We start from the raw sequence: 57671 nt of genomic DNA on the forward strand, positions 1-57671 counted from the left end.
ACAGATGGCCTTTGGGCCAGGGTCAATATTTCAAATTGATGCCACCATCGCTGACATCTATTTGGTAAGCACTCTTAACCGGAGTTGGATCATCGGTCGTCCGGTCGTGTATTTTGTTATGGACGTTTTTAGCCGCATGTGCGTGGGGCTATACGTTGGGTTGGAAGGCCCTAGTTGGGCAGGTGCCATGATGGCCATTGCCAACGCTACATGTGACAAGGTCGCCTATTGTGCAGAATATGGAATCCCAATTGCCGAGGAAGAATGGCCTTGCCATTATCTGCCGGCGAAGATTTTGGCAGATCGAGGGGAGCTTATAGGGCGTAATGCGGACAACCTACCGGATAACCTGGACATTACAGTTGAGAACTGCCCGCCATATCGTGGTGACCTTAAGGGAATAGTAGAGCAGCAGTTCCACCGAACTAAAGAGAAAAGCGTCGTTTGGCTACCAGGGGTAGTTCTTAAAGCGAAAGAACGTGGCACCAAGGATTACCGACTGGATGCCCAATTAGACCTTTATCAGTTCACTCAGGTTATGATCTACACCATTTTGGAGTACAACCGATTCCATTGGATGGACACATATGAAAAGGAACTGGACTTGATTCGAGATGATGTCCGACCGATTCCCCTTGAGTTGTGGGAGTGGGGAATTCAGAACAGAGTCGGTAAACTCAAAGAGCGGTCTCCTGAAGTCATCAAAGTCGGCTTAATGCCACAAGGAGAAGCCACGGTTACTGAGCGGGGCATCAGGTTCGAGGGGGTTTTTTATGATACGGAAAGAGCACTAAGGGAGCAATGGTACGTAAATGCAAGGTCCAATAAAACCTGGACAATACCGGTATCCTATGACCCGCGCCAGACGGATGTCATTTACTGGCGCTGTGGTGGAACCACAGTATTTGAACCATGCAACATAATTAAGCGTGATTCTAGATTCACGGGGTGTCGGGTGGAAGAGGTCCAACAATTTTTCGCCCTCGAAAAGTTAAAGGCTACCGAAAATCTTTCAAACGAACGCCAGGCCGGGGCTGAACTCCGGGCTAAGCGTGAGCAAATCGTCAAGGACGCGCAGGAAATGACGAGAAAGGATGTTCCCGCAGGACTAAGCAAGAAGGAGCGCCTCGACAAAGTCAAAAAGAATAGGGCGGACGAAAAACAACGGAACAGAAAGGCAGAAGCCTATGATCTCAGACCTCTGCGGGAGAAGAAGGGGCCCGCGACTGTCCATGTTCTCGATTCGGAGCAAATGACGGAAGCCGCCAATGACAACTTGCCGATGACTGCTGCGGAGAAAAGGAAGAGGAACCTTGAGTTCCTTGAACGGGACTAAGGAGAGGTGACGATGAATGACAACGGCAGGGCGCACGGCTTCGGCTTCGGTCGGAAAGTTGAGGCACAATACACTCCGAGTTCGGACCCGATGTACCGGCACAATTGCTATATAGAGGCACTGCCTCCTCCCCTCGAAACTGAAGAAGTCATCAAAAAAATGCAAAGGTTTCCAGGGTACGACGATAGCGAACGCCGTCTTCCACCGTTGGAACGCATCTATGCAGTCCAGAAGCTGAGTAATTGTATTGTTCCGCTACCGGACTATATAGAAATTGAAAAAAAGTTTTCGAGAATGCTTCTCAATGGGTACTTTGCGCGGAACCCACTGTCTGCCGAGTGGGTGAAGCAAATGCAGTCTGCCTTTCCCGGTATTGGCGAAGACGCTCTTGTGAGATCAAACGCTGCGGGGTTTGCCATTTACGGGACTAGCGGTGTAGGGAAAACCACCGTAATAGAGAGCATTTTGTCCTTATACCCCCAAGTCATAATCCACACGCAGTACAACGGGAATCCATTTGATCAACAACAAATAGTCTGGTTAAAGCTCGATTGTCCATTCGACGGCTCTCCGCGCGGGCTTTGTATAAACTTTTTTCAGGGAATCGATAGGGTCTTGGGAACAAGGTATACTGATAAGCTCCTGAGCAAGCGGGTCACTGCTGACTTATTACTCCCCAAAATGGCTGAGGTAGCTGGAGAGTGTGGTTTGGGAGTGTTGGTCTTGGACGAGGTCCAGCGGCTGAAGGGGGCTGGGGAAAAACTCTTGAGCTTCTTTGTCCAATTGACAAACGTGATTGGCGTTCCTGTCCTGATGTCTGGAACCTACAAAGCGATGAGCATGTTTAAAGATGAGGCCGCTGCGGCGAGGCGGGTAGCTGGGCAAGGCGATGTCGTAATGGACAATTTCGCCGACGATGAAGTTTGGCGGCATTTATTGAAAAAGCTGTGGCGGTACCAGTACACGGATATACCCACCCCTCTTTCAGACAAACTGATCAACGCTTTCCACGAACAATCTCAGGGCATTACAGATATTGCGGTTAAGTTGTATATGTTCGCACAGTGGCAGGTGATAGGCACCGGCGATGAGAAGATCACGCCAAAGCTGGTGGAGGTCGTTGCCAAAGAAAACCTGCATGCTATGGGACCGATTCTTCGCGCCCTGCGCACTCATGATTTCGAGGCCTTAAGTAAAATAGAAGATATACGGTCCCCGTGGGACATGGATCTCGTCCTTAAAAATGCCTGCCGACAAGCTCATCTCAGCGGGGCCATGGCAACTATCCGCAATGAAACGCTCGCGGAAAATTCTGATGCCGAGGTTGGGTCGCTACCTCATGAGAAGCTAGCCTTACAGCTGGTTCAGGCGGGATTTGATGGCGATATTGCGAGAATTGCCGCACGAAAGGCTTGTGATCGCTTTGCAGCACAGACTGACATGAAACGTGCGAGCGTGGAGGCTTTCCGACTGGCCCAAGAGGCGGATGACCTAAAGAAGGAAGCCCGGATTGCTCAAGAAATGAAAAAACCGGCCGGTAGGAAGAAAGCCCCCGTGGTTTCCCTTAGTGGAGACCTCCGTGAGATCGTAAAACATGCGGAGAAAGCAACCACTCCATACGAAGCGCTAAAAAATGCAGGCGTCATAAAATCTCCCTACGAGTTCTTCTCCAAAGGAGCAAACAATGATTCCGTTCTTTCCCAGGCCGCTTCCTGACGAATTGCTTTATGGAATCTGCGCGAGGTACCACCAAAAAAGTCGAAACGTGAGCATCAAGTCGACGGTTCAGGACTTATTCGGATCTACATCCGCTAGGGCTGTCCTCGACCTTCCCAATGGCATCGCAATTTTGAGTGGGCAGCTTCACGTGAAGACGCTGAATACCCCTGAACGGTTAATAGAAAGGCACACCCTGTTACCGTTATACAAACCTTTTCTGCCTCCAGAGCGCTATTTGAAGATTTTGGAATGGATGAAGGGCGCAGAAAACGGCCGAGGAATTCATCAAGCTATCGGAGCCATGGCTAGTGGCATACCGCTTCTTCGGCTGCTGCGGTGGTGCCCTCAATGTCTCCTTGAGGACAGTGAGAAGTGGGGAGTGCCTTACTGGCACCGAAGTCATCAGGTGATGGCAGTTTCCACCTGCCACCTGCATGGAGTTCCCCTTTGTGAGCAGAGGCCTTATGCGTTGGTAGAGCTGAACCAGCATTTCTTCCAGAGCCCTCCATCGCCATCAGTTTCCTCGATTAGGGAGGGTGCGGGACGCGCGGGAGGAACGCCGCACCAGTTCCGGCTGGCACAGGATGTTGCCTGGCTGCTCAGCAATCCGCATCTGCCGATACTCGGACTGGATAGCCTCCATGATCGGTACCTGTATTTTCTAAGGGAGAGAGGCTTAGCGTCATATTGGGGACGGGTGGCCCAGCAGGAGCTACGAGAGGCATTCGTTGCTTTCTATGGAGCCGACTTTCTCAGGGAGGCATTTTCCGATTTGGACCTTGGCAGTGAACAGACCTGGCTTAGTTCCCTAGTCCGAAAGCCTCGGAGGGCAGCGCATCCAGTGCGGCATCTGCTTCTCCTAAACTTCCTGGGCTTGCATCCTGAGGCATTCTTTGCCGGTGCCACGATCATAAAAGAAAAGCGACCTTTTGGCCACGGACCATGGCCTTGCCTCAACCCTGCCGCGGGTCACTATCTCCAACCCGTTGTTTGCGAGTGTAAAATAACAAAACATACCGAGAATGCCCTTCCAATCGGAACCTTCAAGTGCACATGCGGATTCGCTTACGCACGGACAGGGCCCGATTTGAAGAAGGAGGATAGGTTTTCTCTGGGACGAATTATCGCCTTCGGACCGGTTTGGGAGGCCGAGCTGCAACGACTTGTTACTGAAGGGGAGACTAGCTTGAGAGGGATCGCACGGCGGCTTGGTGTCGATCCAGCTACTGTCAAAAAGCACCTCTATATGAAGCGCGTCACGGCGAAAGAACTCACCAACCTCCCCGACGATCTCGTAAAGGCACGCCGACAGCGATGGCTCGATCTCTGTCGCCATCACCCCGAAGCAGGAAAAAAATTTATCCGGGCACTTGCTCCTGCTGATTATACCTGGCTGTATCGCCACGATAGAGAATGGCTTTTAGGTCTCCCCTGTATACCCCCACAAAAATTTCGAAGAGGAAGAGTAGATTGGGAAAATAGGGACGAGTGTATCTCGTCAGGGATTACGTCAGCTGTTAATCGGCTTAAGGAGCAGGAAGGAAGGCCGGTTCGCATCACCCTCTCGGCTGTCGGAAAAAAGCTTGGGATTCTGGCAATTGTCCAGAAGAAGCTGGAGAATCTGCCAAGGACGAGAGCTGCTCTTGGCAGCACCATCGAGACCGATATCGACTACGGGATCAGGCGAGTGCAATATGCGGTGCAGGCGATTAAACAAAGGGGGGACTCACTGGAGACCTGGAGGGTCGCCAGGAAGGCAGGACTCGGCTCGAATTACGATCAGGCAGTCGCACATGAAATAACCCGTTTGATAGAGGCCTAGCAGGTCGTTGAAAAACAAATTTCTAGCCCCCAGAGTCGCAAAAAAGGGGTCCTGTTACCACTCGTCAGCAATAGAACGCCTGTTAGAGCCCATTTTCGAGAGCCGAGCTTCTCGGCAGTACCACCTCTCAGGTGAATTTCAACGGCCTGCTAGAGGCTTCCCAGGTAGAGACATAGCTTTCCGAAGTCGCGGAGCAACAATGTTACCGTTTTTCCCACATCCATATCCAAACGAGTTGCTCTATAGCACGATTGCCAGGTACCACTTCCGGAGCAAAAATCCAAGCTATAGAGATACGGCCCAGGAATTACTGGGCTCTCCAACTGCGAGCGTTATCGCGCTGCTACCCAGCAACACGGTATTTCTGCACTCACAACTGCACCCGAATACCCTGCTGACCCCTGACAAACTGATATTCGAACACACTCTCTTTCCCCTGTACAAGCCTTTCATAGAGAAAGATCGAGCAGATTCGGCAATCCGGTATATGAAAAGGTCCTCCGTCGGCGATGGCAGGCCACTTACGGGCCTTCTGAGATATTCCCTTAGTGCCGGCCGCTCATTTAAGTACTGCCCCCAGTGCTTTGCCTCCGACACTAAAACTCACGGCGAGGCTTACTGGCATAGGGACCATCAGCACTTCGGTGTCCTTACCTGTTATAAGCATAATTCCCTACTCGTTGACACGGGATTCCCCTTGGCTCCCACTCAGCAAGAACGCATTTTGTATAGGCTTGATAAAGAGTACCCACGCCAAACTGCCCCACCCAACTTTACTCGCAAGGACATGAGGCATTTGGAGTTTATTGCGAAGTCGGTTCACTGGCTTATGCACAATCCTGCCCCCGATAATGCAATGGAAATCTTACACAGAAGGTATGAGCAGCTTCTTGTGGAAAGGAAGTTCGCGACTCAATCCGGATTGGTAGCCCACCGTCCCATCAGCAAGGCCTTTGACTCCTATTATGGCGAAAGGATTTTAGTCGCGATGTCAAGTTCCCTTCCGATGGCAACAGACAAAAACTGGCTGGTGAGGTTGTTTAGGAGACGGGAAAAAGTGACGGATCCCATCAGGCACATTCTGGCGATCCGATTCTTGCGTGAAGACATCCCGGGTATCTTTTCCGAGACCAAAGAACAAAATCTGCCTATACCTAGGCCGCCCCAGGGCGAAGATCACCTAAGACAGAGCCCTAAAGATGAAAACGCCCTTTCGTGCAAGTTCTGTCCCTTTACCATACCTAAGATATTCCGGAACAAGGCGGGAAAGGTAATAGGTCCGGATAGCGCACACCTTCGAATGTCAGAACATGTGGAAAAGAACCATCCTGAGGAGTACGAAAAACGGAGAAGATTTTGGGAAGGCTCCCCAGAGCCCTTATAGCAGATCGATGGGACACGGGGGCACCGCGTAATCCTTCACCAGAAGTACCTTCCCTTTGTCCCCCCGGGCATGAACATCCCACCAGAGTAGACCTGTGTGCCTACCGAATAATGGAGCGGCATCAGAAAAGACTTTGAAATGACCTCGGCAAGGTGAATTTTGGCGAGTCTGCTTGAGTCGCCATTCCTCTGGTGACTTCCATGAGTCCCGGGGAGCTTCAGTGTCAAGGTTTTGTAGGTGAAGAGCTCCTGCTTTCCCGCGTTCAACCGCTTCTTGTTCAGCTTCGGGGGTGGGGAGTTATATTCGGTTGCAACAGTTGATCCTCTCAGTCGAAATCAACCCAAGACGGGATACCGATTCTCACAAATTCGTTCCATTGCTCAATATGCTAAGCAGCCTGCACAGTTGTCCTGCGTATCCTCGATATATCGCGTAATGGCGGTGCACCAAAGAAGCGATTATATTCGCGGCTGAACTGCGAAGGACTCTCATAACCCACATTGAATGCAGCCGTCGCAGCATCCTGATTCTCTCCGAGCATCAGGCGCCTGGCTTCGTGCAGGCGCAACTGTTTCTGGAACTGCAACGGACTCAGGGCGGTCATGGACCGGAAGTGGTGATGAAAGGTGGAGGCGCTCATACGTGCCTGTGCGGCGAGATCCTCGATACGCAAGGGCCGTGTAAAGTTTTCCTTTAGCCAATCGATAGCGCGCGCTATCTGCTGACTCTGACTTCCGGTCGAGGCGATCTGGCGCAGGCGCGTGCCTTGATCTCCCACAAGTAAACGGTAAATAATCTCCCGTTGTATGTTCGGCGCCAGGATAGGAATATCCTCCTTTTCGTCGAGCAAATCGAGCAAGCGCTGAAAAGCGGCAAGTAGCGGCAGTGTGACCTCACCTATTGCCATACCGCGGGTTGATTGCTGTGAACGTGGTGCCGGAAGATTGCTGTCCGCCATCAGTTGAGAAACCTCGCGGTGATCAAACTTCAACCGGAGTCCAAGGTAGGGTCTGTCACGACTCGCTTCGATCACTTGCACCACTGTCGGAAGATGGACGGCAGTGATCAAGTAATGCAGCGGGTCGTACACATAGCTGTCCTCGCCCAGTTGCACGTGCTTGGCTCCCTGGGTGACCATGCAGATGCTCGGATCGTACAGCCCACTAATCGGTCCGGTCGGTTCCTCTCGCCGAAACAGTGACAAGCCCGGGATGGCGGTCGTGTGTTGCTCTCCTTTTTCGGTCCATCGGGCAATGCTCGCGTTCAACGTCTCAATAGCAGATTCCAACCTTTTATCCTCAACTACCTGTCCAACTCGTTCAATTTGCATATGCACCTCCTTTGCGCATACTAGCCACCCCCTCCTCGTATGGCAACTATTATCCGGTAAATCGCACTATCAGGCAATAAAATGGGAGGATTGGTCTATCCGCCATAATTGACTCTGGGGTAGTCTGCATCAATCATCAGGTCCTGGCGGAGAGGCTCGGTAACTTAGCCGCCTACGGGATTTGTTGCCATTCAAAAATAGGAGGACGCTATGTCTGATGACCCGAGCAGGTCCAATGCAGATCACAGTCCCGTCGTGCCTGGGCGCCGCAAATTTCTTATCACGGGATTAGGGGCGGCTGCTGCAACGCTGATGTCGTTTGCGGTTGCCGGCAAGCTGACCCAACCGGCAGGTGCGGCAGTCGGTAAAAAACAGGTGCAAGGAGCTGTTGTGACACCGATGCGTATCGGAGTCATCGGTGCAGGCTGGTTGGGGGGGACGGTTGGCCGGATCTTGGTACAGGCCGGACACGAGGTGCTCTTTTCTTCTCGACATCCAGCGGAACTTATACCCATGGCCCGTGAACTCGGGCCGCGCGCAACTGTTGGTACCCCGCTTCAGGCCGCTCAGTTCGGAACAGTCCTGATTTTCGCCGTGCCTTACGACGCGTTGCCTCAGCTAGGCCTGGAACTCAAGGAGGCGATGCGCGGCAAGGTCGTCCTTGACGCCTGCAACCCTGCCCCGGGAAGTGGGAGCGCTTTGGCGCGTGAGGCGGAGGCCAATGGTGTAGCCGAAACATCTGCCAAATATTTATCGGGTACTCGCCTGGTGCGCGCCTTCAGCGCCGTTGACGCCTCGGCGGTTGAAGCATCAGCGTCAGGTCCGGGTGGCAAACTTGGCGTTCCGATAGCAGGCAACGATGAAAAGGCAGTCCAGGTTGCGGCTCAGCTAGTGCGCGATACCGGCTGCGAGCCGGTCGTGGTAGGCAACGGGACCGAAGCTCGCAGCTTCCAGCGAGGTGGCCCAGGCTTCCGGGCAAACACTACCGCACCTAAACTCCGTCGCCTGCTCGGCCTGCCCGACAGGAGTTGACTATGACGACGGCAGTCCGTCCGATAACCAGGGCAGAGAAGGGGAGCCGATTCGCGCAAAAAATCCGCTGGATTATCGATGCTCGTTCTGCTGAAACGAGCGCGCTGGCATGGTCGTGGCTCTACGTCTTTGCGCTTTTTCTTGCCTATTACGTCCTGCGTCCTATTCGGGATCAGTTGGGAGTGGCGGGTGGTGTCCGTAATCTCCCCTGGCTCTTCACCGGCACGCTGCTGGCTATGCTCACAGTAAATCCCCTGTTCGCCTGTGCAGTACGGCGCTGGCCGCGTGAGCGCTTCATCGCAATCACCTACCGTTTCTTCATGCTGAATCTGCTTGTCTTCATGGGCCTTTTGGCGTTGGCCGCGCCAGAGCACCAGGTCTGGGTTGGGCGCGCGTTTTTCATTTGGGCATCGGTCTTCAATCTCTTTGTCGTCTCAGTCTTCTGGTCGGTCGTCGTGGATGTGTTCGATGCGGAGCAGGGTAAGCGGCTCTTCGGCTTTCTGGCCGCCGGCGCCACGCTCGGCGGCATCGCGGGATCGGGCCTGACCTCGTGCCTCGTCGCGAAACTGGGACAGAGCTGGCTGCTTATCACCTCCATCATCCTTTTGGAGGTAGCGGTCTTCGCTGCACGGCGCCTGTCAAGTGTCAGCGATACGTTCGAGCGACCGCTGCGGGAGGCTGATCCACACCAGCCGGTCGGGGGCAACATCTTCGCGGGGATGGTCCACACCGTCCGCTCCCCGTATCTGCTGGGGATTGCCTGCTTCATCCTGCTGTACACCATCACCTCTACCTTCCTCTATTTCCAGCAGGCGACCATCGCGGAGGCGGCTTTCCCGAATCAGGCAGCACGCACGGTCTTTTTCGCTGGTATCGACTTCTGGGTAAACGTGCTCACCCTGGTTTTTCAGGTCTTCCTGACGGGGCGACTTATGGGCCGCCTCGGCGTGCTCGCTACCCTGTGCGCCCTGCCTTTGTTCAGTGTAGCGGGGTTCGCTGCGTTGGCCGTCTCGCCCGCCGTCGGGGTGTTCGTATGTGTGCAGGTGGTGCGTCGGGTGAGCAACTTTGCGTTGGCCCGGCCGGCGCGCGAGGTTCTCTTCACCCGCCTGTCTCGCGAAGACCGGTATAAGGCAAAGAGCTTTATCGACACCGTGGTCTACCGCGGCGGGGATCAGGTGGCGAGCGTAGCGTATGCCGGGCTTGCTGAATTAGGGTTGAGCATGACGGCTATTGCTATCGTAGCCGTGCCGATCTCGACTGTTTGGTTAGGCTTGAGTGTCTGGCTTGGCCGAGGACAAGATGGTCAGGCGGACGAAGACCACGAGAAAGTCAATCGCGCTTTGATCAAGGAAACCACGGTGCAGGAATAACTCACATGAGCACTCCTAATCAACATCTAATCCGGCAATAAACTCACGCGAGGATTTCGGTGCTATACCTCTTTCGAAGTGGTCGCATGGGTGTTTAACCCTATAAATATGCATAGATATGCCAGAGTCGTGGTGCCGTCGCGTCGAACCCATGATTTTGCAGGCTTCCGCATGATTAGGCAAGAATAAAGCAGAATCGATCTACCTGTCATCGGCCATCGTGGCGTATCCTGAGACCATATCGTAGGGTAATTCAAAAGAGTTGAAGGGAGAAAGCAATGCAAAAACGCAAACTAGGAAAGGGCGGCCTAGAAGTATCCACGATTGGCATGGGCTGCATGAATTTAAGCTTCGGTACAGGAAAGGCAGCTGATGTCGCCGACGGTATTGAGGTTATCCGCGCCGGTTACGCTAAAGGCATTACTTTTTTCGACACGGCTGAGGCGTATGGCCCATTTACCAACGAAGAGCTGGTCGGCAAGGCACTTGAGCCGTTTCGCAAAGAAGTCATTATTGCCACAAAGTTCGGGATGATCTCGGAAGAAGGCGGGCTCAACAGCCGTCCCGATCATATCAAAAAAGTAGTGGAGTCGTCGCTGAAACGGTTGCGGACCGATTATATCGACCTGCTTTACCAACACCGGGTCGATCCCAACGTGCCGATAGAGGATGTTGCCGGAACGGTAAAAGAGTTGATCCAGGCAGGGAAAGTAAAATACTTCGGGCTTTCCGAAGCGGGAGCAGACACCATCCGCCGCGCCAATGCGGTTCTCCCAGTTGCCGCGGTGCAAAATCAGTACTCCATCTGGACGAGAGAGCCGGAAGAGACTGTGCTCCCCGTTTGTGAGGAGCTGGGAATAGGCTTTGTCCCCTGGGGGCCGCTTGGCACCGGCTTTCTGACAGGGACCATCACCCCGGATACAACCTTTGACTGCGCAACTGACCTTCGGGCCTCTTTTCCCCGCTTCAGCCGGGAGGCAATGAAAGCAAATATGCCCCTCGTTGAAATGCTGGCTGATGTTGCCCGCAGGAAAGGTGTTTCAACAGTGCAGATAGCTCTTAGCTGGTTGCTCGCGCAAAAGCCGTTCATCGTTCCCATTCCAGGAATGGATAAGCTGGAATACATCGAAGATAATATTAGTTCTGTTGATGTGTCGCTAACTTCTGACGATTTGCGGGAAATCGAAGAACGACTGGCCAACATCTCCATCCAAGGTGAAAGGTTGTCTAAAGAGCTGTTATCATTATCGGAATAATAAAAAGCGTTCTAAGGAGGACGTGATGGAAAAGCGGAAATTAGGAAATAGCGGACTGGAAGTCTCGGCCCTTGGGCTGGGGTGCATGAGCATGAGTTTCGGCTACGGCCCGGCAGGAGATAAGCAGGAGATGATCGCGCTTATTCGGGCGGCCGTTGAACAGGGGATCACGTTTTTCGACACCGCCGAGATCTATGGCCCGTTCACCAACGAGGAACTCGTGGGAGAAGCCCTCGCACCGTTTCGCGACCAGGTGGTCATCGCCACCAAGTTCGGATTCGATTGTGACAGCGGCAAGCCGGGCGAGTTGAACAGTCAGCCGGCGCACATCAAACAGGTCGTCGAGGCATCTCTTAAGCGGCTGAAGACAGACAGGATCGACTTGCTCTATCAGCATCGCGTCGATCCGAACGTCCCCATCGAAGACGTGGCCGGGACGGTGAAGGAGTTGATCCAACAGGGCAAGGTCAAGCACTTCGGGCTGTCCGAAGCCGGGGCGCAAACCATCCGTCGCGCGCACGCCGTCCAACCGGTGGCTGCGCTCCAGAGCGAATATTCACTCTGGTGGAGAGAGCCGGAAGCTGAAGTGCTGCCGACCTTGGAAGAACTCGGAATCGGGTTCGTGCCCTTCAGTCCATTGGGCAAGGGCTTTCTCACGGGAAAGATCAACGAGGAAACGAAGTTCGACAGCACCGATTTCCGCAATCAGGTACCGCGGTTCAGCGAGGAAAATCGCAAGGCGAACCAGGTCTTGGTCGATCTGATCGGACGCTTTGCGGAGCAGAAAAAAATTACCCCCGCACAAGTTGCGCTGGCTTGGCTACTGGCCCAAAAGCCATGGATCGTTCCGATTCCCGGCACTACTAAGCTGCATCGCTTGCGCGAGAACAACGGCTCCGTTTCGGTTCACCTTGCGCCGGAAGACCTGCGCGAACTTGAAAGCGCAGCATCAAAGATCACGGTTAAAGGTGCGCGTTATCCGGAAAGCCTTCAAAAACGGGTTGGGCGCTGAGTCCAGAGAACGCAAGCGTGCAGGCAAACCTGCTTTATCACGGAATAAAACCGCCAGAAACTGAAGATATAAAGGGAACACCATGAAAAAAAACGATCTTAGCACCAGCGTGATTTTTCCCGTTGGAGAAAAGTTGGTTAACCCGAATTTCAACGGAACCGTGTGGCTCAACATGCTGACCCCGTTTGGCTCGGCCCTTCCCATCGGGAATGTGACCTTCGAGCCGGGATGCCGCAACAGCTGGCACACGCATGCAGGTGGCCAGATCCTCCTGGTGACCGGCGGCAGAGGCTACTATCAGGAATGGGGTAAGCCGGCACAAGAACTTCACGCCGGAGATGTCGTCACCATTGGCGCCGACGTCAAGCATTGGCATGGCGCCGCTAAGGACAGCTGGTTTGTGCACCTCGCCATAGAGGTTCACCCAGAAAAAGGTCCGGCAACCTGGCTGGAACCGGTAGCCGATGATGATTACAACGCATTGAAATAGCAGGACAGTAAATAATGAACAAGAGAATAACAACAAGCAGCCTGAGGGGCTCGGATGACGGAGCTTTAATGCCGGCGGCTCCGGGGTGGCATGTTCTTGCCGTTCTCAGCCTGCTGATGGGGTTCGCCTCGATTTCCACCGATCTTTATCTCCCCGCCATGCCGGTGATGAGTCGTTCTCTGCACGCGAGCGAGGGCTTGGTCGAGTTGACGATCTCCGGCTACCTTATCGGCTTCAGTTTTGGGCAACTGCTGTGGGGGCCGATCAGTGACCGGTATGGCCGCCGCCCCTCAGTGGCAATCGGACTGGTGCTTTTCGTGATCGGCTCGGCTGGTTGTGCTCTTTCGGAAAGCGCACTGGTTATGATTGGTTGGCGTGTTGTGCAAGCTCTTGGTGCCTGCGCCAGTGTTGCCTTGTCACGCGCCATGGTGAGGGATCTTTACGAAGGGGTCCGTGCCGCTCAGATGTTGTCCATACTCATAACGGTGATGGCGGTCGCTCCGCTCGTCGGGCCGCTGGTGGGCGGGCAAATCGTAGCCCATGCCGGATGGCGGGCCATTTTCTGGACGCTGGTCGGCATCGGTATCGTGACCTTCGTTGCACTGTTCACAATTTCTGAAACCTTGCCTGCTGAGCGGCGCAACCACGAACCGCTGGGCGGAGCAATGGCCCGTTACGGCGAACTTTTACGTGACCGTCGAATTCTGGGCTATTTAGGGACGGGCGGCTTCTTCTATGCCGGCATGTTCGCTTACGTGGCGGGCACGCCATTCACCTATATCACCTATTACCATGTGCCAGAACAGCTTTACGGCCTGCTGTTCGGTCTCGGTATCGTCGGCATCATGGGTTCCAATATTCTGAACTCCTACTTGGTTCCGCGGTTCGGCTATGACCGGATGCTTCTGGCCGGCACGATCATCGCGGCGTTCTCGGCCGTCATGGTGGCGCTGTTCGCCCACTTCGGATGGGGCGGACTTTGGGGGTTGGTCGTTTCGTTGTTCGTGTTTGTTTCTGCGACCGGCTTCATCGTCGCCAACTCGATCACCGGTGCCTTAAACAACTTTCCGGGACGCGCCGGTGCCGTGTCCGCGCTCGTCGGTGCGGTTCAGTACGGTAGCGGCATAATCGGCTCCGGAATAGTTGGCATCTTCGCCAACGGGACGCCCTGGCCGATGGGCCTGGTGATTGCGTTATGCGGGATAGGAAGCTTGCTTTCCATGCGGCTGCTCTACCCGGTCACCGGGCGTGATGATGGAAGGTGCCTACCGGTGCCGCTTGAGGTCACGGAGCTGAACTGATGAGGCAAACCCTGTTCATTACCCTGGCGTTTGGAACTCTTATTCTTATGGCGACCACGATACTCACGAATAACAGCAGCGCTGCCGCCCATACCCGGTCGGCGCTGTCCCTGGAGTGCGAACAGAATCATCCCGTCAAGGTGACCAAAGGTGGCAAGCTTGAACATGCGCGCATCCTCTGGGACTTCTTTTTCAATAAACCGGCGTACACCCGCCCGACCGGGAAAATCCCGGTCCAGAGAGTGACTGGGGAGGAGTTGCAGAACGCGCCGAACGGCACGGTCTATCGCCTGGGACACTCGACCGTCCTGCTGAAACTCGACGATGCCTTCTGGCTCACCGACCCTATTTTTTCAGACCGGGCATCGCCTCTCCGATTTTTTGGCCCGGAACGGTTTCACGCGCCCCCGATCAGCATTGCCGAGCTTCCCCCGATCAAGGCGGTGATCATTTCACACGACCATTACGACCACCTGGACCACGATTCCATCATGCAGCTGGCAGGCAAGGTCGAGTGCTTCCTGACGCCCCTCGGCGTGGGGGATATTCTGACTAGCTGGGGGTTGCCCGCGGCTAAGGTGAGGCAACTCGACTGGTGGCAAGGTACGGATGTCGGTGGCGTCCGTTTGGTTGCGACACCCGCGCAACACTTTTCGGGCCGCGGATTCTTCGACAGGAATCGCACCCAGTGGGCGTCATGGGTCATCCTGGCCTCCGACCGGCGGCTCTTCTTCAGTGGAGACTCCGGCTACTTTGATGGCTTCCAAAAGATCGGCGCAGCCTACGGCCCCTTCGATCTGACCATGCTCGAGGCAGGGGCCTACGATGCCAACTGGCCGGCGGTGCACATGCAGCCGGAAGAGACCATCCAGGCGCACATTGATCTCAAGGGGCAAAGGCTGCTGCCAATCCACAACGGGACCTTCGATCTGTCGATGCACTCCTGGCACGACCCGTTCGACCGGGCCGTCGCATTGGGCGAGGCTCACCATATTCCGGTCTTGACTCCAAAGATGGGGGAACCGGTCAGCATGCTCAGCACCCAGCATAGTCAACAATGGTGGGGATCTGTGGACAGTATTACAGGACCCGAAGAGATACGTGGCGAGGGGCAGCCTGCTGCCGGGAGCATTTGATCTGCACAATGGCAAGAGGATGGTGAACCTTCATGATTCATGGCGGCTCGTAAGTACTGCTCGCACATGCGGCAGCATCAAGCAGCATGGCATCTATTTCATAAACAGTTCAGCACGGCGGCTTGGCCCACATGGAGTTGTGCGGTATCCCACATAATACTGAGGGCGAAAGAGTTAAGGCTGGTATCGAGGGAAAGAGAGACGCACAATGATCAATTCACCTGTGGACAATCGAGAATCTGACAAAAGCCACTATGGCTACGTGATCGTCCTCTGCATGGCTTTGATCATGGGGGTGAATGTCGGGCTGGTCATGAGTTCCGCCGGCATCTTCTACCAGCCAGTGAGCCGTGATCTGGGCGTCTCCGTTGGCAAGTTGGGGCTTTATATGTCCTTCAACTTTCTGAGCTCTTCCCTGATGCTGTCCATCGCGGGAAGGCTGATGGACAAGTACAGCGCAAGGATGCTGTTGACGCTCAGTTCAGCAGTTCTCGGGTTCACCGTCGGAGCCATGGGACTCTGCAATGCGGTGTGGCAGTTTTACATTGCCGGGAGCGTTATCGGTATCACCCTTTCCTTTCTGCTGTACCTAAGCTTTCCGACAATGATTAACCGCTGGTTCAAGAGTAGGGTCGGCTTTTTCATCGGCATTTGCAGCGCAGCTTCCGGTATTGGCGGTATTCTGTTCAATCCTATGGGGGGGTATCTCATCACGCATTATGGGTGGCGGTCTACCTATATGCTGTTCGGTGGGGTCATCCTTCTCTTGGTTACTCCGCTTATTGGGCTGCTGTTGCGCAATTATCCCGAGGATATTGGATTGCAGCCGCACGGGGCGAACATGCAACACGTTGCCGTCTCTGGCAGCGGAGTCGAATATTCCAACGCAATAAGAATGCCGGTCTTTTACGGACTGATCGTTTTCGCGTTTCTGATGATATCGATATCTACCCTGAACCTGTTCATTCCGAAATATGTTACGAGTCTTAACTATACATTGGAACAGGCATCATTCGCAGCCTCGGCGGTAATGGCTGGCGTCACCATCGGCAAGGTGGTCCTTGGAATGATTAATGACAAAAACAGCCTTCTGGGAGTCGCCGCAACGGTTGCTGGTGGTATCGCCGGACTTGCTTTGCTGCTAATCGGGCACGTCGGTATCTGGGCGGTCACAGCCGGTGGATTCCTATTCGGCTGGGCCTATGCCGGTGTGACGGTAGAGACTCCCATGCTGGTTCGCGCCGTCTTCGGGGATAAAGATTATGCCAAGATTTATTCCAATATTTCCATTGCGTTCGCCGTGGGAGGAGCCATCACGGCTGGGGGCTGGGGATTACTGGCAGATTTTACGTCGTTCAGGTTCATTCTGTCCCTTGGCGTCGTCTTCCTGACCATATCTGGGGGCATTGGTGTTCTGGCCCTGAAAGTCGCGAGAACGGAGACAGCCACCTGAGCCGATGGCGGGAAAAACATGTCCAGATTAACCCGTATAGAAAAGGACACAAGGAGGATTACAAATGAAAGACGTCATGATTTTGGTAGGTGCCGGGCAGATAGGCATGGCCATCGCCCGCAGAATGGGCTTCGGAATGAAGATCGTAGTCGGCGATTACAAGATGGAGAATGCTGAAGCTGTGGCCCAAATTATGACAAATGCAGGGTTCGAAGTGGTTCCCTTTGAGATGGACCTGTCGTCACGGGCCTCCATCCTGAACATGATTGCCGAGGCACAAAAACACGGCGAGATCTCCATGCTTATCAACTCGGCGGGGCTCTCCCCCAGCCAGGCTCCCGTTGAGGCAATCCTGAAGGTGGACCTTTATGGAACCGCCATCCTACTGGAGGAGGTAGGCAAGGTCATCAAGCGAGGCGGTGTCGGGGTTACGATCTCAAGCCAATCGGGGCACCGCATGCCTGCCCTCAGCGCCCAGATCGATGAACAGCTTGCAACGACACCCACCGAGGAGTTGCTCGCTCTCGATGTCCTGCAACCCGAAAACATTCAAAGCACCCTGCACGCCTATCAAATGTCGAAACGCTGCAACGTGAAACGTGTGATGGCAGAGGCCGTCAAATGGGGAGAGAGAGGCGCACGCATCAACTCGATCTCTCCAGGCATCGTGGTCACCCCGCTCGCCATTGATGAGTTCAACGGTCCTCGGGGCGATTTTTACAAAAATATGTTCGCTAATTGCCCGGCTGGTCGCCCCGGAACGGCCGATGAGATTGCCAATGTCGCCGAACTGCTCATGAGCCATCAGGGTGCCTTCATCACCGGTGCCGATTTTCTGGTCGACGGCGGTGCCACGGCATCCTTTTTTTATGGACCGCTGAAACCTAAAGAGTGACAGCCTTTGTCTGAAAACCACTCAAACGCGTCGGGAATTTACCGCTACGTGAGTTAAACAGCAGCCTATACAACTTCTGGAGAATTTTAAGAAGTCAAACAAGGAGAAAACATGAATTTCGAAGCCTATAATCCAACCCGCCTTGTCTTCGGGGCCGGTAGCCTTGCAAAACTTGGGGAGATAGCAAGCAAGTACGGCAAAAAAGCTCTGATCGTGACCGGTGGCAACAGCGTCAAGCGCAGCGGCGTGTTTGACCGTGCCATGGAAAGCCTGAAGGCTGCGGGTGTGTCGGCAGTCGAGTGTTCCGGTATCGAACCGAACCCTAGGATTACTTCGGTGAAACGGGGTGCGGACATCGCGCGCAAGGAGAACTGCGACGTGGTCATCGCCCTAGGCGGAGGCAGTGCCATGGACGCATCCAAGGTCATCGCGGCGGCAGCCCTTTATGACGGCGACCCCTGGAATCTGATCGCCCACGGACAGGAAAACTGGGCAATTCCGACACAGGCTCTGCCGGTCATCACGGTTCCGACCCTTGCGGCCACCGGCTCGGAAATGAACTGCGGAGCAGTCATCAGTAACGATGAAACGAAGGTGAAATCGTTTGTGTCGACCGAATGCCTCTTCCCTAAGGTCGCCCTGGTTGATCCGGAGTTGACGTTGACCGTGCCGAAGGATCAGACCGCCTACGGTGTCTGCGACATCATCACCCATGTGACCGAAGGATACTTCAACGGCGTTGACGGAACCCCCATCCAGGACCGGTTTGCCGAAGGCGTCATCATCAACGCCATTGAATGGGGTAAAAAAGCCGTGGCCGACGGCACCGACCTGGAAGCCCGCGCCCAGGTGCAGTGGGCCTCCATCGTCGCGCTGAACGGTTGGGTTCAGGCGGGTGTCCACATGGTTCCCCCGGTGCACATGATCGAGCACGCCCTTTCTGCCCACCACGACATCACGCACGGCGCCGGCCTGGCTATCGTCAACCCGGCCTGGATGCGTTTTGCCGCCAAATCCCGTCCCGAGCGTTTCGCCCAGTTTGCCCAAAGGGTGTTTGGCCTGACGCCCGACGGTAAGGACGACCTGACCTTAGCCATGGAGGGCATTAACGCTTACGTATTATTCCTGAAGGAAATCGGCTGTCCCACGACCCTGGCTGAGGTGGGTATCGGCGACGAGCTTTTCGAGCAGTACGCCAAGGATGCTGCGCTCGTGGTGCATGACGAAGAAGGGAACCTCTTGGGCCGTCCTCCGATGAACGAAAAGGACATTGTCGAAGTCCTGCGTACTGCACTATAAGGCAATCGCACGTGGGAGCTTCATACGGTAATACACAACCCATGTTCCCAAACTTCTAATCAGTGCCATGTTGAACTAAAGCTGGCGCGTTATCTTCGATTGTTCGACCTATCTATGCTGATCAACAGCGAAGACGGCCATTTGGCCGCCTTCGCTGAGTATGGTCCACCAGACAATGATATGGTCTGAGCTTCCAAAGGTAGTTCTCCCCGTAACTTCTCCCTCCCACCCCATGAACAAGTGTAAAGGTTGTCTTCACCCTCGCACTATTGAGCAAGAATTGCAGAGAATCGGTCTATCGCTCCGGATTTTTTTAAGTATAAAATCTGACTATCCAAGGTAGAGCTGGACAGGTGAAAGGAGAAAACGTGTATGAGCAAGACTTCAATCAACAAGCAAAATGCGAACGACAGCTTTAGCCTTGATCGCCGTGAATTCATTATGGCAGGACTGGCGGTGGCAGCTACCGCAATGCTCCCGCATATCGCCTTCAGTGCTCCATCGAAACCCAAGGCACTTGCCCGCCGCAAACTCGGATCGCTGGAAGTCTCGGCACTAGGATTGGGCTGCATGAGTATGAATAGCGGCAATTACAATCCGCCCAGGGACAAACGCGAAATGACTCGGCTCATTCATGCAGCCGTGGATCGAGGCATAACCTATTTTGATACGGCTGAGGTTTACGGCCCGTTCGTCAACGAAACACTGGTAGGAGAAGCGCTCGTTCCCTTCAAGGGTAAGGTGGTGATCGGCACTAAATTCGGCTGGGACATCGATTACCTGACGGGGCGACGCACAGGGGGCTTGAATAGCCGTCCGGAGCACATCAGGGCTGTCGTGGAGGCTTCTCTAAAACGCCTGCGGGTCGAAACGATCGATCTACTTTACCAGCACCGGGTCGATCCCAAAGTTCCTATCGAGGATGTCGCCGGCACCGTGAAAGGCCTCATAGCGGAAGGAAAGGTGAAGCATTTCGGCCTCTCCGAGCCGGGAATCCAGACACTGCGCCGTGCACATGCCGTCCAGCCGGTCACAGCTGTGCAAAACGAATACTCGCTACTGTGGCGAGGTCCGGAGAAAGAAGAGCTCGCCATATTCGAGGAGCTCGGAATCGGCTTGGTTGCCTGGAGCCCCCTTGGCGTTGGCTTTCTTACCGGCGCCATTGATGAAAAAACCAGATTTGATAAACCCGGTTACACGGACTATCGCCTGACCAATCCGCGCTTTACCCCTGAAGCGCTCAAGGCAAACATGCCCCTGATCGATCTGCTACGCGAATGGGCGCGGCGTAAGGAAGCCACCCCAGCACAGATCGCCCTTGCCTGGCTGCTGGCCCAAAAACCGTGGATCGTGCCCATACCGGGAACAACGAGCCTCCGGCATTTGGATGAGGACCTCGGAGCACTTGCAGTAAATTTCACACCGACAGAACTAGGCGAGCTCAATAATGCTGCTTCGAGAATTGTAGTGCACGGGGAACGGCTGCGTAAAGGGTTGCTGGAAATGTCGGGGCAAGAAGCCCCACTAAAGAACTAGAAGTTCTGCCGCGCTGATAGAACCTGTCTGAGTTGCCTTGCGGGCTAACTATACACGACATCACGGTCCCTGAGACTGACGAGGGGGTGATGATGAAGGATGAATTATTGATTGTTATGTTTGATTAACCTAAGCGCAAGGAATAAAGCAATTATGAGAAGCAGGGTCGAGGCAAAAACCGGTAACTGGAAAGTGTTAACCATTTACTTTTCTCACTCCGGCAACACGCGGGAATGCGCCAGCCAGATTCACGAGCGGCTGGGGGGCGATTTAGTCGAGATCGTTCCGGTAGACCCGTACCCTCAGGATTACGATAAGGTTGTGGACCAAGCGAAGCGGGAACTAATGACGGGATATAAACCCCTATTGATGACAAATATTGAGAACATAGAGTCCTATGACATCCTATTTGTAGGATCACCCAACTGGTGGAACTCGGTGGCTCCACCAATTATGACTTTTTTGAGCCAGTGTGATTTAACAGGAAAAGCGATCTTTCCATTTATTACCCACGAAGGAACCGGCTTGGGACAAAGCGCCGCGGATATTGCCAGACTTTGTCCAAACGCCACGATACTCGAAGGCTTGGCGGTTCGAGGAAAAGAAGCAAAAAGAGCACAATCCCAAATTTCAGATTGGTTGCGAAAACTCGGGATGTGAGAACCGTGGTGCGATACAGAGGCCGCATTGGGGACCCCTGTCGACATCACCACTCCGGTGAAACCAAGCTGGAGGAACGGCATGGCTCTGAGCATACTTGGGTTATGCCGCACAATTTAACGTCAAGGAGATACTTCATGACTAAAGTCTTGATCCTAGGCGCCAACGGTGAGATTGCCCGTGTGGCCACTACCCTGTTCCTGGAGCACCCGAATGTCCACCTGACTCTGTATCTGCGGCGAGCTCGGAGATTGCAGGGGCTTCCTGCGGACCGGGTGGACGTGATCGAGGGAGATGTGCTGGATAGAAAAGGGCTCGAGGCTGCCATGGTTGGTCAGGACGTTGTTTATGCCAACCTCGCCGGACCGTTGGAGCAGATGGCCCGGAACATAGTCGAGACCATGAAGGCCACTGGACTGAGTCGCTTGATTTTCATAAGTTCCATGGGCATCTACGACGAAGTCCCCGGCCAGCGGCATGGCAGCATCCTGGACCCGTACCGCAAGTCAGCAGCTGTCGTCGAGGCCTCGGACCTTGACTACACCATCCTGAGGCCCGCCTGGTTGAACGACAGGGAGGAGATCAGCTACGACACCACCGACAAGGGCACACCGTTTCAAGCCGCCGACCAATCGGTATCACGCAAGAGTGTTGCGGACCTGGTCGTAAAACTGGCCACGACGCCAGGGTTGGCGATGCGTCGAAGTCTAGGCGTTCACAAGGCGAGGTGAGGTTATCGACCAAGAGGAGGTCATTCCGTGAATGAACTTGGGAGTACCGTGCTGTCTGCATGGCAGAGCTTTTACGTCATCGTCGGATCCTCCGCAGCGGCGCTTATCGGCATGCAGTTTATTGTGGTGACACTGCTGGCCAACCAGCGTCGACCTCCTACAGAAGAGACGGTGAGCGCTTTTGGGACGCCGACTGTGGTGCATTTAGCCAGTGCCTTGCTGGTCTCCTCAATTATGAGCCTTCCCTGGCCGTCGCTCTTCCCTATGACGATCACGCTTGCACTGTGCGGCCTTAGCGGGGTTGGTTACGGCGTGGTCGTGATCCGCCGTGCTCGTCGCCAGACCTATTACCAACCGGAGCGAGCAGATTGGCTTTGGTATGCACTCTTCCCGTGTAGCACCTATGCCGCACTCATGGTGGCCGCACTGTTGCTGCGAGCCACCTGCTTGATCTCCCTGTTCGCAATCGCAGCTGCGGCGCTTGGCCTCTTGCTGATCGCGATTCACAACGCCTGGGATACGGTGACACACATCGTCGTCGTCAGGTTACACGAAGATGCGGGCGACCCTGAGTAACCCACCAATTACGGCTGCTAGAAGTCATAACCATCGTGCCAATGAGCATCACTTACAAAAAGAGGAAAATCATGAAAGCTATAGCTATTAACGGAAGTCCCAGGCTGGGTGGCAATACGGAAATCCTGCTCAAGAAAGTGCTCGAACAACTGGAAGCCGCTGGTTGGAGCACCGAGTATGTGCAGATAGGTGGAAAGTCGGTACGGGGTTGCCTTGCCTGTATGAAATGCGTCGAAAAGCAGAATGGACGGTGCATTATTGAGAACGATGTCGTCAACGATTGCCTGGAAAAGATGTACTCAGCCGATGCCATCATCCTGGGCTCCCCGACCTATTTCGCTGATGTAACCTCCGAACTAAAGGCTCTGATCGATCGAGCCGGTTTTGTCGCGCTGGCCAATGGCGGAGCGTTCAGTGGCAAGATCGGAGCCGCGGTCGTTGCCGTCCGGCGCGGTGGTGCAACCAATGTCTTCGACACCATCAATCATATGTTCCTCACGTCCTCTATGATTGTCCCGGGTTCCATATACTGGAACCTGGGCGTGGGGTGCGACAAAAGCGAGGTACTCGACGACGAGGAGGCTATGCGGAATATGAGCCATCTCGGGCAGACCATTGCATGGCTTGGAGCGGCAATCACCTCTGTAGATGCTACCACCCCCTTTCCTAAGCTCGCTGTGGAGTTGCATTAGCGCTAAAACTGCCTGATCGAGTGGTCTGGGCAGGATGCGGCCCACCGCGTAGACTAAAGTACACCCGATGGTGCCTTGGTCACTGTGAGCAAAACGACCTTTCTGCTGAGTGGTTGGAAGCGACTCGGGAGCCGCTTTAGTTGCGCGGCAAGTTATGTTCTGCCGCAGGGGATGCCCTCAAACGAAAATATCCCTTGACATGTTAGACCGATCAGTCTAATTGTTGGAGCAATGAAACGAGTACATAAAAAAGAAGATATCGTTAAGGTCGGGCTCGACATCGTACTAAGCAAAGGATTCAATGCTACCGGTGTTGAAGCCATCCTGAAAAAGGCAAACATCCCCAAGGGCTCGTTTTATAACTTCTTCTCCAGCAAAGAGGATTTTGCCCTGGAGATAATCGACCAATTCTTCGCGGATCGGGTGGAAATTCTCCAACCCATATTCAACTCTGAATCCCTGCCACCGTTGGCGCGCATAAAAAAAAGCTTTGAAACCATAATGTCGGTTTTTGAAGACAATGACTGCTCCAAGGGATGCTTGCTTGGCAACCTGGGTCTGGAAATGTCGGATCACTTTGAAAAGGTCCGGCAACGCCTTGAGCAATCACTGCAAAGCTGGACAACGGAGTTGTCAGGGCTGCTTCTTCGGGCACAAAAGGAACAGACCATCCCCGCGGATATGGATGTGGAAATGCTGGCGGAAAATCTGATCTCATCTTTCCAGGGGGCGCTGCTCCGATCTAAGGTCAAAAAGTCCACGGAACCGTTAAAAAATTTCATACATCTGTATTTCGATGTCTTTCTTTCCCGGAGAGAGGGGCAGTAAAAGTACATTTTTTGGACTTGAATTAAGTAGACCGGTCTAGGCCCGGGGCGGTGGAAAGAGTTAATGTGGGGTACTGCCTTGAATATGGGTTTTCGCGGCCGTACTCACGAAGCTGGACCTTGCGCCGGATTTCACCGTTAGAAAAATCCCTGCACCGGTTGTGGCCTTTGTGTAAGCGACTGCCCTGCCGGTGCATTGAACAATGAGGGTAAAACCGATGCGATGAAATGCTCCTGAACAGCCAGTGTGTCTGTCCGTCGCCTTCATTGGCGACCACTATTTGTGCGTTCCTTGCATCGCAGCGTGCCCAATCGTCAGAACCGTGATGAGTCCATATTTTTTTATCAGCTATTACGTAGACCGGTCTAGGTGTGTGCCGTCTGTGCATCAGAGGCGAATCGGATAACGACAAGATAACTGTGAGGAACGTATATGAAAACAGCCGTATCGAAGAAGTTAAGCAGCTTGCCAAGCAGGTATCGCATAGCACTCCTCATGGGATTATTGGTTGTTATTGCCTTCGGCGTTGTTTTTGGAAAAGAACAGAAACCACTGCCTGCTGATGCGGCCCATCCTCGTATGGTCCGCGCCTTTACGGTGGGGTCTGCCGGGAGTTACTCGATGGAATATACCGGAGTGATTCACGCTCGCACGGAAAGCGATCTCGGTTTTCGCGTGCCCGGCAAGATTATAGAGAAACTCGTCAAGGCAGGAGAACACGTCAAACGCGGACAGGCTCTGATGCAACTTGATCCAACAGACCTGCGTCTGGCCACAACAGCGGCCAGAGAGGCGGTCGAAGCGGCCCGGGCACAGAACAAACGCGCCCTCGCCGATGAACTGCGCCAACGTGGGCTCGTCGCTATGAAAGCGGTATCGGTACAGGAATACGAACAGGCCAAATCAGCAGCAGACGCAACAACCGCACAACTAAATTCGGCTATTGCGTACTCGAAACAACTGGAAAACCAGGCTAGCTACGCCGTTCTCCGGGCCGATGGAGATGGCATCGTCACAGAGACCCTTGCCGATGTCGGACAGGTCGTGGGTGCGGGCACTGTGGTGGTTCGCCTCGCTCAGGACGGTGCACGCGAAGCAGTGGTCAACCTTCCCGAGGGGAATGAGAAACTTGCAGGATCTATGGCCATCGCCTCCCTTTATGCCGATCCGGCTCAGAGCTTCACTGCTAGGCTGCGCGAATTATCCGCTATGGCCGACCCTCTCACCCGAACCTACCAGGCACGCTACACACTGGGTGGTGTCGGGGCAAGCGCTCCTCTCGGTGCCACAGTGACGATTCACCTGGATGGAGAGATCGCCCGTGGCACGATGCAGCAGTTCACGATTCCGGTAGGCGCACTGTATGACGGCGGCACCGGCACGAGTGTGTGGGTGATTAATTCCAATACCTCGACATTATCGCGACGACCGGTCGAGGTGGCGAAGCTCGGCAGTGAGACAGCGCTGGTGAGCAAGGGCCTCAGGCCGGGAGAGCAAATTCTCGCGCTCGGTGCTCACCTCGTCAAGGAAGGGGAAAAAGTAACTATCCTCTCCGTCCCGGCGAAGGAGCAGTAAACATGACCCACTTCAATCTATCCGCGTTCGCAGTCCGCGAACGCGCCATTACCCTGTTTTTGATTATTGCCGTCATGGCGGCCGGTGTATATGCCTTCCTGCACCTGGGACGTGCGGAAGACCCCAAGTTCACAGTGAAAACCATGACGGTAACAGCCCTGTGGCCTGGGGCCACCGCACGGGAAATGCAGGAGCAGGTGGCAGATCGGCTGGAGAAACGTCTCCAGGAGCTTGAGTATTACGACCGGGTGGAAACCGTCGCTTCCCCCGGAATGATCTTGATGAAACTCTATCTGAAAGACACTACGGCTCCCAAGGACGTTCCGGAGGAATTCTACCAGGCACGAAAAAAGCTGGGTGACGAAAAGATCCGTCTGCCGCAGGGCGTGATCGGCCCGATTCTGAACGACGAGTTTTCCGATGTGTATTTCTCCATGTACTCGCTGTCGGCAAAGGGGCTGCCCCACCGCCAGCTCGTGCTTGAGGCGGAAGCGCTTCGCCAGCGTTTTTCCCGGATAGACGGCGTGGAGAAAGTCACCATTCTTGGCGAGCAGGATCCGAAAATCTATGTCGAGATTTCCTATAAACGTCTGGCAACGCTTGGCGTAAAGGCGACCGATTTGTTTCGTGCCTTGCAAACCCAAAACGATGTGACTCCTTCAGGCTTTGTGGATACGGCTGGACCGCGTGTCTATCTGCGGCTCGACGGCGCCCTCAACGGAGTGGAAGCCGTCAAGGCGATTCCGGTGGCAAGCGGCGGAAAACTGCTGAAAATCGGCGATGTGGCCGAGGTGATCCGAGGGTATGAAGATCCGGCTTCAAAGCAGATACGTAACCAGGGAGAGCCTTCGCTCGTCCTGGCCCTGGTGATGAAAAAAGGCTTCAACGGTCTAACTCTGGGCAACCTGCTGAAAGCCGAAGAGACGGCAATTCGCAAGGAACTGCCCGTTGGTTTGACGCTGTCAAAGGTATCGGATCAGTCCCACGTCATTTCCGAGGCCATTGGCGAATTCATGCTCAAATTCGTGGTTGCCCTTGCCGTTGTCATTGTGGTGAGCCTGGCAACGATGGGGTTCCGGGTCGGAATCGTCGTGGCTGCCGCTGTGCCGCTTACCCTTGCCGCCGTGTTCGTCATCATGCTGATCACTGGCAGGGATTTTGACCGAATCACCCTGGGGGCGTTGATCATTTCGCTGGGACTGCTGGTGGACGACGCCATCATCGCCATTGAGATGATGGTGGTCAAAATGGAACAGGACTGGGATCGAATCGAGGCAGCGACCTTTGCCTGGATATCGACGGCCGGCCCCATGCTTTCCGGCACATTGGTTACCATAGTCGGCTTCCTGCCGGTCGGCTTTGCCAAATCAACGGCAGGCGAATATGCGGGCAACATATTCTGGGTAGTGGCATTCGCATTGATCACCTCGTGGTTTGTTGCCGTCATCTTTACCCCCTATCTGGGCGTCAAGCTCCTGCCCAATATCAAGCCGATTGCGGGAGGTCATGAAGCCATTTATAACACGCCGAACTACCGGCGGCTTCGCCATATGGTGCGGCTGGTGGTCGATCATAAATGGATCGCTGCCGGGGTTACCGTTGTGCTTTTTATGTTGTCCGTGGTCGGCATGGGGTTTGTTGAAAAACAGTTTTTCCCCAACTCGGATCGCCCGGAATTGACGGTCGACGTCAACCTTCCTCCGGGCAGCGCCTTTGCCGCCACCGATAAAACCGCGAAAAACATCGAAAAAGCGATTATGGCCGAGCCGGAGGCCAGCCTGGTCACCAGTTATATCGGCCAGGGTATGCCACGCTTCATATTGCCGACGAATCCGGAACTGCCCAACCCGGCCTATGCCCAGATCGTGGTGCTGACCCAAAGCTCGGCAGCGCGTGATGCGCTCAAGAAAAAGCTGCGCACGCGCGTTGACCAGGGTGCGTTTCCGGAAGCGCGGGTGAGAGTGAAACAGTTCGTGTTCGGCCCGCCCGTGCCTTTTCCGGTGCTCTTCCGCATCATGGGGCCGGACCCGAACGAACTGCGCCGGATTGCTCGTGAGGCAAAAGCTATCATGATGGGAAATCCGAACGTGCGTGATGTACATCTGGATTGGGGCGAGTTGACTCCGAGCCAGCGTCTGGTGCTTGACCAGGATCGTCTGCGCCTGCTCGGCCTTACGCCGCAGGAAACCGGGCTTCAATTACAGGCTATTTTAAACGGTGCGCCCACCACGCAGATGCGGGACGGTATCCGCTCGGTCGATGTCGTAGTTCGCGCTCCCGGTTCCGAACGCCACAGCCTGGAAAACCTGGCCAATGTTTCCCTGACAACCAGAGACGGGCGCGCGATCCCGTTGTCGCAACTGGCACATTTTGAATCCCGTATGGAAGATCCGCTACTGAAACGTTACAACCGCGAACCGTATATCTCTGTTCAGGCGGATGCTGTCGACGGAGTTCAACCACCGGATGTAACGGCCCAGATTCTTCCCAAGCTGGCAAAGCTGAAGGCATCCCTTCCCGTGGGATACCGCATAGAAACAGGTGGCTCCGTGGAAGAGAGCAAGAAGGCCGATACGGCGCTTGGCAAGCTTTTCCCTCTAATGGTGCTGCTTATGCTGGTAATCATCATGATTCAGGTGAGGTCGTTTGCGGCTATGTTTCTGGTGTTTGCCACGGCTCCGCTTGGCCTGGTGGGGGCTGTGCCGACCATGCTCCTATTCCATCAGCCGTTCGGCTTCAATGCAATTCTGGGATTGATCGGGCTGGCGGGCATCATTATGCGCAACACGCTGATTCTCGTCGATCAGATCAAGCAAGACCAGAAAGCGGGACTGGGCGATTACGATGCCATCGTGGAATCAACCGTACGCCGGGCTCGACCGGTCGTTCTGACCGCCGTGGCTGCCATGCTTGCCTTTATTCCGCTGACGTTTTCCAGCTTCTGGGGATCAATGGCCTATGTGCTGATCGGCGGAGTCGGGGTCGGTACGATTCTGACCCTGCTCTTCCTGCCGGCGCTCTACGCAATCTGTTTCAAAGTAAAGCATCCCCAAACCGGCGCAGAGGAAGGAGGACGTGCATGTTCCGTAGAACTGTAATCCTGAGCATCGTCATCGTCTGCCTGGCCGGTTGCAGCAGCATGGCACCCAACTACAGACGGCCCGAAGCGCCGGTGGCAGCCGCCTGGCCCACCGGCCCGGCCTACAAGAACAACACCTCGGTGTCCGGCAAAGCGGTTGCCACAGATCTGAAGTGGCGCAATTTTTTCGTCGGGCCGCAACTGCAAAAGCTGATCGGTCTCGCCTTGGCCAATAACCGTGACCTCCGCGTGGCTGCGCTGAACGTGGAAAAATCGCGAGCCCAGTTCCGGATACAGAGGGCCGATATGTTGCCGACTGTCGCTGCCGCCGGCAGTGGCGCGGTGCAGCGGCTCCCGGCGGCTGTATCCCCCAGCGGGCAAGACATGATTGCCCGTAACTACAACCTGAGCCTTGGGTTGAGCAGCTACGAGATCGATCTGTTCGGCCGCGTCCAGAGTCTGAAAGATCAGGCCCTGGAGCAGTATCTCGCCACCGAACAGGCGCGCAAGAGCGTTCAGATCAGCCTGGTAGCCGAGGTGGCCAACAACTATCTTGCCCTGGCCGCCGATAGGGAACGGCTGAAACTGGCTCTTGACACCCTTGAAAGTCAACAGGCTTCCTACCGGCTGGTCCAGAGCCGCTTTACCGCCGGAGCCTCGTCGGAACTGGACCTGCGGCAGGCCCAGACCGGCGTTGAAACAGCCAGGGTGGATGTAGCACGTTACACCACCCTGGTAGCCCAGGAGGAAAACTTGCTGACCCTGGTTGTTGGCGATCAGGTTCCGACTGAGCTCTTGCCCACCGGATTCGATGCTGTGGGAACTCTGCGGGAACTGGCGGCCGGAGTGCCGTCCGAGGTGCTCCAGCGTCGTCCGGATGTCATGCAGGCCGAACTGCTTTTGAAGGCTGCCAACGCCAACATCGGAGCGGCCCGGGCCGCCTTCTTTCCGCGTATCACCCTGAATACCAGCATTGGAACATCCAGCGATCAACTGACCGGACTGTTCTCGCCCGGCTCCCTTGCCTGGGGATTTGCCCCGCAGTTCACCCTGCCGATTTTCGATTACGGCAGGAACACGGCTGGCCTGACAGCGGCCGAGCTCGACCGGGATATTTATCTGACCCGTTATGAAAAGGTGATCCAGAACGCCTTTCGGGAAGTAGCCGACGCTCTGGCCCAAAACGGGACGGTGGGAGAACAGCTACAGGCGCAACAGTCGCTCACCGAAGCCACCTCCGAGAGCTACCGGCTGTCACGGGCACGCTATGACAGCGGCTACAGCAGCTATCTGAACGTACTGGATTCGCAGCGCTCGCTGTACGGCGCCCAGCTGGGGCTGATCAGCGTCGTCTTTGCACGGCTCGCCAATCAGATCACGCTCTACAAAGTGCTGGGTGGAGGAAGCGAGTAGAGTAGTAACTACAAATTCAGGGCGGTAACCACACGCGTCAGCTGCATTGATACGTTTTATCCAAAATAAACAAAAGGGCAGCAAATCCTTTAGAGCCGCAGTTTCACATCTTCTAGGTACAAAGGAGCTAAAATGAAGACTCTGTTCGATCCAATCACCATTGCCGGAATGAAGCTAAAAAACCGTATTGTCCGTTCCGCCACCTACGACGGTTTTTCCGACCAGCAAGGGCGCCCGACGGCGAGGCTCTACAAGGTTTACGAGGATCTTGCCAAAGGAGGAGTGGGAGCCATGATCACTGGCCTTACCTCGGTAAGCGACTCGGAACCGCTTGAGAGCGGCCAGATGTCCATCCGTGACGATTCTTTCATCCCCGATTATAGGATCATGACTAATGCGGTACACAAGCACGGAGCCGCAATCATCCTACAGCTCGCCTGCATAGGGTCCCAGAGCTACCACGACGCTGGGGAAAAACCGGTTTGGGGTCCCAGTGCCGTCGAAGACCTCGTCTTTAACAAGACGCCTCGGGAAATGGGCCGGGAAGAGATCGCCCGCATGCAGGCGGACTTCGCGATGGGGGCAAGCAGAGCAAAACAGGCCGGATTCGACGCGGTGCAACTCCACTTAGCTCACGGGTATCTGCTGAGCAGGTTCCTGACCCCCTACTACAATCGACGCAGCGACGAGTACGGCGGCTCCATAGAGAACAGGGGGCGTGCGATTTTTGAAACCTGCCGTGCAGTACGCGAGAAGGTGGGACCGTCGTTCCCGGTTCTGGTCAAGATCAACAGTGAAGACTTCATAGAGCAAGGGATGACCTTCGAGGAGTGCCGATTCATCTGCAAAGGACTTGTCACCCTGGGGATTGACGCCATCGAGGTTAGCGGAGGGTATGTGTCGTCACCGCCAAGCATGGGGCCGTGCCGAAAGGAAAATGAGTATTTTGGTGTGTATGCGGAGCAACTTGCCCTGGAACTCCCGATTCCGGTGATTGCGGTTGGGGGGAACCGCGACTTCGACGCCATGACCAGGATTGTCCGGGAAAGCGGGGTTTCGGCAGTTTCCCTGTCCCGACCGCTGATCCGCGAGCCCAACCTGGTTGAGCGCTGGAAGGGAGGGGACTACGGTCGTGCGCTGTGCATTTCCTGCAACAAATGCTTCAAGCCAAATGGGACTGCTTGCGTGTTTAACAGGGAATCTTAGCGGTGGCTCTACCCTGCACCGACGAATATCTCCGCAACCTGGCTGAACTCAGTACCGTCTGCGGAATGAGTCCCTGCCCACGGGAGAACTAAATGGATCAGATCAAAATTGGAGGAAATATCGAATTCGCTGTGGTGGAACAAACACCTGAGAAGGTTGTTGCCGAAATGCCCATTCAACCGGGCATTTTAAATCCCTATGGCTCGGTCTATGCGGGTGCAATCCTGTGGTTTGCGGATGTCACCGCCACAATATTGGTGTTGGGACCCTCACGTCCAACCGAGGGCATGGTCGGTTTTCCTCTTTGCATAACGCTGAACGCGAACTTTACCGGCAACCAGAAAGTCGGGACGATGCGGGCTGTCGCTACTTTTGTCAAGAGGAGCAAAAAGGTCAACGTCGTGCGCACTACCGTCTTAGGAAAAAGCGACCGGTTGATTGCCGATGTGATAACGAACCATGTGCCGGCATAGTCCACGGACAACTTTAAGTCGGGCATCCAGCATCGGCGATTGCTCGCGGTGTACGCGGCAGTTCAATCAGACAAATAAACTTTCAACCTCGAATGGACGGTGGAATTTGCACACGTTCCAAACACACCAAAAAGAAAGGACACATCATGCAACTGAACAACAACACGATATTTATCACAGGCGGCGCTTCCGGGATCGGTCGAAGTCTTGCCGAGGCATTCCACAAGCTGGGTAACAAAGTCATCATCGCGGGTCGCCGCAAGGCTTTGCTCGACGAGGTCACTGCGGCCAATCCCGGCATGGAGGCCCTAGAGCTGAATGTGGCCGATCCGGTCAGCATCCATGCCGTGGCTCAAGCCCTGATCGCTCGTTACCCGACTCTTAATGTGCTAGTCAACAATGCGGGTATCATGCCCTTTGACGACGCGGGGGGGCAAATTGACGAAACGGTTTCGCGACGCCTGATCGATACCAACCTGCTGGGGCCGATCTGGCTGGCTTCGGCGCTGATCGAACATCTAAAGCGACAGCCTCGCGCCACGATTATCTATAATACCTCGATCTTGGCCTATGTTCCGTTGGCTCCATCTGCGGTTTATTCCGCGACCAAGGCGGCCCTGCATTCCTATGCATTGTCTCAACGATTCATGCTGCGCGACACGAATGTGACCGTTCAGGAAATCGCACCACCCTGGGTGAACACTGATCTGATCAAAAAAAGTGACGATCCCCGCGCCATGCCGATCGATGTCTTCGTTGCCGAAACCATGCTGGGGTTGGCAACAGAAATTCCGGAAGTAATAGTAGATGCTGTCAGTATGTTGCGATCAAATCCCGGCCCTGGCGAACATGCGCTGATCAACAGCTTCAATGCGGACATGATTGCCAATCCGCCGCCCATGTAAGTCTGGCTATGAAAACAGGCTTCGATGGAAGCTAAGCTGAAACAAGGCAAAGGGAAGGGACGTGCCTTTAACTCGATGAATTTGAAATGGTGAATATTAGGTTGGGAAACCAACGGCAGCCGCTACGCTCGGGATACTAGCGTAGCGGCTGCCGTTGTCGTTAAGGGCTGGCTATGATCTACACCAGTCAACAAATCTGCGCCAGAGTCTCCGCAACAGTGACTCGGCCTCGATTTTTTGCGCCTTTTGCCAGTTTACTGCCGCGATGTAGGCATCCTTATCAGCTTTGTCCTTTGCTCTGACTCGCTCGATCTGGTGGTGCGAGAGCCGGCGTGCCCAAACCACTCGATCCTCTTTAATCCAGTAATGGGATTTACATGAAAAATTCCAATTCCCAATTGACGGAGTCAGAGAGATCAATTCTCCTGTCTTGACCTGACCGTCGGAAGTCTTTATCCTCACAAACTGCTACCGGTTCCTTGGGACAGAACCGGTTAGGCAGCATTCCCCTGATTTCAACTCACTCGTGGTGAAGCGGTATGCCTGATTATCGCCGGAATCATTACGTACCGCAGTGGTACCAAAAACGCTTCCTGTCAAAAGGACAGCGTTTTTTCTATTTGGACATGCGTCCAGACACGGTAGTGACTCCGACAGGGCATAGGTACCCACGAAATTCGCTGCATCAGTGGGGCCCGAATCTTTGTTTCTATCTCGATGATCTCTACACCACCCGCTTTGGGACCTTAGAATCAACCGAAATTGAGGAGAAGTTCTTTGGGAAAATAGATAATGCAGGGCGCAGTGCTGTAGAATATTTTTCCTCCTACAACCACGACAGCGTTAGCTATGAAGCCTTGAGGACCATGTTGCCGTACATGTCGGTGCAGAAACTGCGGACCCCAAAGGGGCTGCAATATCTTTCAGAGATTGTAAGACTTAATGACAAAAATCAAGTTTTGTTTGCGCTCCAGGAGTGGCAGCAGATGCATTGTGCTCTTTGGATGGAATGTGTGTGGGCAGTTGCAGATGCCTCCTCCTCCCCCACAAAATTTATAGTAACGGACCATCCGGTAACTGTTTACAATAAAGACTGCTTTCCTTTGTCAAAATGGTGTAAGGGGTGTCATGACCCTGCTATATGGCTTACTGCCACTCACACGCTGTTTCCTCTGGACTCTAATAAAATTTTGATCCTTACGAACCTGTCGTGGGTTCGCAATCCCTACGGAAACCCAGTCCTGAAGAGACCAAACCCTCAGCTTTTCAGGCCGGCAGTTTTCAATTACACTCAAATTCAGGTTGGCCGACAGCTGGCAGAGCAGGAGGTCATAGAAATCAATTATGTTCTAAAAAAACGTGCGTGGAGGTATATCGCTGCGGCAGATAAAGAGTGGCTGTACCCGGAGCGCCGTCTCAGGACACAACATTGGGATAGGCTCGGGGGAGGTTATCTTTTTATGCCAGATCCCCGAGAAGTAAGCTTTTCCTCAGAGATTCTTTTCGGTTATGATGATAAGCGTGTTCAGGCTTTCGATGCCTACGGCCGTCGGCCTTGGCAACAAGACTATGACAAGAAAGAGGATCATGATCGAGAATGGGAAACTGCTGAGGCGTTTAAAGGTGAGTTCGCTAGGCTATTCGGCCGGAAACACAGGGGTAGGAGTAACCGATTTGGTGATTTTTACCGCGGTTGTGGAGAAGATAGTCCTACAATGTTCGAGTCGTATTTAAAAGCAGAACATAGACATCAGAAACGACGGAAGAAAGGTTAACAAGGGGGCTCGTCCCCACAGGCGACGTAACCAAAAAAAGGTAATACAGAGGGATACTTCATTTTGAGTCAATCTCCTGAACTTGCGGGCGGCAGTGGCTTCACTTTTGAGGATAGGGTTTCCGCGAATTATCTCGCTGCCCTCCTCCAACAGGGGTTCGCGCCCGGTATTGCTGACCGAATCGTCTGCCGGGTCGCACTTCAACAGCGTGATGTTGGAGAGCCTCTTGACGATGTCATTGTTGATTTTAGCTCGACTCAGGGCGACCTCGCCCGCCTCAGTCTTCAGGTGAAGCGCGCGCTCACGATCAGTGCAGCCATAACCAACACAAATTTCCATGAAATCATCCGCGATTGCTGGCACACCCTCACCAAGGATAACTTCCGCAAGGGTGTTGATCGGTTCGGGGCAGCTGTTGGCGAGGTCGCAACAGATAAGGTGCGAGACCTTAGGACCCTCTGCGAACTCGCCAGATCAAGCACCACCTTAGCTGAATTCGAGGCACGATTTTCCCCAACCGGCAATGCCAGCGCCGCAGTTCGTCACATCAAGAATGATATTTCATCATTGATCCAGAAAGCCAAGGGATCAGCCTGTTCTGGCCTCCAGTTGATGGATTTTCTTGCCCACTTTGTTCTAATAGAATTCGACTTTCTTCACGAGGGGCAGATAGGCCTCCCACTCGCACTCAACACTCTAAGGTCATGTCTGCTGACTAGCGATCCCTCGCACCCCTCAGCTTTATGGGACCGACTCACGGCTCTTGTGCGTGAAGGTGCAGGGCGTTCAGCTGTTTTCGATCGCCCAAGTCTTGTTCGCATTCTTTCTCACTCATTCCGAGTCGCCGTGGGGCCCTCATTCCGAAAGGACTTGGAGCGCATTGAGGTATTCACGAAACAGTGGCTAGCTGACATCGAAGATGATGTTGGTGGCACTCGCCTAGAACGCCACGAGCTCAAACTTGAAACCGCCTCGAAGATGGATTCCTGTAGATGGGTACAGATCCGCGGGTTGCCCGGCAGTGGCAAATCTGTTCTTCTCCGGCGCTGTGTTGAGGCCGATCTGGCCCGAGGTCCTGTTCTTTTCTTGAAATCCGGTCGGCTAGACGGCACTGGATGGGCAAGCTTCGCTACAGCAAATGGACTTTCGAACGCTGCGCTACGAGACCTCCTTGTAGAAATAGCTGCTGCCGGCTCAAGGACGATATATATCGACGGCGTCGACAGAGTCGAAAAGCCTCATCAGGCTGTCGTTCTTGATATCGTTCGGACGGTAATAACTGACCCGCTTTTGGACAATATGCGGATTGTTGTTACCTTGCGTGACACCGGCATCGAACCACTACGAAATTGGCTGGGTAACGTGCTCGCTTCTGTCAGTATCGAGACTGTTGAGGTTGGACCCCTTAATGACGAGGAAAGTGAGATACTGGCGAAGGAACAGCCGCATTTGCGTCGCTTGCTGTTTGCAGCCAAACAGGTGCAGGAGATAGTTCGGCGTCCCTTCTTTGCCAAGATCCTAAACCAGAATTTTGGTTCACATGCTGGTGATGAGGGATTCCTACCGCAGTCAGAAGTAGACCTCCTCGAGAATTGGTGGAACAGAGGCGGTTATGACTCCACTGGGCAGTCCGCGTTGGAACGCCAGCGCTCCATCATCGAGTTGAGCTCAAAACGTGCCAGGCACTTCGAACGAGAACTCACCATCCGCGAACTGTCCACACCGACCGTAGCGGTGATTGACCAGCTTATCAGAGATGGCATTCTTCAATATGTGAGGGGGGGACATAGCCTTCGTTTTTCCCACGACATATTTTTTGAGTGGGCCTATTTCCATGCCCTATCAGATGCGGAAGACTGGTTGAGTGAGGTCCGTGCTTGCGGCGAACCGCCGGCCATTGCTAGATCCGTCGAGTTGCTTTCGCAATGGCAATTCAACCAGGGCCCGATCTGGACCGAGACGCTCGGTAAGTTCGACCAAGCTCTAATGCGGTCGCAATGGACGCGATCCTGGCTATTAGCCCCGCTTGCCGCACCTAGCTTCAGAACTGGTGAAATATTTTACTGGCCTGCGCTGGAGGCGAACGATCACTACTATTTAAAGAAACTGTTGGTCTGGTTCCAAGCTGAGCGGACTATGCCGAATCCTGTGATCTTAAAGGGTGACCTTCCTCAGGATGAACGTATCCGAGTGGCCGATTTCCTTGGCTGGCCTTCCGATTTTGAGTCATGGTCTAGGTTCATCTTCTTTCTTCTGACGCGCATCTCTGCGATTCCAATTACCCTCTACCCAGCTGTGTTGTCAATCTTTGAAGTTTGGCAAAATGCGCTTGCTGGGTCAAAGAATCCGATCTCCTCTGCACTTCTTGACCAAGTCTCCGCTTGGCTTGCAGAGGTTTCAGAGCAGAGTGCCTCTCGCCGCCCCTCTCCCATTCCCTCTAGGTGGGCGCCTCTCGGCCCTCAGTTAGGTGATTTTACGAGCTCATTGCTTAGACTGATTCTTCGGTCCGCTGAGGTGCGGCCGGATCTCACAGAGGCATACCTCAACCGCCTGATTAATATGATCGATTTGCGGCGTGAAAGGTTTGCAGAGGTGGTGACATTTTCACCGATTCTTGCGCGCTCCCATCCGATGTTGCTTGTTGAGTTGACTCTCAAACATATGCTGCGCGAGCTTCCTGAGGAGCAGAAGGCGCGAGAACTGAAGGAATACGAACAGGCTATCGAGCAACGAAACCGCGCTCAAGAGAAACCTCCGGGGGAGCGTACCCGTGAGGATGATCTGGCTTTAGATGGGTTATTCATCCCATTTGGAGTGGATTCATTCAATCGGTTTGAGTGGGAGAATCTGGCGATAGAAGACGATATCGGAGCATATTTCCCACCGTCACCACTTCGTGAGCCTTTCCACTCTCTGTTTACCTTAGCACCCGAGGAGGGCCTCCGGCTTCTTGCCGGTCTATGCAACCATGCCATGACCGCTTGGCAACAATTGTACAAGCTTGCATCTGAAGAAGCTACTCCTGCTCCAATTGAGATCCAGTTCCCCTGGGGCAAACAGCTTTTCTGGGGGAACAATCGCGAATACCTCTGGTGCCGCGGGATGTGGGCTCCGAAACCAATTGCCAGTGCTTTGCTCTCGCTAGAAGAATGGGCTTTTAGCGAGGTTGAACGTGGTCGCGAAATTGATGAGCTAATCCGTCAGATGCTGGCCGGAAATGAGTGCATCGCTGCTCTGGGGGCAGCTGCTGCTATAGCCATAGAATCTGAAGCAATGACCGAAGGGATATTTTCACTTGTTACATCTCAGCGTCTGCTATCAGCAGACCATGACCGTTGGCAGCACGACCTGACGGATAAAATGTCTGGACTCATAGGGTTTACTAACCCAGGAGATTGGCCTCATATTGAGGCAGTGAAGAGGATCAATGACCGTCAGTTTCGCCAGCGGGAACTGAACTCGGTTATATCGAGATTTTTCCTTCTCGGGGGTGATGAGTTCTCAACTCGTATCAAAGCCGCCATTTCTGCTTTGGCGAAGAAACCAGCCTTTGAGTTTGAGGAACAACGGCAGGATTCTGAGGCGGCGAAGGACCTTACCTGCCAGGCAGAGGAGTTGGCTGAGCTAATAGAAATACAAAATTATCAACGTGTAGAAACCAACGACCCTGAAAAGGTTGGCGTTGTGCATGTTAGCCCTAGTCGTTTGACGCCTGAACGTATTGCGCAAGCGGGGGAGGCTTACACCAAACTTCGTATAAACAGCCTTTGGGTTTGGGGCTCCAAATACTTCGAATCCGGTGCGTTGGCCGAAAGCTTCAGTCTTCAAGATGCCGTTGACTTTGCTAGGGATGTTGACACTCCAGAAATATTTGATGCAACTGAAAATGAAGCTGGGGACATTGATATGCACCGCGGTGCAGTTGCCGTCGTTGCCGCTGTTGCACTTAATTGCCCAAATGCTTTGACAAAGGCAGATCTCGCGTGGGCTCGTAGGACTGTCAATCGCGCGTTTACAGCGCCGGAGGTTCGGAGCATTTTCTGGTCCGTTCGCTCGGTCATTCCGTGGCACCATCTCATCTTTGTAGCAAGAGGGCTCGCGGCGGACATCGATAATGGTACTGCGGAGCCAGACTCCCCACGTAAATTACTTACCATAGTCGCTCATCCGCTGGAGGTAGTCTCTCTCGCAGCTTTGGAGGCTGCGCTGGGACTTCATGCTCGGGATCAAAAGATTGGCTGGTCTGCTTTGTACCTTGCCTTATCCCTATGTGTCCTGCCACCACGGTCCGAACCACGGGACATCTCCGAAGGTATTCACTCACCGGACAGAGTTCATTCGGCAGTTGAAGAAGCAATTGGCTTCTACGAGGAACCCGGAGACTGGATTGCTCTCCCTCTGCCCGCTCCCGCATGGATCAGGGTCCAGGGTAGGGATAAGGCGCACGAAACCAAGGATCGGAGCGAAGGGTCATTAAAACCGTCTGGTTTACCCGAAATTACCGAGGAACGATGGGCCGCTTCTCCAACACGTTGGTACGATCATTATGCGGCTGAGGTGATCAAGCAAATTCCAGTGAAAAGGTACCTTTCAGGCCCTGGTGGTTCCAAGCTCCTCGACTTCCTTGCTGGAGGACTAGAATGGACGATCTCTAAACTGTCTCCTCCCTCACAAAAAGGAAGGCGTGAGGACAGCGGAGACAAACTCTATGAATGGAAAAACGAATTGGGGAGAATTATCGGTAAGGCGGCAGGGCTGTGCCCTCTGCTTGAGGTCAAGGCCCGGTTTCTTGACCCCATTTTTGCCTTAAACGGTGACAAGTGTTGGGAGCTTCTCGCACCACTTGTTGACCTTTACATCCGCATGTACTTCTATGACGCGGAGGAGGTGCCACCAGACGGGGTAGAGCTGTTGATGCAGTGCCTCGACCGGTCCTTGGAAGCTCCCTCATTTCTGCCAGGAGACTATCGTAGTGGTGACTTCCATGGTTTTCATTTGCCTCGTCTGGTCAAGTCGTTAATGTTTGTGAGCGTGGAGCGGATCGCTCCAGGTGCAGCCCGCTATGCGAATGGGGACTGGAAGGAAATTGATCGAATTTTACCGGTCGTGGATCGTTACATTCGAGCTGTTGGCTGGGTTTCCACCATAATGTATCATTTCCTCACGCTCTGTGAGCGATCGAAGGAGGTCTATCCCGCTGCCCTATTTGCAGATCAGGTTCTGCACGTCATGGATGGTGGTGGACCGTCCTTGGTAGGCTGGCACAACTCGGTCCTCCCTGCACGGATTGCTTCCTTGGTTCAGTACCTCTCGGACCGAGAGACTCCAATGCCATTAGCCTTAGGTCAACAATTTCTCCGTATCCTAGACCTCCTCGTGGACATGGGCGACCGAAGGAGTGCTGCCCTCCAATGCAGTGAAACCTTCAGGCAGATCCAGATCGAAGCATAAACTGAATGGCAGAAAATGGTGCTGCCGGTGATAAGGAAATGCAATGGTGGCTCGAGCCATAGAGAAACACGGGTGCTGAGCGAACCGCTTCAGGCGTGACAGTAGTTGGATACTTTATTCTTTGCAATGCCTTGAAAAAATCAAATTACTGGCGCCGGATTGTTGATTATAAGCTGGTCAACGAGTGAAATTGCACGACTTAACGACATTTTACTATAGATTGGTTCTCTCTTGAATATAATAAAGTCAATAACTGTTAAATAAACTTCCCAACTATCACTGCGGTATTCCGGAGTGGATTCAATTTTCTTAGGCCCATGTTGCTACAGGTGGCACACGAGCTGTTTGAAGCCCCCGCCGACGATTGGGGCAGGAATGAACCATGGATACGACAGGAAACCTTTTATCACTGTTGGAACCAGGTGGCGTATATCGGCGATCCGACCTTGCGAGGGCAGTCAAGGGTGTGGATCGTGAGTTGATCAAGTTGGTGAATGCCAAGCGCCCAGAAAAGGTTGGCCGAGGACTTTACCATTTTCCAAGGCACTCGCGCTTTGGGAGTCTCCCCCCTGATCCGGAGAAGTTGGTGAAGGCTTTCCTTCGAGACAACCACTTCTTGGTAATCTCGCCAAATGACTTTAACTGCCTCGGCGTCGGGACAACTCAACTCTACAATTGCTTGTGGGTTTACAACCGGAAGCGTAGTGGTAGCTTTGAGATAGGTGGCCAGGTGTTTGTGCTCTTCAGAAAGCGCCATTTCCCGGACAAGGCTAGTGTGGAATTCCTACTTGTCACGCTAATTGACAATTTGAACAACCTCGCAGAGAATAGAGAAGACGTTAGATCAAAGGCGCTCGCAAGACTACAAGAGGAAAGATTGGCACAGGTTGAGACGGCGTCGCGAGAACCTCTAGGTAACGTCCCCAAGTCGAACTGATTTGTCAGCAAGCTCAGTGGCAACGGTATAGTTGGAAACTTTATTCTCTCTAATCTGTGGTGATGCGCAAATTCAGTAGGAAACATTATTTATTTTCGACCGAGGCCGAGTTTGCTTCAACTGCCTGAAATACAACGATAGCTTAGTTGGCAACTTTATTTTTCCCAGACAGCGAGGGGGGAGGGCTTCGGCTTCCCCCCTTTTTGTTTGATGCACGATTTGTTAAGAGCGATGTACAAGCTGTTGATCGCTATGCACGAGTTGTTGAGAGCGATGCACAAGCTGTTGATCGCGATGCACGAGTTTTCGAGAGCGATGTACAAGCCGTGGATCGTGATGCACGAGTTGTTGAGAGCGATGCACAAGCTGTTGATCGTGATGCACGGGTTTTCGAGAGCGATGCACAAGCCGTAGACCGCGATGCACGGGTTTTCGAGAGCGATGCACAAGCCGTAGATCGCGATGCATGAGTTTTCGAGAGCGATGTACACGCTGTTGATCGCGATGCACGAGTTGTGAAGAGCGATTTACAACTCGTAGACCGCGATGCACACGCTGTGAAGAGCGATGTACAACACGTAGACCGCGATGCACAAGCTGTGAAGAGCGATGTACAAGCTGTTGATCACGATGCACGAGTTGTGAAGATGGGCTGACAATCGTCAGCGTCGGGTACCTTGGGCGGGGAAACGGCTGCCTTGACCAAAGCGGTCCTTTTTCTTATAGTGGGGCGGTAAAAAGGTCCGGGGTTGGCTATGAAAGTGCTTCCCGGCCCTGGTACCATGAGCAGGTTTTTCTATATTCTTTCGTCGACCCGGGAGTCGTTGTGAACGTCGTTTTTGCTGAAATCCTCCACATGTTGCGCAGTATCCATAAGTCCCGGTACAAGAAGGAGAGCCCGGCGGGATTCTCCTCGGACAATGTGCAGGTCACCGGCCAGTCCTCCTCTGATCTGATCAAGGAGAAACTTCTCGCGGGCAAACCTGCGATGATCGCACGCTTCGGCTCCGGGGAGCTTACTGCGGCACTCGCCTACCATTTCGCGCAACTGCCGGAGCCCTGGACCCGCAAGGCGTGGCGTTACATCTGCCAGGAGTATCCGGAATTCTGGTGGGACAGGTGCCTGTCACGCGGACTCACCCGCAATGCTGGCTTCTTCCCTGCTGACGAAAAACTCTACGACCGTTTCGCTGCGCTGCTCATCGACGACATGCACTACGTCGACGTGCTTGGTTCCTGGTTGAGCGGCGAACGGGTCTTCGAGACACAACTCGCCTCTGCGGTAAAGATCGGCTTGGACGATCTCCAGCCCTATCGTCACGCCAATCCCTGGTCCGAGGCTCTGGCGGGAAAAACGGTGCTGGTCATTCACCCGTTTACCAAGAGCATCGCCGCACAGTACCAGAAACGCGAGCTCCTGTTCGACGACCCCCGCGTACTGCCGGAATTCGAGTTGAAAACCATCACTGCGGTGCAATCGATCGCCTTTAATACCAAGAGCCCCTTCGGGACCTGGTTCGATGCCCTCGACCATATGTCCGACCAGATGGCCCGGACCGAGTTCGACGTGGCCATCATCGGCTGCGGCGCTTACGGGTTCCCGCTGGCGGCCCGTGCCAAGCGTCTCGGCAAGCAGGCGGTTCACCTGGGCGGGGCCACGCAATTGCTCTTCGGGGTCAACGGTAAGCGTTGGGGGGACATCGGAAACCAGCACTGGGTGCGTCCTCTTCCGGAGGAACGCCCTCCCGGCTTCGAGACCATCGAAGGTGGCTGTTACTGGTGAGACGGGACTCCGTTCTCGGAAGGAAGCAGGACCCGATGCGGGCGATCCTCAGCGTCGAACTTGGTAGAAAAACAAAGGCCCTTGGCATTGCCAGGGGCCTTTTCTTATTGGTTTATCTGGGAATCTGGTTCGCGCAGATGCTTCTGCAGTGCGTCCCTCCCCCTTCAAGGGGGAGGACAGGAGGGGGAGGGGGGCAACTGCTTGCCAATGTTTGCCCCATCCCCACCCCGACCCTCCCCTTGAAGGGGAGGGGGCTTCTGAGGAGCGGACGGTTGGCGTTAATCTGGTCGGGAGTTCCGGGAGTGAAGACGTTATCCGGCCACTCGCCTTGCGCTAACGAACCAACGCCTTGTAGGTTACGGTGAAGTAGGGGTAGGGGGCGCTGCCGCCTGCCCAGGCATTCATGGTGCCGCTCATGGGAATCCGCCAGTTGGTGATGTTGGCGTCGTAGCCTGCGGGGGCTCCCCCTCCGCCGGAGACCGGAACGTAGCTCCAGGTGGCACCGTTGTCGCGCGAATAGGCCGGGGTCCCCAGGGTGAGCCCGGAGGGGGTGCTCCCCTCGATCATCTGGAAGGGGACGCCCGCCCCGTAGCTGTTCAACCCCAGGGCGAGGTACGGGCTCAGGGTGTCGGTCACCGTCACGCTGAGGGCGTTTCCGGCGCTGTTACTCATCAGGCTGGTGTAGGTGACCAGCTGCCCGGGCGCCACGTTGGGGCTGTCGGCACTCTTGGTGACCAGCAGCTTGGGCTCCAGCACGTCCTCGAAGCTGCAGACGAGGCTTACCCCCGCCTGGACCGCCGTCGCTGCAACGGTCAAGGTATCTCCGGCAAGGGTGCTCGTCACCGGTGCCCCGGCGGCATCGCGGCAGCTCGCGCCGTTGAGCCGCCAGCCGCTGGGGGTGGATTGCGCCAGTGCGGTAGCGGTGTTCAGTGCGGCAAGGACGAAGGACTGGGAAGCGGGGTTACTCGCACCGGTGTCCAGGGTAAAACTCCCTACCCCGTTGTTCCCCAGGTAGCCGAAGCTCCCGGTTCCCGATACGGTCTGCAGTTGGACCCTCAGAAGCGGCGGGGTGTTGGTGATCCAGCAGAGGTAGTTGTCGCCGATACCGGGGGTGAAGCTCTCACCGAGGGCGCTTGGGGAACTGGCCGGATAGCCGTTGTTGGTGCAGCTTAGCGTGGCGGCATAGACGTTGGCGGGCGTGGGCCCGGCGCTTTTGGTTTCCCCGAGGCTGTAGCTTGCCCCGGTGCCGGTGGCGGTGTAGCTGAGCCAGCCGGTGCCGCTGGTGACCTGGCTCCCGGTACCGGCGCTGCTGCTCGAGGCAATAACGCTGCCGCCGCTTATCAGCTGCACGGAGAACTGGTCGCTGTCCGAAACGCGCGCCCCGCCCAGGAGCTTACTGAGCGTGATGCTGGGGAGCTTGAGGTTCGCGAAGGTGCAGATCACGTTGTCCCCGGTGAAGGCCGCCTTGTTGATGGTGAGCACGACGTTAGTGCCGCTTGGCGCGAAGCTGTAGTTCGTCCCGGCAAGGGGACTGCCGCTCGAGGCGTAATTGCAGGAGCCCGAGCCGAAGAGCCACCCCGAGGTGATGGCCTGGGTGATGGAGGCCCCCTGGGCCGGGTTCACCACGTAACCCGGCGAGGCGACCGGGTCGTTGCCCGCCGACGAGGTGAGCACGAGGTTCGCGGGAAGCCCGTTGCTCCCCCCAAAGTAGCTGAAGCTCGCGTAGCCGCCGACGGTGTTGCTTACCAGCACGACCGCCTGCTGCGAGGTGAGGCTGTCAACCACCTGTGCCGTGACCGTCGGGTCGAAATCGGACTTGGCGGTGGTGGTCACCGTGTAGTTCTTGGACGCGGGCGAGGAGGCGAAGCTGTAGGTGACCGTGACGGTGATGCTGGCGCCGGCGGCCAGGGTGAAGCTCGCCCCGAGGTTCTTGGTGTCGGTGAAACTCGTCCCCTGGTAGCTGTAGGTCACCGTGGGGGTCGGGTTGTTGGATCCGGAGACGGTCGATGAGAGCGTGAAGTTGTCGGCGCCGTTCCCGGTGTTGGTCAGGGTATGGGTCGTGCTGTAGCTCGTCGCCGAGCTGAGGGTGAGGGTCTGTGCGGGAGCGATGCCGACCCCGGCGTACTGGGTGGTCCCACCCTTGCCCCCGCACCCGCCCATGTTGTCGTCCACCTGGGCCGGAAAGGAACCGGCGCCGGGCTGGGAATTGGTGCTCGCTACGTGGAAGGTGAAGGGGGTCCCGGGATTGGTGCCGAGCCCCAGGTCGGCCCAGGAGACCTTCCACTCCATCTCGGTCCCCGAGACGCTCCCCCACTGCCCGGTGTAGGTGGGGTGGCCCGAGGCGGGGAGGTTCACGATGGTCCCCGGCAGGTGATAGCCGTCGGCGTACCCGGAGCTGCAGCTCTGCCCCGCGCTCTTCCCGGTGGTGCAGACCATGGGGTCACCGCCGGCGTAGTAGGCCTGGTAGGTCCCCAGGTAGACCCCGACGGTGCGGTTACTCCCTTGCCAGGAAACCACCACCACCGGCTCGCCGGTCTCCATGAGCCCGTCGTTGTTGGTGTCGGCGTAGTAGATGAAGTTGTCGGTATTGGAGTCCGAGGCGTAGCGCTGCGTATAGGCGTACACGTAGTTGGAGTCGAAGGTGTAGGTGAACTGCATCAGGTCGCGGCCGGTGGACTGGATGGGGGCGTCCAGGTCGCTCAGCGCGGAGCTGGGGTAGCCGTCGCAGATGTTGTTGTTGGGGTTGGCGGTGATGCTTGACCAGTCGCTCATGGTGCCGTCGATGGTGATGGGCGCCGTGCCGGGGAACCAGTTGGTCATCTTGCCGGTACCGCAGACGCAGGCGGCCTGTACCGCGCCGGCAACAAATAGCACGAGCAGCAGGGCGACTGCCGCGAGTGCGGACCAGCGGCGGGCGCTGCGGTATTCCTTCCTCGCGGTGCGGTGCGACGTCATTGCGGATCAGTCCCCTTGTGAGCTGGCGTAGGTTGCGGGTTCCCGGGTGGCAGGGCTCTTGGGGCGCCCGGGCGGGCGCAGGCCTTAGTACCACGAGATGTCCCCGCAGGCAACCTGCCGAAACCCTTAGCAGTCGGTAAAGATTCTCAAGGATGGGGTGGGGGGAGCCGGGCTGCCGGCTGGGCTCCCGGGGGAGGGGCGCTACCCTTGGTGAGCCAGCGCCTGGCGGACCGCTTCGAGGAGCGAGCCGATACTGTAGGGTTTGCGCAGGAAGACCTGGGGCCACTGGAGATGCTCCCCGCACATGACCTGGCTTTGATCGTAGCCGCTGGTCAGGATGGCGGGAAGCTCCGGGTCCAGCTTGCGCAGGGCGGCGAGCGTGGACCAGCCGTCCTGTCCCGGCATGGTAAGGTCGCTTAAAAGCAGGCGAACGGCACCCTGGTGTTGCCGGTACAGATCCAACGCCTCGGCCCCGTCTTTTGCTTCCAGCACCTGGTACCCCGAGATGCTCAGCATGGCACTGGTGGTCTTGCGGACGGACGGTTCGTCTTCCACCAGAAGCACCGTCCCCCCCTGCGGCAGCTGCGGGAGAGTTCGCACGCTTCGCTCGGCAGGGTGTTCGGCACCCTCGAGCAGCGGCAGGTAGACCCGGAAGGTGCTCCCTTTTCCATGCTCGCTGTCGACGGTCACCGCGCCGCGGTGGGCCCGCACCACCCCGAGCACGATGGGGAGCCCCAGCCCCCGCCCGGTGAACTTGCTGGAGAAGAAGGGGTCGAAGAGTTCGCCGATATCCGTTTCGCTGATGCCGCAGCCGGCGTCGGCGACCTCGAGGGCGCAGTAGTTGGCGCCCGGCTCGGGCTCCCAGTCGAGCGGAAAGCGGTTCAGGGTCCCCACCTGGGTGGCCTGGACCGTTTTCAGGCGCAGCCGGACCACACCAGCAACACCACCGAGCGCCTCCCAGGCGTTGGTCACCAGGCTCGCCAAGAGCTGCTGCAGCTGCTGCTCGCTGCCGTTTAACCAGAGCGTGCTGGTCTCCTGTTCCAGGACCAGATCCACCATGGGTGGCAGCCCGTTTTTCAGCGCCGCCGCGCTACGCCGGCAGAGCTCGGCCAGGTCCAGTTTCTCGTGCCGGCCCGGTGCCTGCCCCAGGTAGGTGAGCATCAGGGTGCTGACCTCGGCGGCACGCGAGGCGGCCTTGAGTGCCTCGCCGAGATTGTCGGCGGGGGGAACGCCGGAGGGGAGGCTCAGGAGGGCGAGCTCGAGGTTACCCAAGACCGCACCCAGGAGGTTGTTGAACTTGTGCGCGATGGCCCCCGCCATCCGTCCCAGGCTTTGTGCCTTGTGGGCCAGCTGGAGCCGTTTTTCCAGGTCGCGGCGTGCCTCCTCGGACCGGACCCGCTCGGTGATGTCGTGGAGGATGGTGTGCAAAAGCGTGCGGCCACGCACCCGGATCGAAGTCGAGTAGATCTCGACGTTGCGCAGTTCCCCGTCGGCCAGCCGGTGCCGGAACAGGAAGTGGCTCTCCACTCCGGCCGCCGCGCGGGCCAATTCCTCCCGGACGCTCGCCTGGGGCAGGTCGTTGATCTGGTCGATGCGCAGTGAGGTGAGTGTGTCTGAGGGGAAGCCGTAGAAGGCGACGGCTGCCTCGTTGGCAGCCATGATCTCCCCGGTAGCCGGGTCGATGAGGAGCTGGATGGCGCTGCTTTTCTGGAACAGGTCGTGGTAGGTCTGCTCGCTTTCCTTGAGCGCCTCCTCGTTCACCATGAGACGGTGTGATACGGCGAGCAGGTGCTCCAGGTTGAGCGCGTTGTTGAGCACCACGGCGCAGACCACCACGGTCTCCCGGGCCACCTGCAGGTACTGTTCGAGGTGGTCCGGCAGGGCGATCCGGTCCACGCAGATCACCCCGAGGAGGCACCCTTCCCATTGCACCCGGAGGAGGAACCCGGCACCCGAGGGAAGCGGCGCAGCAGACTCCTTAAGCGCCAGGGCCGCTTCCTTGATCCGCGGCTCCTGCGCCGCATCCCCCGAACCAAGGCGCACAACCTCGCCGGCGCTCCCGTCGCTGATCGGCATCCAGGCCACCTCGGCCGCCGCGAACATCATCTGGTAGAGCTGCAGGACCTCGCGCAGCACCGCCTCCTTGCCGGTGGCCTGCACGATCAGCTTGAGCAGGTCGAGCACCATGGCGTAGTCCGCGTTGCAGCGCCGGGCCAGTTCCAGGCGCCCCCCGAGCGTGGCCTCGCGCCGCTCGGCGCGCCAGGCGAACACCAGCGCCTGGCAGCGCAGCGCAAGCTGGTCCAGCCCCAGCCAGACGGTCTGGTGCGGCAGCCTTACCCGCTCCGCGAAGGCCGCGAGCTCACGGTCGGCGTCGGGGAGGACCCCGGTGTCGAGGTGCACGATCCCGGCAACCGACTCGCCGAACATCTCTGCTGCGGTGTCGCCGTCAAGCCCCTGCTCGGCGAGGCGCGCGCGCCAGTGGGTGAGCCATCCGGAACTCACCAGGTACTGCCCCTGCTGCTGGTAGCGGGTCACGGCGAAGTCGCCGGCCAGGGGAGCGAGGCAGTGGGGCTGCCGGGTGACCCGGCACCCGGCCAGGTGAGGGGGGGGCTTGCCGAGCTGCTCGAGGCAGCAGCTCCCTAGGATCTCGATCCGGTCCAGCTCGAGCGTCTCGGGCAGCAGACGGCCGAGATCTTCCCAGGTGAGCGGCGGGCGGCCGCAGCGGGCGGGGTAGCGGACAAAGACCACTTCGGCCGGGTCGAATCCGCGTGCCACCTGCTCCAGTTCCGGTGCCAACCAGGCGCAGGCGACGATGGCGAGGCGTCGGTCAGGCATCGGGCAGGACCTCCGGGGCGATCGGGTAGCGCCCCCAGCGCCGTACCGTCTCCGAGATCGCCTCCAACACCCGGTCCGGCACCTGCCAGGGGATTTCGCCGTGGTTGTCCGACAGGATGAACCCGCCGCCCGGCGCGCCGGCGCTCAGGGCCCGGCGTACCTCGCCGGCCGCCTGCTCCGGTGACCAGCCGCACATCTCGAGGCCGTTCAGGTTGCCGAGGATGGCGAGCCTGCCACTGAAGGACTTCTTGAGTGCGGACAAGTCCTCCCGGGAGCTCACCCCGAGGGCCGCGGTGCCGGTACCGGCTACTTCGTCGAGGATGCTCCCCAAGCGGCCGGAGGCCAGGTGGGTGGCGGTCGGCCCCTGGATGCGGGAAAGGGTGGCGCGGGCGACGGCCCCGCCCAGGCGCGGGTAGTCGCTGGCGGGGGTCATTTCCGGGGAGGAGAGGGGGTCAAAATAGCAGATGGCCGTGGCACCCGCGGCAAGCTGGGCGTTGGCCCAGGCCACGCAGAACTCGGTATTGAGGCGCATCAGCTCGCAGAACAGTTCCGGCTCCCGGTAGATGAGCTCCAGGTAGCGCTCGAAACCCAGTTGCAGGACCGGCAGGGAGAATGGCGACATCACCGTGCCGATGATGGGGACCTCGCCCTTGGCTCGTGCCTTTAACCCGGCCAGCACTTCGAGGACTTTCTTGAGCCCGGGGGCTTCGGTGATGCGCGGCACCTCGAGGTGCGGGATCTTCCGGATATCGGTGATGCAGGGTGCCAAAGCGTTGGGGGGGCCGTCGTCGCGGAAGGCGGTCTCGCCACCCCAGGCCTCCGACTCGAGCGCGGCGTAGAGAAAACCGTAGAGGCAGTCGTGGCCGTAGCGCTTCCTGAGCCTCAGTTGCCCCTCGACCACCAGCTCCGGGGTGCTGTAGTACTCCCGGATGCCGATGCCGAGCTCGCGGGCGCCGTGCATGGTGAGGAGCAGAAAAAAGGGGACACGGTCCGGCTCGCGGTGTCCCAGGGTGCAGAGCACCCGCTCGAGAGGGGTCATCTCGTTCATGAGGGCTCCGCGATGAGCCGACGCAAGAGGGGGATCACGCCGGCGGCTGTGGTGCTGGTGGCGTCTGCCCCGACCTCGCGCCACAGGTTGGGGTGGAGCCGGAAGGGTGCCCCCCCGACAACGAGCCGGGTCCCCGGCATATCGCGGTCCAGGCGCACCCGCAGTTCGCGCACCCGCAGTGCGGCAGGGTACATGAGGGTCGAGATCAGGAGGATCTCGATGCCATCGCGGCGGGCCCGCTGTACCAGGTCGTCGACGCCGATGAGCCCGTAATCGGTAAGCCGGAAGCCGCTGGCGCGCACCACGGAACTCACGATCCGCTTGCCCAAGGGGTGGAAGTCGTCGAGGACGGCGATGGCGAGGGCGGGGTGGCTGGTAACGGGGAGATCTTGGGGCGGAAGGATGTCGTCGAGGAGGTCTTCGGCGATTCGCCCGCTCATGTAGACCTGGGACAGGGCCAATTCGCCCCGCTCCCAGCGGTCGCCGATCCGCTCCAGTGCCGCGGCGAGCACGGTTTCGGAGAAGGCCAGGGGTTCGAGCGCACCGTGCTGGAAACAGGCCCGGGCGGCGTTACGGTCCAGTTCCAGAAGGGCCGTGGTGAGCCGGTCGGTGAGCTCTTCGGTTTCGAGGGAACGCGGTTGCATGGCACCTCGCAGTGGCACGGGCTCTAAAACGTGCGGATGCTTTCAAAAGCTTAAGGGAGGCGGTTTGGTTACAGCATATACTCCTTTCGCCATGCTTTGTCCAGCGCCAATCGACCGTGGCAGCTCAGGGAAATATCCCCTAGGTCCGGACGGTTACCGCCTGTCGGATTGGAGGAGGATTGCTACGACCAAGAAAACGTGCGGCTGTAGGATCAGGCTTACCGTCGGCCCAGTCGGATGCCGAGCCTGGGGGCGGGAGGGTCAAGGTGAGGAGGGGAGAGGGGAGAGAAATGCAACAGGCCCGAGTGCGCGCTGGCACCCGGGCCTTGAGGAAAAAGGCACTGCTGTCGGGGAAAACGAGGTGCGCCGTCAGGCGAGTGCGGTCGGAATCAGGCCCCTTCGCCGGCCAACAGGATGTAGCCCATGTTGTGGCGGGCACGCAGCGGCAGGGTGGTCCCGGGATCGGCCTTCTGCACCTTGGTGCGCAGCCTCGAGATCAGCACCTCGATGCGGGCATTTGACGAGATCTCGTCGGGCTGCCCCAGGGCGGCGAAGATCTGCTGGCGCGACACGTTCTGCCCCAGGTGCGCGAACAGGAGTTCCAGGAGGATGCACTCCTGGGCGGTCAGCGACACGGTCACCCCGTTGGGGGTCTGCAGGCTCGAGGTCTGGGCGCTGAAGCTCCAGGGGGTTCCGACCGGCGGGGCCAGGCGCTTGCCGAGGTTCTTGATGGCAGCGGCGAGTTCGGCGATCTCCACCGGCTTTACGAAGTAGTAGTCAGCGCCGCTCTCCAGACCCAGGATGCGCTCTTCGGTCATGCTGCGTCCCGTGAGGATGATGATCCCCAGGGTCGGGTTGTCCCGCATGCGTGCCGCGATCTCCAGGCCACCCTCCCTGGGGAGTCCCAGGTCGAGCAGGATGATGTGCGCCGGCCGCTCGGCAAGGGCCGCATTGAGTTCGGCTCCGTCGCCGACCCCGCGCAAATCAAAACCAAAGTACGACAGTCCTTTCATGAGGTGGTCGCGCAGTTCCAGGTCGTCTTCGACAATGACAATTGACAACGAGTTCTCAAGCTTCATGGGGATGTCCGCTCCAGTCGTTAGTTGCTCTTGCTCCTGAGGAAAACGGTAATAATATACGTCATTTCGCCTACCAGCTATAATAAAAAATACTTACAGTTCCTAAATCGGTTTCCGGGGGCTCCAGGTCGAAAGAAAGTGTAAGTCTCCACAACTTTACTCTGTAAGGAAATAATTGCAATACCCAAAATAATGCGACCCCGCCGCTTAAAAAAACTCCGGAAGAGTTGAGGGAAAAACCCAGAAAATTCGGAAACTTCCCTCAGAGTACGCCGTGTTGGCACATGAAAAGTGTCCCTCGGTGCCACTCCAGCTGGCGGCGTGTCGTCGGAAAAATCTCACAAATCTGGGGGGATAGCATGGGCGCCGTGGCTCGACGGCGGGAGGGGCTCCCTCCCCTCGATAACGGGGGACCCGCTGCGACGCGGACCCCAAATGTACTCCGGGCCTTGCCCTACCCGCCAAAGGTTGTTATGTTTTCTGGCTGGAATGGCATGGAAGCCTGACAAGGAGGGTACCCGTTGGAACCGACGATTCTACTGGTCGATGATGTGCGACTATTCCTGGAGATGCAGAAAGAGTTTCTGGCAAGTGCGGCAGTACGCGTGGAGACGGCCCGCAACGGTCGCGAGGCGTTGGAGTGCATCGGCAAAAAACGCCCGGACCTGGTGTTCATGGATATCGAGATGCCCGAGATGGACGGCATCGAGTGCTGTCGTACCATCAAGAACGACCCGGGTCTGGCGAACCTCCCGGTGGTGATGATCACCGCCAAGGGGGATGCGGCGAGCCAGCAGCGCTGCCGCGACGTCGGCTGCGACGATTTCCTGACCAAGCCCTTGAGCCGTGCCATGTTCCTGGAGACCGCGGGGCGCTTTCTGAGCGGCCTGGAGCGGCGGACCAAGCGCAGCACCGTCTCTCTCCCCGTCACGGTCCGCGCCGGCGGCAGCGAGATCGCCGGCTGGGTGCTCAACCTGAGTGCCGGCGGTGCGTTCGTCGCCGCCCCCTGCCTGGCGGAGGTGGGGCGCAGTGTCCAGCTCTGCTTCCAGCTGCCGGGAGGGACGCTTCAGGAGTGCCGGGCCAAGGTCGTCTGGACCCAGCCGGCACAAGGTGCCTCTGCGGGGTTCGGGGTCTCCTTCCTGCTGCTGTCGGACCAGACCCGGAGTGCCCTGGAACAGTACCTGAAGAGCGGGATCTACGAGGCCTAGGGGACCGGGACGCTCCGGAAACGCTCTACCGCCTCCGGGATCCCCGCCTCGGTGATGTTGCCGAAGGCGAGCCGCAGGTAGGGCTCGAGCCCCGGACCGAAGACCTCGCCCGGCAAGAGCAGCATGGCGTACTCCTGCGCCAGGCGCCGGGCCACCGCCCGCCCCGATTCCCCTGTGAAGGGGTGCCGCACCCAGCCGAAGAAGGGACCGCTCGCCACCAGGGTGAACGGGTTCCCCGGCCGGGAGCATTCCGCCACGAAGACCTCGTGCCGGCGCTCCATGGTCACCCGGTTTCCCGCCACCCAATCCCCCAGATTTTCCATCCCGAAGCGCACCGCATGCTGGGTCAGCCGTGGCTGGCAGACCGCCATGGTGTCCTGCGCCTTGAGCGCGTGTCCTATGAACTCCTCGGAGGCGACCAGCATCCCGGCCCGGTAGCCGGTGAGGGCGAAGGTCTTGCCGAACGAGGTGATCTGGACGAAGTGGTCCATCCAGCGCGGTTTCTCGAACAGGGCGTGGGGGCGCACCCCGCCGGTCAGGAAGCTGTGGTAGGTTTCGTCCAGGATGAGGGCGATGCCGTGGCGGGCCGCCAGGTCGTAGAGCCGCTCCACCATTTCCGGGGGGAGCACGGCGCCGGTCGGGTTACTGGGGGTGACCAACAGGATGGCGCGGGTGCGCGGGCCGATCAGGGAGGCGATCCGGTCCGGGTCGGGGAGTCCGCGGCGGGACTCGTCGAAGGGGGCGAAGACGCAGCGGATCCCCAGCATGGCAAGCGCCATGGGGTGGTCGAAGTAGGCGGGGAGCTGCACGATCACCTCGTCGCCGGCGCGGCACAGGGTGACCATGGCGAGCCAGAAGGCCTGGCTCGCACCGACGCTGAGCAGGATCTGGCGCGGGTTGAGCTGCGCCCCGTACTGGAGACGGTAGCCGGCGCAGATCGCCTCGCGCACCTCGACGAGCCCCTCGTCCGGGGTGTAGCGCGAGGTGAGCGGGTCCTCCACAAGGTGGGCGAGGTGCCGGACCAGGGCGGGGGCGGGGGGGTAATCGGGCACTGCCTGGCAGAGGTCGATGAGCGGCAGTTCGGGGTCGGCGGCGGCGAGCCACCCCCGCACCTCGGAGATGGGGGGCGGGTGCACCCCGCGGATCAGCTCGGAGATGGGAAACTGCATGTTCTCACCCCTGACCCGCCTCTTTCGAAGGGAGGTGCTGCTCGAAGAGTTTCTTGTCGTTGCAGCAGCGGTAGGCTTCCTCGGGCGCGACCTTCTTGGTCTTCAAAAGGTCCAGGATGTGCTGGTCCATGAGCTGCATGCCGTCTCTTCGGGCAGTCTGCATGATCGAGGGGATCTGGAAGGTCTTCCCTTCGCGGATCAGGTTGCCGATGGCCGGGGTCCCGACCATGATCTCCAGGGCGGCCACGCGTCCCTTGCCGTCGGACGACTTCAGGAGCTGCTGGCAGATCACCCCCTTGAGCGCCTCGGAGAGGACGGCGCGCACCTGCTCCTGGGCGTCCTTGGGGAAGACGTCCACGATGCGGTCCACGGTCTTCGCCGCGGAGGCGGTGTGCAGGGTCCCGAAGACCAGGTGACCGGTCTCGGCGGCGCTCATGGCGAGGTGGATGGTCTCCAGGTCGCGCATCTCGCCCACCAGGATGACGTCCGGGTCCTCGCGCAACGCGGCCCTGAGCGCCGTGGCGAAGCTGTCCGAGTGCTCCCCGATCTGGCGCTGGTTGAACAGCGACATCTTGTTCTCGTGGATGAACTCGAGCGGGTCCTCCAGGGTGATGATGTGCTCAGAGCGGGTCGAGTTGATCAGGTCGATCATGGCGGCAAGGGTGGTGGACTTGCCGGAGCCGGTCGGACCGGTGACCAGCACGAGTCCCTTCTTGAGCCCGGTGAGGTTGCGCACCGCGTCGGGGAGCCCGAGGTCGTCGGCCGAGAGGATCTTGCTCGGAATGATCCTGAACACCGCCGCGATACCCCGGTGCTGCATCATGAGGTTACCGCGGAAGCGGGCGAGTCCCGGGACCGAGTAGGCGAAGTCGAGGTCGTGGTGCTCCTCGAACTCCTCGCGCTGCGCCTGGGTGAGGATCTCGAACAGGATCGCCTTGAGTTCCTCGTGCCCCAGCGCCTTGAAGTTCTGCCGTTCCATCTCGCCGCGCAGGCGGAAGATCGGCGGAGCCCCGGTGGAGAGGTGCAGGTCCGAGGCCCCCTTGTCGCTCATCAGCTTGAACAGCGCATCAATTCGTGCCATTGCTGGTCTCCGTCATAGAAGGATCGAGGCGACGTACTCACCCGGGGAGATCTCGCCGCGCTCCAAGAGCTGGGCCCCCTCCTCGGTGATGCCGCGATACCCGTTGTCTTTCATGTAGCTTATGATGTCGGCACTCTTGCGGATGGTCTCGAAAATCTCGAGAAACGCCGCGTCGAAGCGGATCACGTCCACCAGGTAGCGCCTGCCGCTGTACCCGGTGAAGTCGCACTCGGGGCAGCCGTGCGGGCGGTAGTAGTCCCCCCGGTGCGGCGGCAGCCTGAGGGCGGCGAGTTCCTCGGCGGTCGGCTGGTAGCGCTCCTTGCAGCTCGGGCAGAGCAGCTGCACCCCCTTGCAGGAGAGCACCCCCTTGAGCTGGCTGGGGACCAGGAAGTTCTTCTGGTGCAGGTAGAGGAGCTGCTTGAGCACCCCCCCCTTGCTGCCGTGGGCGAGCCCCGCCAGGACCTTCTTGCCGCGCAACACCGCCTTGCTGGCCGAGATGAAGGCGGCGGTCTCGCTGGCGTCGTCCAGCACCAGGAGGTCGGGGTCGTGCTCGAGCAGCGCGGCGACGGTGCCTGCCACGCCGTCCGTGGCACCGGAGCCGGCCGGGATGCGCGGAAAGACCTTCTTGCCCCGCCCCAGCCGCTCGCCTACCAAGAGTACCGATTTGCCGCCGGTATCGCAGCTGTCCAGCACCAAGTCGATGAGCCGGCAGCGCTCCTCCGGGTCGCGCTGGGCGATCAGGAGCAGCCCGTCGGGTGCCTGCACCAGCTCTTCGAGGTCGCGGAACTTGGAGGGGGAGAGCTGCAGGTCGGCAAGCACCTCCAGGCGCGGCGCCGAGAGCTGCAGCTTGAGGGTCACGTAGTCGCCGCCGTCACCCCCCAGGAGCAGCGCCTGGAAGGGGATCCGTTTCCCCTGCCAGAGGAAGCTCAAAAGCCCCGAGCAGGCAAGCCCCGGCTCCCCGGGGAGCTTGGCGAGCTTGCGGATGCGCTGGGTGAGGTTCGCGTAGTAGGTAAGTTCGAGCCGCCCCACTTCGTTGGTCTGCCCGGCGTTGCGCGCCACCAGGAGCACCCGGTCGCCCAGGGGCTGCAGGGAGAGGCTGGCGTATTTCTGCTGCACGATGCGCAGCAGGAGGTGGTTCAAAAGGAGCGCGCAGCTCAGGTCGGCGTTGATCGCCTCGATGACCTTGGCCGGGAACAGGGCCGAGCTGAAACCCAGGTCGGAGCCCCCCTGGTCCGGCCCGTAGGCGAGCTCCTGCATCTCGCGGATCTCGCGGATCAGTCCCACCGAGATGCCGATCTGGCAGCCGGTCACGCGGCCCAGCGCCTCGATGGCTTCCTGGTTCAGGGGATCGGCCATGGCGACCGAGAGTTCGTTGCCGGAGAGGAAGACCGGGAAGAGCTGGTAGCGCCTGGCGAGCGCGGCGGGGACCCGTTCGACCGCGGCGGCGTCCAGGTTGTCCTTCCTGAGGCGGACGTAGGGGATGTTCAACTGGTGGGCCAGCGCCCAGTCGATATCCTCCTGGGTCACCACCCCTTGGCGGACCAGGGCTTCGCCGACACGGCAGCCGGAAACCTTCTGTTCCTCGAGCGCAGCCTTGAGCTCCTGTTCCGTGATGATCTGCGATTTGAAGAGGACGGCCCCAATGGAGCCTTCCTTGACGAGCCCGTTCATAGCCACACCTCCAGGGATAGTCAGACGGACGGCAAAGAGGAAATGTACCCGAAAAAGGAAGTGTCGACAACCTTTACTTTGACAGCCGCTTCATGGTAGTTTACCGCGATTGACAGTTGACAATGGACAATTGACAATGCTTTAACCTGGCGTCCTCATCGGTTGATCTGAGGGCGTCTCGTATTTTCGATCATCGAATTAGTCACTCAGTATAAGCGACGTCCTGTGCCGGTTCAGAGCACGGAGAATCAGCCTCAACCTGCACGACCGATCCCCTGCACCCACTCTTCTCCCCCGCAGTCGGCACGCAGCTTGTTTTTCATCGTCAATTGTCCATTGCCAATGGTCAATTGCTTCTCAAAGTCTATGTGTCACTTGAGTTATAGGAGAACGCATGCAACGTAAAGCCATCGCCCTTTTGTCCGGGGGGCTCGATTCTACCCTCGCCGTCAAGGTGCTCCTCGACCAGGGGATCGCCGTCGAGGCGCTCAACTTCACCTCCCCGTTTTGCACCTGCACCGGCAAGAACGCCGGCTGCAAGTCCGAGGCGGTCCGGGTGGCCGAGGAGTTCAAGATCCCCATCAAGGTGATGCACAAGGGGGTCGAGTACCTGGAGATCCTGAGAAACCCCAAGCACGGCTACGGCAAGGGGATGAACCCTTGCATCGACTGCCGCATCTACCTTTTGCAGAAGGCCAAGGAGTACATGCAGGAGGTGGGGGCCGACTTCGTGTTCACCGGCGAGGTGCTTGGGCAGCGCCCCATGAGCCAGCGCCGCGACACCCTGAGGGTGATCGAGCGGGAAAGCGGCCTGGAAGGGTACCTGTTGCGGCCGCTCTCCGCCAAACACTTCAACCCCACCATCCCGGAGCAGGAGGGTTGGGTGGACCGCGAGAAGCTCCTGGCGATCCAGGGGCGCTCCCGCAAGGACCAGATGGAGCTGGCGGCCGAACTCGACGTGAAGAACTACCCCTGCCCGGCGGGTGGCTGCCTGCTCACCGACCTCTGCTTCGTGGGTAAGGTGCGCGACGTCTTCGATCACTCCGACGAGCTGAACCTGAGGGACTTCCGGCTCCTCAAGGTGGGGCGCCACTTCCGCATCGGTAACCGGACCAAGGTGCTCGTCGGGAGAAACGAGGCGGAAAACGGCCTCCTGGAGAGCCAAGTGCAGTCTGGCGAGGCGACCCTGCGCTGGGCCGACGGTCCGAGCCCGCTGGCGGCGCTCATGGGCGAGACCAGCGACGAGCTGCTGGCCCTGGCCGGCCAGGTGCTGTTGCGCTACACCAAGGCGCCGGCGGGCGAGGCGGCCGAGCTCGAGCTGAAGGTGGCCGGCGAGGAGCGCCGCATCAGCGTGGTCAACGCCCTCGATGAGGCGGCCGTGGAGAAGCTGAGGCTGTAAACCGAAAACCGTTCACCGCAAAGACGCAAAGTACGCAAAGAAAAAAGAAACGGCTGTAAAAAGGCACAAACAGCACAAAAGAAAACCTCTGAGACGGTTCGGCCCCTTTTCGTTAGCGCAAAAGACC

The 57671-nt window shown here is 57.2% G+C and carries 43 protein-coding genes and 1 pseudogene (1 of these 44 only partly in view); 34 read left to right on the forward strand and 10 right to left on the reverse strand.

Features of this window, described 5'->3' with window-relative positions:
* From H7688_RS06755 to H7688_RS06770, 4 genes are all read left to right on the forward strand, one after another.
* Positions 1–1336, forward strand: the 3' portion of a protein-coding gene (locus H7688_RS06755) for a TnsB C-terminal domain-containing protein (protein ID WP_183360290.1). It extends 860 nt beyond the left edge of the window; the window shows 1336 of its 2196 coding nt (coding positions 861–2196); its start codon lies beyond the left edge, outside the window; the stop codon is at positions 1334–1336.
* A gap of 12 nt (positions 1337–1348) precedes the next feature.
* A complete protein-coding gene (locus tag H7688_RS06760; RefSeq protein WP_183360291.1) occupies positions 1349–3052 on the forward strand; it encodes an ATP-binding protein in 1704 nt (567 codons plus the stop codon).
* Positions 3021–4877 carry a TnsD family Tn7-like transposition protein gene (locus H7688_RS06765; protein ID WP_183360292.1) on the forward strand — a complete coding sequence of 619 codons (1857 nt, stop codon included), beginning with the start codon at positions 3021–3023 and terminating at the stop codon, positions 4875–4877. The genes H7688_RS06760 and H7688_RS06765 overlap by 32 nt, the downstream gene beginning before the upstream one ends.
* A gap of 199 nt (positions 4878–5076) precedes the next feature.
* Complete coding sequence (locus tag H7688_RS06770) at positions 5077–6261, forward strand: TnsD family Tn7-like transposition protein (RefSeq protein WP_183360293.1); 1185 nt, start codon at positions 5077–5079, stop codon at positions 6259–6261.
* 388 nt (positions 6262–6649) lie between these two features.
* Here the strand turns inward: H7688_RS06770 and H7688_RS06775 are convergent, their stop codons facing one another.
* Positions 6650–7591: an AraC family transcriptional regulator gene (locus H7688_RS06775; RefSeq protein ID WP_183360294.1), complete on the reverse strand. Its 942-nt coding sequence runs from the start codon at positions 7589–7591 to the stop codon at positions 6650–6652.
* A 210-nt stretch (positions 7592–7801) separates the two neighbouring features.
* On the opposite strand from H7688_RS06775, the gene H7688_RS06780 reads away from it, so the two are divergent.
* The 23 genes and pseudogenes from H7688_RS06780 to H7688_RS06890 all read left to right on the forward strand — a co-directional run bounded on the left by H7688_RS06780 (position 7802) and on the right by H7688_RS06890 (position 32509).
* Complete coding sequence (locus tag H7688_RS06780; protein ID WP_198424460.1) at positions 7802–8623, forward strand: NADPH-dependent F420 reductase; 822 nt, start codon at positions 7802–7804, stop codon at positions 8621–8623.
* 2 nt (positions 8624–8625) lie between these two features.
* Entirely contained in the window at positions 8626–9993 is a 1368-nt protein-coding gene (locus H7688_RS06785) for an NTP/NDP exchange transporter (RefSeq protein ID WP_183360295.1), read from the forward strand.
* Between the two features lie 278 nt (positions 9994–10271).
* A complete protein-coding gene (locus H7688_RS06790; RefSeq protein ID WP_183360296.1) occupies positions 10272–11249 on the forward strand; it encodes an aldo/keto reductase in 978 nt (325 codons plus the stop codon).
* 25 nt (positions 11250–11274) lie between these two features.
* Positions 11275–12261 carry an aldo/keto reductase gene (locus H7688_RS06795; protein WP_183360297.1) on the forward strand — a complete coding sequence of 329 codons (987 nt, stop codon included), beginning with the start codon at positions 11275–11277 and terminating at the stop codon, positions 12259–12261.
* An 82-nt stretch (positions 12262–12343) separates the two neighbouring features.
* Complete coding sequence (locus H7688_RS06800; RefSeq protein ID WP_183360298.1) at positions 12344–12751, forward strand: cupin domain-containing protein; 408 nt, start codon at positions 12344–12346, stop codon at positions 12749–12751.
* Positions 12752–12765: 14 nt separating this feature from the next.
* Entirely contained in the window at positions 12766–14052 is a 1287-nt protein-coding gene (locus H7688_RS06805) for a multidrug effflux MFS transporter (protein WP_183360299.1), read from the forward strand.
* The gene (locus H7688_RS06810) at positions 14052–15188 is read left to right on the forward strand and encodes an MBL fold metallo-hydrolase (RefSeq protein WP_183360300.1); all 1137 of its coding nucleotides are present in this window, start codon (positions 14052–14054) and stop codon (positions 15186–15188) included. The genes H7688_RS06805 and H7688_RS06810 overlap by 1 nt, the downstream gene beginning before the upstream one ends.
* 208 nt (positions 15189–15396) lie before the next feature.
* Positions 15397–16641 carry an MFS transporter gene (locus H7688_RS06815; protein WP_183360301.1) on the forward strand — a complete coding sequence of 415 codons (1245 nt, stop codon included), beginning with the start codon at positions 15397–15399 and terminating at the stop codon, positions 16639–16641.
* A 64-nt stretch (positions 16642–16705) separates the two neighbouring features.
* Positions 16706–17536: an SDR family oxidoreductase gene (locus H7688_RS06820; protein ID WP_183360302.1), complete on the forward strand. Its 831-nt coding sequence runs from the start codon at positions 16706–16708 to the stop codon at positions 17534–17536.
* 111 nt (positions 17537–17647) lie between these two features.
* A complete protein-coding gene (locus H7688_RS06825) occupies positions 17648–18835 on the forward strand; it encodes an iron-containing alcohol dehydrogenase (protein WP_183360303.1) in 1188 nt (395 codons plus the stop codon).
* Positions 18836–19207: 372 nt separating this feature from the next.
* Positions 19208–20371 carry an aldo/keto reductase gene (locus tag H7688_RS06830; RefSeq protein WP_183360304.1) on the forward strand — a complete coding sequence of 388 codons (1164 nt, stop codon included), beginning with the start codon at positions 19208–19210 and terminating at the stop codon, positions 20369–20371.
* Between the two features lie 153 nt (positions 20372–20524).
* The gene (locus tag H7688_RS06835; RefSeq protein WP_183360305.1) at positions 20525–21031 is read left to right on the forward strand and encodes a flavodoxin; all 507 of its coding nucleotides are present in this window, start codon (positions 20525–20527) and stop codon (positions 21029–21031) included.
* 137 nt (positions 21032–21168) lie between these two features.
* Positions 21169–21762 (forward strand): NAD(P)H-binding protein, encoded by a 594-nt coding sequence (locus H7688_RS06840; RefSeq protein WP_183360306.1) that lies wholly within the window; start codon positions 21169–21171, stop codon positions 21760–21762.
* Positions 21763–21789: 27 nt separating this feature from the next.
* Positions 21790–22338, forward strand: a complete 549-nt coding sequence (locus H7688_RS06845) for a hypothetical protein (RefSeq protein ID WP_183360307.1) — start codon at positions 21790–21792, stop codon at positions 22336–22338.
* Between the two features lie 71 nt (positions 22339–22409).
* Complete coding sequence (locus H7688_RS06850; protein WP_183360308.1) at positions 22410–23030, forward strand: flavodoxin family protein; 621 nt, start codon at positions 22410–22412, stop codon at positions 23028–23030.
* Between the two features lie 231 nt (positions 23031–23261).
* Positions 23262–23858 (forward strand): TetR/AcrR family transcriptional regulator, encoded by a 597-nt coding sequence (locus H7688_RS06855; protein WP_183360309.1) that lies wholly within the window; start codon positions 23262–23264, stop codon positions 23856–23858.
* 144 nt (positions 23859–24002) lie between these two features.
* A pseudogene (locus tag H7688_RS22900) lies at positions 24003–24095 on the forward strand (4Fe-4S binding protein); the annotation flags it as partial.
* A gap of 195 nt (positions 24096–24290) precedes the next feature.
* Complete coding sequence (locus H7688_RS06865) at positions 24291–25433, forward strand: efflux RND transporter periplasmic adaptor subunit (RefSeq protein ID WP_183360310.1); 1143 nt, start codon at positions 24291–24293, stop codon at positions 25431–25433.
* Between the two features lie 2 nt (positions 25434–25435).
* Complete coding sequence (locus H7688_RS06870; RefSeq protein ID WP_183360311.1) at positions 25436–28531, forward strand: efflux RND transporter permease subunit; 3096 nt, start codon at positions 25436–25438, stop codon at positions 28529–28531.
* Positions 28513–29925 (forward strand): AdeC/AdeK/OprM family multidrug efflux complex outer membrane factor, encoded by a 1413-nt coding sequence (gene adeC, locus H7688_RS06875; protein WP_183360312.1) that lies wholly within the window; start codon positions 28513–28515, stop codon positions 29923–29925. The genes H7688_RS06870 and adeC overlap by 19 nt, the downstream gene beginning before the upstream one ends.
* Positions 29926–30057: 132 nt before the next feature.
* Positions 30058–31131, forward strand: a complete 1074-nt coding sequence (locus H7688_RS06880; RefSeq protein ID WP_183360313.1) for an NADH:flavin oxidoreductase — start codon at positions 30058–30060, stop codon at positions 31129–31131.
* A 92-nt stretch (positions 31132–31223) separates the two neighbouring features.
* On the forward strand, positions 31224–31604 hold the full coding sequence (locus H7688_RS06885) for a PaaI family thioesterase (RefSeq protein ID WP_246329729.1): 381 nt from the start codon (positions 31224–31226) through the stop codon (positions 31602–31604).
* 146 nt (positions 31605–31750) lie between these two features.
* Positions 31751–32509 carry an SDR family oxidoreductase gene (locus H7688_RS06890; protein ID WP_183360314.1) on the forward strand — a complete coding sequence of 253 codons (759 nt, stop codon included), beginning with the start codon at positions 31751–31753 and terminating at the stop codon, positions 32507–32509.
* Between the two features lie 171 nt (positions 32510–32680).
* On the opposite strand, the gene H7688_RS22905 is transcribed toward H7688_RS06890, so the two are convergent.
* Positions 32681–32971, reverse strand: coding sequence for a ubiquitination-like system serine protease family protein (locus H7688_RS22905; protein ID WP_371873160.1), 291 nt, complete (start codon positions 32969–32971; stop codon positions 32681–32683).
* Between the two features lie 77 nt (positions 32972–33048).
* Here H7688_RS22905 and H7688_RS06895 point away from each other — a divergent pair, with 77 nt between their 5' ends.
* The 5 genes from H7688_RS06895 to H7688_RS06915 all read left to right on the forward strand — a co-directional run bounded on the left by H7688_RS06895 (position 33049) and on the right by H7688_RS06915 (position 42455).
* Positions 33049–34284, forward strand: a complete 1236-nt coding sequence (locus tag H7688_RS06895) for a DUF4238 domain-containing protein (protein ID WP_183360315.1) — start codon at positions 33049–33051, stop codon at positions 34282–34284.
* 288 nt (positions 34285–34572) lie between these two features.
* Positions 34573–39735: an NACHT domain-containing protein gene (locus H7688_RS06900; RefSeq protein ID WP_198424461.1), complete on the forward strand. Its 5163-nt coding sequence runs from the start codon at positions 34573–34575 to the stop codon at positions 39733–39735.
* Positions 39736–40117: 382 nt separating this feature from the next.
* Positions 40118–40672, forward strand: coding sequence for a hypothetical protein (locus H7688_RS06905; RefSeq protein ID WP_183360317.1), 555 nt, complete (start codon positions 40118–40120; stop codon positions 40670–40672).
* A gap of 146 nt (positions 40673–40818) precedes the next feature.
* Positions 40819–41142 carry a hypothetical protein gene (locus H7688_RS06910; RefSeq protein ID WP_183360318.1) on the forward strand — a complete coding sequence of 108 codons (324 nt, stop codon included), beginning with the start codon at positions 40819–40821 and terminating at the stop codon, positions 41140–41142.
* 386 nt (positions 41143–41528) lie between these two features.
* Positions 41529–42455 carry a hypothetical protein gene (locus tag H7688_RS06915; RefSeq protein WP_183360319.1) on the forward strand — a complete coding sequence of 309 codons (927 nt, stop codon included), beginning with the start codon at positions 41529–41531 and terminating at the stop codon, positions 42453–42455.
* 333 nt (positions 42456–42788) lie between these two features.
* On the opposite strand, the gene H7688_RS06920 is transcribed toward H7688_RS06915, so the two are convergent.
* From H7688_RS06920 to H7688_RS06940, 5 genes are all read right to left on the reverse strand, one after another.
* Positions 42789–45410 (reverse strand): prealbumin-like fold domain-containing protein, encoded by a 2622-nt coding sequence (locus tag H7688_RS06920; RefSeq protein ID WP_183360320.1) that lies wholly within the window; start codon positions 45408–45410, stop codon positions 42789–42791.
* 201 nt (positions 45411–45611) lie between these two features.
* Positions 45612–48245 (reverse strand): ATP-binding protein, encoded by a 2634-nt coding sequence (locus H7688_RS06925; protein WP_183360321.1) that lies wholly within the window; start codon positions 48243–48245, stop codon positions 45612–45614.
* Positions 48238–49293 carry a uroporphyrinogen decarboxylase family protein gene (locus H7688_RS06930; RefSeq protein ID WP_183360322.1) on the reverse strand — a complete coding sequence of 352 codons (1056 nt, stop codon included), beginning with the start codon at positions 49291–49293 and terminating at the stop codon, positions 48238–48240. Before H7688_RS06930 ends, H7688_RS06925 begins: the two co-directional genes overlap by 8 nt.
* Positions 49290–49937, reverse strand: a complete 648-nt coding sequence (locus tag H7688_RS06935) for a cobalamin B12-binding domain-containing protein (RefSeq protein ID WP_183360323.1) — start codon at positions 49935–49937, stop codon at positions 49290–49292. Before H7688_RS06935 ends, H7688_RS06930 begins: the two co-directional genes overlap by 4 nt.
* 389 nt (positions 49938–50326) lie before the next feature.
* Positions 50327–51016, reverse strand: a complete 690-nt coding sequence (locus H7688_RS06940) for a response regulator transcription factor (protein ID WP_183360324.1) — start codon at positions 51014–51016, stop codon at positions 50327–50329.
* A gap of 521 nt (positions 51017–51537) precedes the next feature.
* Between H7688_RS06940 and H7688_RS06945 the strand changes: the two genes are divergently transcribed.
* Entirely contained in the window at positions 51538–52224 is a 687-nt protein-coding gene (locus tag H7688_RS06945; RefSeq protein ID WP_183360325.1) for a response regulator, read from the forward strand.
* Here the strand turns inward: H7688_RS06945 and H7688_RS06950 are convergent.
* Genes H7688_RS06950 through H7688_RS06960 form a run of 3 tightly spaced genes read right to left on the reverse strand, consistent with a single transcriptional unit; the run spans position 52221 to position 56145 of the window.
* On the reverse strand, positions 52221–53393 hold the full coding sequence (locus H7688_RS06950) for an aminotransferase (protein WP_183360326.1): 1173 nt from the start codon (positions 53391–53393) through the stop codon (positions 52221–52223). The genes H7688_RS06945 and H7688_RS06950 overlap by 4 nt on opposite strands.
* Positions 53394–53397: 4 nt before the next feature.
* A complete protein-coding gene (locus H7688_RS06955; protein WP_183360327.1) occupies positions 53398–54474 on the reverse strand; it encodes a type IV pilus twitching motility protein PilT in 1077 nt (358 codons plus the stop codon).
* 12 nt (positions 54475–54486) lie between these two features.
* Positions 54487–56145, reverse strand: a complete 1659-nt coding sequence (locus tag H7688_RS06960) for an ATPase, T2SS/T4P/T4SS family (RefSeq protein WP_183360328.1) — start codon at positions 56143–56145, stop codon at positions 54487–54489.
* A gap of 394 nt (positions 56146–56539) precedes the next feature.
* On the opposite strand from H7688_RS06960, the gene H7688_RS06965 reads away from it, so the two are divergent.
* The gene (locus tag H7688_RS06965) at positions 56540–57544 is read left to right on the forward strand and encodes a hypothetical protein (protein WP_183360329.1); all 1005 of its coding nucleotides are present in this window, start codon (positions 56540–56542) and stop codon (positions 57542–57544) included.
* Positions 57545–57671: the final 127 nt, after the last annotated feature.

This window comes from Geomonas limicola, from assembly GCF_014193675.1.
Taxonomy (GTDB): Bacteria; Desulfobacterota; Desulfuromonadia; order Geobacterales; family Geobacteraceae; genus Geomonas; species Geomonas limicola.

Bases quoted from the DNA above. Each gene is read 5' to 3' on its own strand.
- H7688_RS06760 (WP_183360291.1), top strand. From the start codon at position 1,349: ATGAATGACAACGGCAGGGCGCACGGCTTCGGCTTCGGTCGGAAAGTT.
- H7688_RS06765 (WP_183360292.1), top strand. From the start codon at position 3,021: ATGATTCCGTTCTTTCCCAGGCCGCTTCCTGACGAATTGCTTTATGGA.
- H7688_RS06770 (WP_183360293.1), top strand. From the start codon at position 5,077: ATGTTACCGTTTTTCCCACATCCATATCCAAACGAGTTGCTCTATAGC.
- H7688_RS06775 (WP_183360294.1), bottom strand. From the start codon at position 7,591: ATGCAAATTGAACGAGTTGGACAGGTAGTTGAGGATAAAAGGTTGGAA.
- H7688_RS06780 (WP_198424460.1), top strand. From the start codon at position 7,802: ATGTCTGATGACCCGAGCAGGTCCAATGCAGATCACAGTCCCGTCGTG.
- H7688_RS06785 (WP_183360295.1), top strand. From the start codon at position 8,626: ATGACGACGGCAGTCCGTCCGATAACCAGGGCAGAGAAGGGGAGCCGA.
- H7688_RS06790 (WP_183360296.1), top strand. From the start codon at position 10,272: ATGCAAAAACGCAAACTAGGAAAGGGCGGCCTAGAAGTATCCACGATT.
- H7688_RS06795 (WP_183360297.1), top strand. From the start codon at position 11,275: ATGGAAAAGCGGAAATTAGGAAATAGCGGACTGGAAGTCTCGGCCCTT.
- H7688_RS06800 (WP_183360298.1), top strand. From the start codon at position 12,344: ATGAAAAAAAACGATCTTAGCACCAGCGTGATTTTTCCCGTTGGAGAA.
- H7688_RS06805 (WP_183360299.1), top strand. From the start codon at position 12,766: ATGAACAAGAGAATAACAACAAGCAGCCTGAGGGGCTCGGATGACGGA.
- H7688_RS06810 (WP_183360300.1), top strand. From the start codon at position 14,052: ATGAGGCAAACCCTGTTCATTACCCTGGCGTTTGGAACTCTTATTCTT.
- H7688_RS06815 (WP_183360301.1), top strand. From the start codon at position 15,397: ATGATCAATTCACCTGTGGACAATCGAGAATCTGACAAAAGCCACTAT.
- H7688_RS06820 (WP_183360302.1), top strand. From the start codon at position 16,706: ATGAAAGACGTCATGATTTTGGTAGGTGCCGGGCAGATAGGCATGGCC.
- H7688_RS06825 (WP_183360303.1), top strand. From the start codon at position 17,648: ATGAATTTCGAAGCCTATAATCCAACCCGCCTTGTCTTCGGGGCCGGT.
- H7688_RS06830 (WP_183360304.1), top strand. From the start codon at position 19,208: ATGAGCAAGACTTCAATCAACAAGCAAAATGCGAACGACAGCTTTAGC.
- H7688_RS06835 (WP_183360305.1), top strand. From the start codon at position 20,525: ATGAGAAGCAGGGTCGAGGCAAAAACCGGTAACTGGAAAGTGTTAACC.
- H7688_RS06840 (WP_183360306.1), top strand. From the start codon at position 21,169: ATGACTAAAGTCTTGATCCTAGGCGCCAACGGTGAGATTGCCCGTGTG.
- H7688_RS06850 (WP_183360308.1), top strand. From the start codon at position 22,410: ATGAAAGCTATAGCTATTAACGGAAGTCCCAGGCTGGGTGGCAATACG.
- H7688_RS06855 (WP_183360309.1), top strand. From the start codon at position 23,262: ATGAAACGAGTACATAAAAAAGAAGATATCGTTAAGGTCGGGCTCGAC.
- H7688_RS06865 (WP_183360310.1), top strand. From the start codon at position 24,291: ATGAAAACAGCCGTATCGAAGAAGTTAAGCAGCTTGCCAAGCAGGTAT.
- H7688_RS06870 (WP_183360311.1), top strand. From the start codon at position 25,436: ATGACCCACTTCAATCTATCCGCGTTCGCAGTCCGCGAACGCGCCATT.
- adeC (WP_183360312.1), top strand. From the start codon at position 28,513: ATGTTCCGTAGAACTGTAATCCTGAGCATCGTCATCGTCTGCCTGGCC.
- H7688_RS06880 (WP_183360313.1), top strand. From the start codon at position 30,058: ATGAAGACTCTGTTCGATCCAATCACCATTGCCGGAATGAAGCTAAAA.
- H7688_RS06885 (WP_246329729.1), top strand. From the start codon at position 31,224: ATGGATCAGATCAAAATTGGAGGAAATATCGAATTCGCTGTGGTGGAA.
- H7688_RS06890 (WP_183360314.1), top strand. From the start codon at position 31,751: ATGCAACTGAACAACAACACGATATTTATCACAGGCGGCGCTTCCGGG.
- H7688_RS06895 (WP_183360315.1), top strand. From the start codon at position 33,049: ATGCCTGATTATCGCCGGAATCATTACGTACCGCAGTGGTACCAAAAA.
- H7688_RS06905 (WP_183360317.1), top strand. From the start codon at position 40,118: ATGGATACGACAGGAAACCTTTTATCACTGTTGGAACCAGGTGGCGTA.
- H7688_RS06915 (WP_183360319.1), top strand. From the start codon at position 41,529: ATGTTGCGCAGTATCCATAAGTCCCGGTACAAGAAGGAGAGCCCGGCG.
- H7688_RS06920 (WP_183360320.1), bottom strand. From the start codon at position 45,410: ATGACGTCGCACCGCACCGCGAGGAAGGAATACCGCAGCGCCCGCCGC.
- H7688_RS06925 (WP_183360321.1), bottom strand. From the start codon at position 48,245: ATGCCTGACCGACGCCTCGCCATCGTCGCCTGCGCCTGGTTGGCACCG.
- H7688_RS06930 (WP_183360322.1), bottom strand. From the start codon at position 49,293: ATGAACGAGATGACCCCTCTCGAGCGGGTGCTCTGCACCCTGGGACAC.
- H7688_RS06935 (WP_183360323.1), bottom strand. From the start codon at position 49,937: ATGCAACCGCGTTCCCTCGAAACCGAAGAGCTCACCGACCGGCTCACC.
- H7688_RS06940 (WP_183360324.1), bottom strand. From the start codon at position 51,016: ATGAAGCTTGAGAACTCGTTGTCAATTGTCATTGTCGAAGACGACCTG.
- H7688_RS06950 (WP_183360326.1), bottom strand. From the start codon at position 53,393: ATGCAGTTTCCCATCTCCGAGCTGATCCGCGGGGTGCACCCGCCCCCC.
- H7688_RS06955 (WP_183360327.1), bottom strand. From the start codon at position 54,474: ATGGCACGAATTGATGCGCTGTTCAAGCTGATGAGCGACAAGGGGGCC.
- H7688_RS06960 (WP_183360328.1), bottom strand. From the start codon at position 56,145: ATGAACGGGCTCGTCAAGGAAGGCTCCATTGGGGCCGTCCTCTTCAAA.
- H7688_RS06965 (WP_183360329.1), top strand. From the start codon at position 56,540: ATGCAACGTAAAGCCATCGCCCTTTTGTCCGGGGGGCTCGATTCTACC.